The following is a 56,957-nucleotide window of genomic DNA, read 5'->3' as shown; positions in this document are numbered from 1 at the left end:
TAAGGATCCTTCTTTCTGTATAATTTTGTTGTGGTGACTTAATTTTATCAGAAGTGGTCCTTATTTTTTTATGAAAAAAATTTAAAGCCGGTGAATTTTACTGATCGTAAAATTTCACCGGCTTTTTAGTTTAGAGATGGGTTTTGTCCCAGCCTCTTTTTATGATACAATATGGTGTGATAGAAAGTAGGGGAGAATATGAAGAAAAACATTCAAATTGCGATTGATGGGCCGGCTGGTGCTGGCAAAAGCACAATCGCAAAAATTGTTGCAGAGGCACTTGGATTTACTTATATCGACACAGGTGCAATGTATCGTGCAGTGACGTATAAAGCAATGCAACAAAACATACATTTAGATGATGAAACAAATTTAGCAGAAATGTTAGCATCTAGCACAATTGAATTAAAACCTTCTTCTCATGGGCAACTTGTCTTTTTAGACGGGAAGAATGTGTCGGCAGAAATTCGATCAAATGAGGTAACTTCATCTGTTTCAGAAGTATCGGCTCATGCAAAAGTACGTGAACTATTAGTTGCACAGCAACAAAATCTTGCGGCTAATGGTGGTGTTGTTATGGATGGCCGAGATATTGCTACGCATGTATTAAAGAATGCAGAACTAAAAATCTTTATGTCTGCAACTGTAGAAGAGAGAGCAAGACGTCGTTTTATTGACAATCAAAAGCGAGGAATTGAATCGTCTATTGAGAAGCTTCAAGAAGAAATTGCCCTGCGCGATAAAATGGATAGCGAGCGTGAAGCATCGCCACTAATTCAAGCAGAAGATGCTATATTTTTAGACACGACAGCATTGTCAATTGATGATGCAGCACAGGCCATTTTAAAATTAGCGCAAGAAAAAATGGTATAAATCCGAAAATTTCAGACATTTTTTGAATTTAAAGGATTTATTTTTGTCTTTGTCTTCAATATCGAATAAAATAGTAAGGGAAGATGCGAAGGAGGGTTACATATGTCTGAAGAAATGAACTATGCAGAACAAACATTTAACGAAGGTGATATCGTCAAAGGTATTGCAGTGCAGGTTGATGAAAAATCGGTAACTGTTTCTATTCCAGGTGCACCGTTTGATGGTATTGTACCAATAAGTGAATTATCAAGCTTACACATTGAAAAAGCGTCTGACGTAATCTCTGTTGGAGATGAGTTAGAGTTGATGATTACAAAGGTAGAAGAAGAAAACTATGTATTATCAAAACGTAAAGTAGATGCTTTAAAAGCATGGGATTCACTTGAGCAACAATTCAACGCTGAGGAAATTTTCGAAGCGGAAGTAAAAGATATTGTTAAAGGTGGTCTTGTCGTAGATTTAGGAGTACGTGGCTTCGTTCCAGCATCCCTAGTAGAAGACTACTTTGTAGATGATTTTGAAGACTATAAAGGCAAATCTCTTAGCTTTAAAATTGTTGAGCTTGATAAAGAAAAAAATCGCTTAATTTTATCACATCGTGCTGTAGTGGAAGCTGAAAAAGCTTCTCAAAAGAAAAATGTCATTAACCAAATTAAAACTGGCGATGTTTTAAATGGTAAAGTACAGCGTATCGCATCATTTGGTGCATTTATTGACCTTGGTGGATTTGATGGTCTCGTGCATATTTCGCAAGTGTCTCATGAGCATGTGAGTGATGTGAGCGAGGTTTTATCAGAAGGACAAGAGGTGAAAGTAAAAGTCCTTTCTGTAGACCCAGAAAATGAGCGTATTTCGCTATCCATTAAGGAAACGATTCCTGGCCCTTGGTCGAACATTGAAGAGCATGCAGCTAAAGGTACAGTGTTAGAGGGAAAAGTAAAACGTCTTACTTCATTCGGAGCATTTGTAGAAGTTTTCCCAGGTGTAGAAGGTTTAGTGCATATATCTCAAATCGCGCATAAGCATATTAACACGCCGCATGAAGCTTTAAAAGAAGGACAAGAGGTACAAGTGAAAGTGCTTGATGTAAATGCAGAAGAAGGCCGCTTAGCATTAAGTATTAAAGATTTACTTGAAAATCCTGAGGCAGCGGAAGTAATTGACTATGAATTACCAGAAGAAAACACAGGCTTCTCTTTCGGTGATGTCATTGGCGATAAACTGAAAAATTTTAAATAAACTAGACAAGCGGGGATACAGTTTGTGTCCTCGCTTTTTTTATGGGGAAAACGGATAGAACAGCCAAAGTGACGGATAAAGCTATCGAAGAGCTGGATAGAATGATTTAACCAGTCGACCCCAGATAGAAGAGGAAACGATGTAAAAAATCCCAAAGAGATGGATAGAACGATACATGGCGCGCACTTTTATGGATATGATATGATATAATGGCATTTTTCGTGTATAATAGCGAAAGACAAGAAGTTGGAAGGATGAAGTACAGATGACGAAACCAGTAGTAGCCATCGTTGGTCGTCCGAACGTAGGTAAGTCGACGATTTTTAATCGTATCGTTGGAGAACGTGTATCGATTGTGGAAGATATTCCAGGAGTTACACGCGACCGTATTTATAGTTCGGCAGAGTGGTTAACACATGATTTTAATATTATTGATACAGGTGGTATTGAGATTGGGGACGAGCCGTTTTTAGAGCAAATTCGTCAACAAGCAGAAATCGCCATTGATGAAGCAGACGTTATAATCTTTATGACAAATGGTCGTGAAGGTGTAACAGCAGCTGATGAGCAAGTAGCAAAAATTTTATACAAAACAAAAAAACCGGTCGTTTTAGCAGTCAATAAAATTGATAACCCAGACATGCGCGAAATGATTTATGATTTCTATGCGCTTGGCTTTGGTGAGCCTTGGCCAATTTCTGGTTCTCACGGTTTAGGCTTAGGGGATTTATTGGATGAATGTGCAAAGCATTTCCCAAATGAGGATGAAGATCAATATGGGGACGAGGTCATTAAATTCTCGTTAATTGGTCGTCCAAATGTTGGGAAATCTTCATTGGTAAACGCATTTTTAGGCCAAGATCGCGTTATTGTTAGTAATATCGCAGGTACTACTCGAGATGCTATTGACACGCCTTATGAATATGATGGTCAGGAATATGTCATTATTGATACTGCAGGTATGCGTAAAAAAGGGAAAGTGTACGAAACGACAGAGAAATATTCTGTATTGCGTGCGTTACGAGCAATTGAACGCTCTGATGTTGTTTTAGTTGTTCTAAATGCAGAAGAAGGCATTCAAGAACAAGATAAAAAAATTGCAGGCTATGCACATGAAGCAGGAAAAGCTGTTGTCATTGTTGTTAATAAATGGGATGCGATTGAAAAAGACGAAAAAACAATGAACGTCTTTACGCAACAAATTCGTGAGCATTTCTTATTCTTAGACTATGCACCAATTATTTTTGTATCGGCCAATACAAAGCAACGTGTACATCAAATTTTACCGATTATACAACGTGTAAGTGAAAACCATGCAATGCGTATTCAATCATCTATCCTTAATGAAGTGATTGAAGATGCTGTGGCACGTAACCCAGCACCAGCTGATAAAGGCCGCCGTCTTCGCATCTATTATGCTACTCAAGTTGCGATACAGCCACCTACGTTTGTGGTGTTTGTTAATGAACCAGAGCTAATGCATTTCTCTTACGAACGATTTTTAGAAAATCGTATCCGAGAAACATTTGATTTTGAAGGAACGCCAATTCGATTAATTTCCCGTGCTCGTGCTTAGGAAAAATATACACATACAATACGCCAGCCTGACAATAATTGTTGGGTGGCGTCTTTTTACAAGAGAGGGAAGTTAATTTTTCTAATAAGATTGCTTTGAAAGGGTTACTGTTGTATGCCTTTTTCTAGCATATTTCGTAATTAATAAAAGTGAATTGCCTTTTCTAAACAAGGGAGGATTTTGAATGGAAAAAGTTTGTGTGTTAGGGGCAGGCTCGTGGGGTACAGCGCTTGCGATGGTACTTGCAGAAAATGGGCATGATACACTTCTATGGACTCATCGAACTGATCAAGCTGAAGAAATTAACAACCTGCATACAAATAAGAAGTATTTACCTGAGACGGTGCTGCCGACAAATTTGTATGCAACAAGTGATATTGCTACGGCAGTTGCTCATTCGGAGACAATTGTTGTAGCCGTGCCTACTAAGGCTATTCGAGAAGTTTGTGAAAAAATGATAGCTACCCTCGATAAAAAAGTACTGTTTGTTCATGTATCGAAGGGGATTGAGCCCGATACATTAAAACGAATTTCAGAAATTCTAGCAGAAAGTCTACCAGCAGAATTTGTAGAAGAAATTGTCGTGCTTTCAGGTCCAAGTCATGCAGAGGAAGTTGTTTTACACCACCCGACAACTGTTACGGCAGCTTGTGAAAACATTAAAGCTGCGGAAAAAGTGCAGGATTTATTTATGAACCAATTTTTCCGTGTCTACACAAACCAAGATGTAGTTGGCGTAGAAATAGGTGGCGCTTTAAAAAACGTAATCGCATTAGCTGCAGGTATTTCAGACGGCTTAAATTACGGTGATAATGCCAAAGCAGCACTTATTACTAGAGGGTTGGCTGAAATTTCACGTCTTGGTGTTAAAATGGGGGGGAATCCGTTTACATTCTCAGGACTTACAGGCATGGGGGACTTAATTGTAACATGTACAAGCGTGCACTCTCGTAATTGGCGTGCAGGTAATTTACTGGGGCAAGGAATGAAACTGCCAGAGGTACTAGACCAAATGGGCATGGTTGTTGAGGGGGTACGTACAACCAAAGCTGCCTATCAATTGGCAGAGAAATATGATGTTGCTATGCCAATAACTACGGTGCTTTATAGTGTTCTATTTAGTGATATCGAACCGAAAGTAGCGGTTGATACATTAATGATGCGTATGAAAAAGCGAGAAATTGATGACATGATGTACTAAATTAATGCGACTAGATAAAAATGGTAATTAACATACCTGATCTATTCTATTAACTTTGTCATAAAATGGACATAAATAAGGTGTCTCAGATTATAACTGAGACGCCTTATTGTGTGTTTTTAGTTGAATAATAAAGGTTGTCCATTTAATGATAGTTATTGGACAACTATTTCTTTTTAGCGAAAGCACATAGTATAATATATTTTGATTGTTTCGTGACATTGAAGAAAGGTGGTTGTCTTAAATGGGTCCGTTAGCACATTTGCCAGCGCTTGATGTAATGTGGGTATCATTTTATTGTATCGGCTTTATGATTATATCTGTTGGTTTAATTTATTTAGCTCGTAATAAGGTTTCAAACGGTTTTTTACGTACAATCGTAAATTTAATTGCATACATACTATTTGGGCTTGGCACATTTTTAATGGTACTAATTGTAGCCACATGGCCTGCATAAAAATGATGAGGTGGAAGTGACATGAAAAAACTAAGTGCTTTTCTTTTGGTAGTAGTAACTGCTGTACTTCTAGTAGGTTGTGCATATCCAGAAGACGAAAAAGCGGCAAAATCAGTGCCTGATGCTGACCAATTAGCTGCGGTTCAGCGTGCGGTTAATGAATACCGCGAAGCAACTGGTGGACTAGTTCCAATTAAAAATAGTGAGCTAGATACAGATATATATATAAAATACTTAATTGATTTTGAAAAACTAATGCCAAAATATCTTGCACAAATTCCAGGGAACGCTTACGAAAAGGGTGGAATTTATCAGTATATTATTTGGGATCCTGAGAATGAAGCTAAAGTAAAATTGGTAGATTTAAATGCTGCAGAGAGAATTCGTGAAATTAATATTCGTAAACTTTCTACTCAATATTTACCGATAAAGGGTTCAACTTCAGATAATGTATTTCAAATTAACTTTGAAGAATTGGGCTATAAAAAAGATGTTACGGTGAAAAGCCCTTATTCTGGTACCGAATTACCGATATTTATGACAGGCGATGGTGAAATGCATGTCGACTATTCAATCGATTTAGGTCAACTACTAAAAGAAGACAAGTTTGATGTGAAGCCTGGAGATGATATTCGTCAGCTACTTGTCGATAAATATCCAGTCGTACCAGCTTATTCTATCCCATATACAGTAGATGAAAAAGGTGAGCCAATTTACTTTATGGACGCCTATAATAGTGACGCAAAAAAAGCTAGAGAAAAGGCTATAGAAAAAGCTAAAAAAGAGGCAGAAGCCAAAACTAAAAAAGAATAAATCAAGAAGCTCCTTACATTTGTGAGGGGCTTTTCATATTTATCTACCTGCTTGCATATAGTGAAAAAGCGTAGATAAAGGAGGCAGAAACCTTGAGTGAAGCAGTATTTAGAGAAATTGCAGAGCGCACAAATGGCGATGTTTATATTGGTGTTGTCGGTCCAGTACGTGTAGGTAAATCAACATTTGTAAAAAAGGTTATGGAATCGGTCGTGTTACCAAATATTGTGGATGAAACAGAAAGAATGCGTGCACAAGACGAGTTGCCACAAAGCTCGCCGGGGCCAGTCATTATGACTGCTGAGCCGAAGTTTGTGCCTGCCCAAGCAACACGTATTGCGGTCGGTGATGATGAAATGACGTTCCAAATTCGTTTAGCAGATTGCGTTGGTTACATCATCGAAGGTACAAAGGGCTATGAGGATGAAAATGGGCCAAAATATGTGCATACACCTTGGCACACAGAGCCTATTCCTTTCCAAGAAGCGGCGAAAATAGGCACAGATAAAGTAATTCGTGACCATGCCAATATTGGAATTGTTGTAACTACGGATGGCACGGTAAATGGTATAAGTCGTCGTGCGGCAGAGAAGGCTGAAGAGGAAATTGTAGAGCAATTAAAGGAAATTGGAAAACCTTTTGTTGTTGTCTTAAATTGCCAAATGCCAGCAAGAGAGGAAACGGTCCAGCTTCGAAATGAGTTATTTGAACGCTATAATGTTCCAGTAATTGCTACTGCCATTGATCAAATGCGCGCATCTGATATTCAGTTTATTTTGCAAGAAGCATTATTTGAATTTCCAATTCGAACAATTGAGGTGGAGAAACCAGATTGGTTAGATGTTTTAGATGCAACACACCCATTGAATATTGCACTGATTGATTCGATGGAAGAAGTGTTGTCATCTATTATGAAAATTAGAGATGTACAGCAGGCGTCAGATGCTTTTAAAGCTATTGATTTTATTGACCATAGTGAAGTGGTACATGTAGATGCTGGTGTTGGGACAGCAGTCATTCGAGTGTCATTACAAAGTGAGCTATATAAGTCGGTTTGCAATGAATGGCTAGATGAGCCAATTGAGACTAAGCGAGATTGGCTACTCTTTATTAAAGAAGCAGCAGAAGCAAAAGAGGCACAAAAACGCTTTAAAAATGCTATTAATGAAGCAGATTCGACTGGTTATGGTGTAACATTGCCGATGATGCAAGAGTTTGAACCAACAGCACCAGAGCTCATTAAACAAAATAATTTTTATGGTGTGCGTATGAAGGCAAAAGCACCGTCATATCATATCATTCGTGTAGATATGGAATCAGAATTCGCGCCACTAATAGGCTCTGAATTCCATAGTCAACAATTACTTAAGGATTTAAATCATGCTTATTTACATGATCGTGAAGCTTTATGGAGCACACAGCTTTTTGGAACTCCGCTACATGAAGTGTTAAAAGAAGGAATCCGCTATAAAATGGATGCAGTTCCATCTACAGCTAAAAAACGGATGCGACAAACAATTGAACGTATGGTGAACGAAGGTGATAGAGGATTAGTTACATTTATTTTGTAGTGATAAAAAGAAAAATAAAGCGCAAAAAAATATCACAGGTCTTTTCGTTTTTATGCGAAAAGTCCTGTTATTTTTGTTTTTTGGGTGAAAAATTAATTTTTTGGTTATAATCATGAATGAATACAGTTGCGTAGCGGTTTCCTATGTGTTAATCTTTTTACAGAATTGGTTCATGACCCTTTGAGAGGAGGTGAATGGTGTGAATAAAACAGAATTAGTAAACTCTGTTGCTGAAGCTGCAGGTCTTTCTAAAAAAGACGCTTCTAAAGCAGTTGAAGCTGTATTTGATACAATTCAAGATGCTCTTGCAAAGGGTGACAAAGTACAATTAATTGGTTTTGGTAACTTTGAAGTACGTGAACGTGCGGCTCGTAAAGGTCGTAACCCACAAACTGGTAAAGAAATCGAAATCGCTGCTAGCAAGGTACCTGCTTTCAAACCAGGTAAAGCGCTTAAAGATGCTGTAAAATAATACACGTCTAGTAGTTACATAGAGCAGTCTTCATGTAAACGAACATGGAGGCTGCTCTTTTTAACTTCACTTTGAAAATTCGAGAAGGTACGCTAAATAAGTTTGGTACATAGAAAGATGCAAGAAACTAATATTTAAGCATTATAAATATCATATGCACAATTTATAAAATATGCTTCTCAATAGATAGCATAAAGTGGCTATTTTGCTCATATATCGTTGAATTTCTTTTGAATCAAGTAAGTCGTTTTGCGCTTACCTTTTGGATATGCTACGATGCATAAAGATATGTGTTATGTATAGATACGCAGGAGGTTTTTTACGGATGTCGAATGTTGATTTATTAAAAATAGAAGAAGCAGTAAAAATGATTTTAGAGGCGGTAGGTGAAGATGTAAATCGTGAAGGTTTACTGGATACACCGAAACGTGTAGCAAAAATGTATGCGGAAATGTTTAGTGGCTTACATGAAGACGCAAAAGATTATTTTAAAACAGTGTTTCATGAAGACCATGAGGAATTAGTACTTGTAAAGGATATTCCATTTTATTCGATGTGTGAGCACCATCTAGTGCCTTTTTACGGAAAAGCTCATGTTGCATACATACCAAACGATGGCATTGTTGCTGGACTAAGTAAATTAGGACGTGCAGTAGAAACGATTGCTCGTCGTCCGCAATTACAAGAACGTATTACTTCTTCAGTGGCTGATACGATTATGGAAATGCTCTCTCCTAAAGGTGTTTATGTAGTGATTGAGGCTGAGCATATGTGCATGACGATGCGAGGACTTAAAAAGCCAGGATCTAAAACTGTGACATCGGTTGCACGTGGCATTTACGAAGAAGATGAAGTAAAACGTAGAGAAGTTTTATCATTTATTCAAATGTCTTAAATTGCATGTCTAATTATGTTATGATGGACTAAGAATTTGTCGGATTTAAGGAGTGTACAGACTATGGCACAAGATTATATTGTTATTCAAGCAGAGGAAGATGGTGTACATGTAATCGGTTTAACGCGAGGTACAGATACAAAGTTTCATCATTCTGAAAAGTTAGATGCGGGCGAGGTTATGATTGCTCAATTTACTGAACATACATCTGCCATGAAAATTCGCGGGAAAGCACAGATTCATACAGCTCATGGTGTTATAAATAGCGAAGCTAAAAAGTAATAGAGATAAATAATATTCAAAAGTGCTTTATGTATGGTCTTGTGTCCATGCAAATTAGTGATGGCACATATAAATCGACTAGATGTGTAAAACTTAGTAATGTTTTCACTCCGATTTTACTTCTTACAGCGGGTGTCCAAACAGCTGTACCTGTCGCTACGCTTTCGGTACAAAAGATATCTGCTGAAATAGCGGAACGCAGTCTAAGAACGCCATGTCCTGTGGTACTGAGTGATCAACATCGTGCTGTGTTGGTTTTGCGCAGATAAAACCCTTTTGCTGCCGCTACGCTTTCGCACAGACAAAAACACGTTGCTGACGCTGCGTTAGCACTCGCTTTTGCGCAAAAAACATCTGTTGGCCTAAAGCCCCCGGACGCAATTATGCCGAGGCATAATTGATAAGGCAGTTAGATTTCTTCCGTTTTCAAACGGGGAAGCTCTACTGCCTATCGTGTTGAATAAAGCAAAAATTTTATATTCCGAATCGTCGCGTATGCTATAATGACTCAGTAAGCAAGCGTTAGGTCATGAAGCGACTAACGTATTTGAAAGTGAAATGGAGTAAGGTCTATGAATGCAACATACATTCAAAATTCAATTGCACAATTAAAAACAGAGATTTTCATGGATGTTCGTCATAGAACTTTGCAAAAATACACAGGGGTGCCTGTGCTCGATGAAAATCAATTATTTTACTTGTTAGTTCCCTTTTTGAATGGTGAAGAGTGGCAACAAGAGGAAAGAGAAGCTGCAATCACTGTTGGAATTGTGTACGCAGCCTTAGCGGCGCACGATTATATAAAAGAATTAGATGCCACATCAAAAGAACAGCAGCTAACCGTTTTAGCTGGAGACTTTTATAGTGGCCGTTATTATGAAATTTTAGCGATGTCGGGGAATGTCGCATTGATTCGAAATTTGTCGCAAGGAATTGTGGCACGTTGTGAACACCAAATTAAAGTATATGAGGCAGAAAAACGATCAATCGAACAATGGTTTGCCTCAATAAGTAATATTGAATCAGGTTTAATCTCAAAATTTTTTGAGCTCTATTCATTCAGTGATTATATTCCAATTATGGAGAAGAGCTTATTAATTTTGCGTTTAGAAAGAGAATGGGCGACATATCAAAATGGGCATGCATCTTCAATGAGCAGGGTTCTTGAAGAAAGTGCGAGATATGTTGGAGTTACCTATAGCAATGTCATCCAGGACAAAGTTGTGCAATTAAAAACAGAGCTGTTACAGATAATAGAAGATGCATCGTTTTTACAAGGTGATGTGAAACAAGCTCTACAAGCACGTGTAGAGGCATCCATTGCTTCTACTAACGGATAAGAGAGGTTTTTCAAAATGGCTAAAACGAAAGAAGAGCACGTGCACGAAGTATTTGAAAGTATTTCGCAAAACTATGACAAAATGAATGGTGTTATTAGCTTCCAGATGCATGTTGGCTGGCGTAATGATACTATGAAGCGAATGGCAGTTAAACCTGGATCGAAAGCACTGGATGTTTGCTGTGGTACAGCAGATTGGACAATTGCCTTAGCTGAGGCAGTTGGTGAAGGTGGAGAAGTAAAGGGACTAGACTTCAGTAAAAACATGCTGAAGGTTGGCGAGCAAAAGGTAAAGTCATATCCACAAATTGAACTAATTCATGGAAATGCTATGGAATTACCTTTCCCTGATGATACATTTGATTTTGTAACGATTGGTTTTGGGCTTCGCAATGTACCAGATTATTTACAAGTTTTAAAGGAAATGAATCGTGTTGTAAAACCAGGTGGAATGGTTGTTTGCTTAGAAACATCTCAATCTGAAATTCCTGGCTATCGACAACTATTCCGTTTTTATTTTAAATTTATAATGCCGATATTTGGTAAAATATTTGCGAAAAGCTATAAAGAATATTCTTGGCTACAGGAATCAGCAAATGATTTCCCAGGTATGAAGAAGTTAGCGGCAATGTTTGAGCAAGCGGGTTTAGAAAAAGTAACGTACAAAGCATACAGTGGCGGTGCTGCGGCAATGCATATGGGCTTTAAAAAGATACGTTAACGGGGGAAGGTTTTCACACGTGGAAAAGATGAAGTTAAAACTACTCTATTCCGATTTGAAATCAGATATCGAAATCATTGAACACGAATTAGAAAAAGCAGTGAACTCTTCTTCATGTTTGATCAATGATGCTTCTCTCCATTTATTGCAAGCAGGTGGCAAACGGATACGACCGATTTTTGTGTTGCTTGGCGCGAAATTTGGCGAATATGATATCGAAAAGATGAAAGATGTAGCCGTGCCAGTAGAGCTTATTCATATGGCATCACTTGTGCATGATGATGTAATTGATGATTCCAATATGCGAAGAGGACGCCCGACTGTCAAATCACAATGGAATAATAGAGTTGCAATGTACACGGGCGATTTTATTTTTGCACGTGCACTTGAATATATTACAAAGCTTGAAGACCCATTAGTTCATCAAATTTTAGCACGTACAATGGTGGAAATTTGTAACGGTGAAGTCATTCAAATCGAAGATAAATTTAGATTAGATCAAGGTTTAAAGGATTATTTTAGACGAATTAAACGAAAAACGGCATTACTGATTTCTTCTAGTTGTGAACTTGGTGCAGTAGCAGCAGGTGTCGATCCCAAAACAGTGAGACATTTGAAACGCTTCGGCTATTTTGTAGGCATGAGCTTCCAAATTATCGATGATGTTTTAGATATTATGGCAACTGATAAAGAGTTAGGAAAGCCAGCAGGCAGTGATTTATTGCAAGGCAATATTACATTACCGATTTTATTGTTAAAAGATGATCCTGAGATGCAACCTTATTTAGTAAAAGTATTTGCAGGTACATTGACGGAAGCAGAACGTCAAAATATGCTACAGTATGTGCGTAAATCTGACGCGATTGAGCAAGCTAATAAAATGAGTGATAAGTATTTGAAAAAGGCATTACAGGAAATAGATGCTTTACCAAAACATCCCGTCAAAAAGAAACTACGTGATGTCGCTTTATTTATGGGCAAGCGTAAATTCTAGCTTTTTGTTGTACAACGACTCATTTTTTGTTAATATTTATCGGTAGGTGTAAAACCTGTTATACGAATTTAAGGAGTGTATTAAACATGGCAATTGAAAAAACTTTTTTAATGGTTAAGCCTGATGGCGTAGAACGTCAAGTAGTAGGAGACATCGTAGATCGTTTTGAACGTCGCGGTTTTGTAATGAAAGGTGCTAAATTAATGGTAATTCCTACAGAATTAGCAGAAAAGCACTATGCTGAGCATGCTGAGCGTCCATTCTTTGGTGAATTAGTTGATTTCATCACTTCTGGACCTGTATTCGCTATGGTATGGGAAGGCGAAAACGTAATTAAGCTTGCTCGTACTATGATGGGAGCAACTAAACCTGAAGATTCTAACCCAGGTACAATCCGTGGTGACTATGCAACAACTGTTTCTCACAACATCATTCACGGTTCTGATTCACTTGCTTCTGCTGAGCGTGAAATCGGCTTATTCTTCGGTGAAGATTTAGTTTAATTCGCAATTCTAAGAAGAGTAGCGAAAATAACTACGAATAGAACTCAATAAAAAAATCATCTATTTTTCCGATGTAACTTTTACCTTCTAACAAAAAAATGTTAGGGGGTTTTTTTGTTTGTCAAAATCATTTAATAAAGTTAACGCAAACATTGATTTAAGCTTATTGACTATCAAAACTGAAAAAGAACCAAAGAAAGGAATGGTGAAAAAAATCAATAACTCAATAGTTAAAATGGATACGTTTGATGAATTGGACAACAGAAATATAACCATTAAACACGCCATACAAATTTTAAATCAACAATGGCGACTAAACGGATTAAGACCAAGGACAATTGATAGTTACAACTATAATTTTAAGCGATTTGTTGAAGTTACTAAAGTTGAATATCTCCACGAAATCAACAATGAAAAAATTTATCAATATTTATCAAGTTTCAAGAATGCAAAGGACACATCTCTACATGGTCGTTTAAAGCAAATTAAAGCCGTTTTAAGCAAGTGTCACGATAATGGTTGGTATAACTCAAAGTTTTGGACAAACATCAAAATAAAAGTAAATACAAGCGTTAAGGAAGCTACTACAGAAAGAGAACTGGCACTTTTGTTATCACTTTTAGATAAATCAACGTATTCGGGATTACGTGATAGCATAGCGATTTTACTTTTATACAAAACAGGTATTCGAATTAAAACATTAGGTGCGTTGAGAGAACAGAATATTGATTTTGAAAATATGCTTTTGAAGTTACAAGGAGAGATAATGAAATCGCATAGACCATTGATTCTCCCTTTAGATGATGAAATGTGTACTTTATTAAGAGAGCTAATTTCAATAAATGATGATGTTAGGAAAGAACATAGAGAAAAGAATGATTATATTTTTCTTTCAAACATAGGTATACCAATTTCGAATACAGTTTCACCGTCCAATTTAATTGCAAAAAATTTATGGGTATACAGTAAAAAGTGGAATTTAAAGAACGTTAACCCTCACTCTATTAGAAGATTGTATGCCCAGAATTTGGTGAAACGTGGAGCTGATATAAACTTAGTATCTCATGCTTTAGCACATTCTGATTTATCGACAACTACAAGGTATTTAGGGTTAGATGTTGATACAGTAGCAAAGAATTTACGTGATTATTTATAGGAGCTACACGTATGACAACTATCATTAGTACAGAGATAAGCAGTTTTCATGAAATAAGAGCTTTCTATAATGAGTAAGCGAAAATAGTTACATTTGAAACAATCATTAATTTATCCATTGGTAAGTCAATAAAAATAGGTGAGGTTACATTAACGAAACAAGAGATATTCATGATGTTAAAGTATTTCTATGACGTGGAGGATAGATGTACTTTATAGAATGGTTGTATAGTTAGATTTTAAGTATTTATGAATTAAATTAATGTTAAGGTGTAGGTTATGAAACCAGCACCTTTTTGTTTTATGATTGGAATTTTTAAATGTTTAAATTATAATATAATTAACTGATGATATGTAATAAGGAGCTGGTTTTGTGAATTGGAAAGATAATAAGAATGATAAAAGTAGATATTACGGTGCTGGGAATAAATATATGTTTTTAAAAATTGGAAAACAAGTGTATAACGATACAGGTAGAGAGTTTACAAAGCTAACTACGTCAAAAATCCTAAAAGAATACTTAGATGAGCATCAATTAGGCTTCTTTAAATTCGGTGTTGATAAAAAAGGAAATACAACGAAATTATTTATCTTATTTAGTAATGAAGAAGATACTTTTTATGGATTAAGAAATGCGGAAGGCGGTCATAAAACAACTGTTAGTATTAATCAAATTGTGGATGATTTAAAAGTGGATGGCATTGAATTACCACTTGAACGCCTGAAAATAGAGGCTGTTCTCGAAGCAGATAAAGAAAAATTAGGCGTAGATAAAGAAGCGCATTTATTTGAGGTGATTCTTCCTACAACAGAGAAGGCATAATATAGCTTTCTAAGGCTGTTTTAGCAATAACCACACATAAGTAATAAACCAAAATATCATAGGTCATAGATGTAGCCATGCGAGTATAAACGCATGGTTTTTTTGCGTTCATGGATTTCATTTGTTGCGGTTACATCGGTTACACAAGTTACAGCTTTTTCGATGAAAAGGCTTATTAGGAATTTTTCTTTACTACATAAAAAATAAAAGTATATCTTAACTATAAAAATAGTGTAACCAGTGTAACCGTAATAGATAAATTAATCATATTAAAAATAAAGTATTAGTTATAAACCTTTATATATCAACGTTTATGAAGGTTTTAAGTGCTATTTTAAATGAAAAATTAGTGGTTTTTATGTGTAACCAGCATAGTTATTTTTGTAACCGAGAGGGGTAAAAATGTAACCCATGATAGTAAAATCGTAACCGATACATAATAAAAAATTGAAACTGTGTAAAAATCGGTTGATGAAATCAATATTTATATAATAACATATGTTTGTAAGATTGAAAGAAAGGATGATGGTATGGTTAATTTAAATGATTTAATAAATATGAAAAATAAGAAAGGTGGTTTGTTGAAAGAAGGTGTATATGATTTAATCGTTGAAAACATTGAATATGAATCGGATAAAATAGATAAAAATCAAAATCAGTATGAAATGTGGAAATTCAAATTGCGTTTAGTAGATAGAGATTACAGATTAACAAAGAATGTATTAATTTATGATGAAGCAAGTGTGAATGATATAGGGAAAAATCAGTTAATGTATTTAATAGGATTGCTTGATATTGACTTAGATAATTTAACAATAAAAGAGTCAGAATTAAAAGATTTTTTAGTAGGGAAGTTAAAGGAATTAAAAGTTGTTAGCGTTGTCTACACAAAAAATGGAAGAAATGAAGTTGGCTGGTTGTATGGAATAGAAGATAAGGAAAAGGTGATAGAAAAATATCATAGAAGGAATCAAGAATTTAAGAAACTTGATGAACCTACTGAAAAAATCGAGAAACTTGATAAGGAAGTAAGTGGAATTGGGAAAGTTGATGAGGTTTCATCAAATGAAGCACATCAAGTTTTGGAAAATGAAGTAAAAGTAAATGAGGAGAAAAGCACACAAGCCAATGTAAATGGAACAGATGATATTAATTATACTGATTTTATCAAGTTTGATTAAATATGTTCATGCGAGTGGGGTGTAAGTGCTTCACTCGTTTTATTTTTCTAAAAATTGAGGAGGGCAAATAATGGATAAATATTATAAAGAAAAAAGTATTAATGAAATAGTCGAAGAAAATGAATTTGTAAGTGTTAGTGGAAAAATGGTAAGTGATTTAACGGTTAAGGCATGGAACGATGGCAATGGTGAGAATCTCATTTTTGTTTTGAATGATGGTGTCAGCAATCTAAAGTGCATTATTTTTGTGAAGTATAAAGACTATGATAAAAATAATATAGAAACGATTAAAAACTTTTTTATTAAAGGACATTTTTATGAATTGAAAGGCAGAACAAGCGTAGACGAAACGTACACGAATTTTAGTGTAACATCTGCTCATATAGGTAATATCATTGCGCCTACTATGCAATTGCAAGTAGATATGGAGGGCTGTAAAGATATAACGAATGATATTGGGCATAGAGTAGATACCGATGAAATGGGGCGAGTTGAATTTAAAGCGATTAGTCGATATTCCACTATGCAAAGCATTGTAAAAGAAGCAGCCGCTATAGAGTTGACCAATAGATTTAATTATCAAGGATTAGGCTTTGTAGAGAAAGGAACTGTTCGCGGTTTCCCTTTGATTGAGCAACAATTTAATCAATACAAAAAGGTAATAGCTGAGGAATATAAGAATAATTTAAATAAAGAGATTCAAAAACGCTTAGAGAATATCGAAAAATTGAAGATGTTTTATGGTGTTGATTTTTTAGTTAATCAAAATCGGTATCTACATTACCTAGTAAATAGTGAGAAATTATGTGAGAAAAGTGATGAGAACAACAGTGAGAAATTTTTGAGAAATACGAAATACCTTGTATTTGACATCGAAACGACAGGTATTTACCCACTTTTAAATGAAATTATTGAGATAGGAGCAGTAGTTATAGAGAACGGTGAGGTTGTTAAAGAGTTTAATGAATTGATTAAGCCTAAAAATAAAATCAATCAAAAAATTAGCAACCTTACAAGTATCAGTAACGGAATGGTAGAGCATTGTGTGGATGAAGAAACAGCACTAAAACGTTTTTATGAATTTATTGGTGATGAGGAGTATGTATTAGTCGGACATAATTCTAGAGATTTCGACATGAATTTTATCAATGTAAGAAGCAGAATGTACAAGCTGGATGAGAAATTAAATGATTTTGCCTTAATTGACACCCTATATTTAAGTAAATTTGTAGAGGAAGAAGTTTTAGCGAAGCAAAGAAAACGCAAGAATTATAGCTTAAAGAGCATGTTAAAAAAATATGGTATCAAGATAGAAAATCACCATAGAGCTGTTTCTGATAGCTTGTATACCTTCAAATTGTTTAATAAATTGCTAGAGGATATGGAGGCTCACAATAAAGATTTAGTAGCGTGTAATGAGCCTTTAAAAAGTCAATTAGATATGCGTTTTCCACAAATGGTCACGCTATATGCCTTAAATCGAGAAGGCTTAACTTTTATTAATCAATTGAGTAGCAAAGTAAATACTGATACAGAGAATAGAGTGTTAAGCTGGGATGATATAAATGCTGAAGGGCATCGAGAAAATATTTTGGTTGTAAGCAATGGCTTTTATTGCAAAGACATTTTTGAATGCTTACTAAACGGCAAATTTGATGAGCGTGTTTTAGATAATTATGATGTGATTGGTTTAAATAGCCCATATAGTAATCATCATTATGAGGATGTACCAGTAGAAACCTTGAAGCAATTAATTAGAATTATTGATGATATATGTCAAAAGCAAAATAAAACGGTTATCAGTTTGGGCGAGGTGTTATGCCTTCACAAATATGAAGAGAAATATTTAGACATGCTGTGGTTCGATAATCGTAGCAAGGTGCTTTTAGATAAGAATATCACTATTATTCGAGAATTTTTTGATAATAAGATTCAAAAAGGACTAGATTTTAACGACATTGAGCAAGAACTATATAACAAATTTATAAAGGGCGAATTAACAGGCGATGATTTATTAAATGTTAATACTGAGGGTTTAAAACTTAAGGTTATGGGTGGGAGATTCCATTCCTACATTCAAAATAAAGAATTAGCACGAACAAACGTTTATTATAAATCAACTGAGGAATTATTAAATGAATTTGATTTTTTAGGTGAAGATAGAGCAAGAGAAATCATTTCAACAAATACCATCAAATTATTGGATAGATTTTCTCCTTATGAGGTAGTACCTACACATGCCCTAGTTAAGCCATCTATGTTAGAAGGCAATGAGAAGGAGAAAATGCTTGAGGTCGTAGAAAGAAGGCTTAAAGAGTTATATGGTGAGCATGTTGATAAGGCAGTCCAAGACAGATTAGAACTTGAACTAGAAATGGTATACAAAGGCGGCTATGAGGTTGTATTTTATGGCAGTTATTTATTGGTAGAGGAAAGTAAAAGGAAAGGCTATCTAGTGGGTAGTCGAGGGAGCGTTGGAAGCATGTTACTCGCTTATGTGATGGGCATAAGTGAAGTTAATCCATTACCACCACATTATCAATGTGATACGTGCAAAAAAGTAGAGTTTTGTGGAGATGAAAACGTAGTGTGCGGCTTTGATTTGCCTGTTAAGCAATGTACTTGTGGCGGTTCTTTAAAAGGAAATGGTTTTGACATTCATTGGAGTAGCTTTATGGGGTACAATGGCGAGAAAACGCCTGATGTGGACTTGAATTTTAGCAGCGAGATTCAAAAGCATATGATTGATTTCATTACTAGTCTATTTGGTGAGCGCAATATAGTACGAGCTGGCACAATTAATACACTTGCCGAGGGAAAAAGTAAAAAAAAAAATTATTTGGGAGTACCATAAAGTAAAGGGTAATGTAAAAGTAGAAACGCTAAAAGAACGTTACGATAATGATGTTAGTGATTTTTATGAATTAGATGATGAGGGAACTTTACATCCAATTGATTACATTCATTTTGATAAAAATAATCACAATATCATTTATATAGAAAAATTAAAACAAGAGGAAAATGGCGAACAATTAGTAGAGATATTAACATTTGATTTCGACAACTTAGTTTTTCAAGAAACGTTAGATTTTTTAAACGGTGTAGCATTTAGCAGCGGTCAACATGCTGGAGGGATGTTGGTGATTCCAGAGGAGTTAGATGTACATTATTACAGTGGTATCACCTACAGTAAGGATGGCTATGATGCCAGCAATATTACATTACAATCAGAATATAAGCCATATGAGGATGCAATTTTAAAGTTTGATATTTTGAGCCAAGATGATAGCACAAGGCTGTATTATTTGGAAAAAGAAACAGGCATTAATATTGGTGATATTGATATGTATGATACTGATGTGATACAAGAATTTGCATTAGGGCACACTGAAATGATAAGTGAATTTAACACAAACTATTTTACCAATGTCACCATGCAAGTAAGCCCTCAAAAATTTAGCGATTTAGTAGCGATTAGCGGTTTAACACATGGTAAGGGCTTATGGGATAATAATGCGGATATGTTGCTACAGAACGGCAAGACAATTAGTGAATTAATTACAAGTCGGGAAAACTTTAAAAGGCTTCTCGTTCAATATGGCATCGAAGAAACATTAAGTAATCAAATTGTGGAATTTATTCGCAAAGGGAAATTGCATAATGAAAAGAATAGAGTTACCAATTTGATTGAATGGAAAAAATATGAACAAGTTTTAATGGAGCATCATGTAGAGGAATGGTTCATTGAAAGTATCAAAAAGGTTAGATATTTATTTCCATTAGCTCACGCTGCTGCTTATGTTATTAATGCTTATAGATTAGCTTGGTTCAAAAAATACTATCCACTTGCCTTTGTGAAGGTCATGATAAATCAGTCTTTATCAGATAAAGATGTGAATAAAAGTATCTTTTTAAAGGACAGGGAGCAAATTGATAAGTTAATTTCAAAATATGAAAATCCAAAAACATTTTACACGCTGCCTAAAAAAATAAGAAAAAGTTCGGCTCAAATGTATTTTATGCGTTGGTTGTTTGATAATCATATCGAGCTATTGAGAATAGATGAAGATAAATCAGATGCAAAAAGAGCTATAATTGAAAGAGAAAAAATACGTTTACCTTATATGTTGAAACGATTTAGCATAACAGAAAGTGAATAGCAAGTGTATAAAAATCCATTCAGACCATCAAGGTAAGAATGGATTTTTATATATCACGATATAGATAGAAAAAGTAGTGCTATTATCGCTCAAAATGTTTTTTATATGTCTTGATAACATCGAGAATATATAGTTGTTCTTCTTCTGATAGTTCGTTTGCAAGGGCATAAATGTCTGCAAGCACTTTAGCACTTTGAGCAACATCCTCTTTTTCATGCATTTCCCCTTCACCATTTAGCAGCCATTCTTTATTGATTTTTAAACATTGGCTAATGGCGTTAATCACAATCATCTGTGGCTCAGTTTTATTTTTTTCAAGATTAAAAATAACACCTCTTGATACACCAATTGTTTCAGCAAGTGCCTCTTGTGTGAATCCCTTACCTTTTCTAGCATGAGTTAATCTTTCTCCTAAAGAATCCATTAAACTATCACCTCGTAATTTATTATAACCAAATTAAAAATCATTATCAAAGCATTTTTGCTTTGTTAGTGAAAATAATATAATTATTTTGCATTTACAATGAAAAATAGATATGTTACTATTCATTTGTAAAGCAAAAATAAGGTGGTGGATGAATTGGTAAAGCAGAATGAAGCCGTTTCATCGGTTCGGATTCTGAATGAAATCATTGACACGGCAAATGAGCTACCAATTGAATGTCAGGAAAGAATTCTTGATATTTTACGTGGTATGTCATTTACGAAAAAATCTTTGGCAAAAGAATCCGAACAATTAGATGAGTCTAAATAGTAGAATAGCAGTCAATACCATGAGCAAATCCACACTAGATAACAAGTTTATTTAAAGGGTTTTAAAGGCTATTTTTAATACATTTTATAAATAGCCTTATTTTTTATAATTTTTAGGAGGCGAAATAATGAGAAACAAAGTGAAATTAGGTATGTGTGCATTATTAGTAAGTAGTTTAGTAGGTGGAACTTTAAGTACAAGTGACATGGTAGCATATGCATCAAGTCATGTAGCGCAACAGGTAGGCAATCCGTTTAAAGATGTGAGTAAAAAGGATGCTGCTTATGAAGCCATTTTATGGGCTAGTAAAGAAGGTATTGTTAGCGGTTATAAGGTTGGCACATTTAAACCAAATGATAAAGTCACAGAAGCCCAATTTGCAAAAATGCTAGTGAATTACTTTAAACTGGATGCTGCAAAAGGCACGTTAATGAGAAATAGTGGGGAACGGCATTGGTCTGATGATTTTTATGACCAATTAGCAAGCTATAGTGTGCCATTAAACGGTTATGTCAATGAGATACAACGTTTTGAACCTGTGAAACGTGGTGTTGTAGCCGAAGCACTCGCTTATCTTGCAAAGGATGAGATGACTTTAAAAGATAGCATCCAATTTTTATACGATAATAAAGTATCAAGCGGTCAAAACCCAACAGAAAAATTGATTGAGCAACATTTTGGCTATGCGAATGATGTCACTCGTTCACAAGTGATTGTCTTCTTTTATAAGCTACATTTAGCGAATATCAAGTCAGTACAAGGAAAACAAGCACTTAGCCAATATGCTTCCAATGATGACATTGAGAAACTAGCAAAGCAAGGTACTAGCTATCTGTTTTATCTATTGACGAAAGGCAGTATACATGTAGATTTAGAAAGAGGAAAAATCCGTCAAGAAGAAACAGAGGACTACAATAAACGATATAAAGCATTATTTGATTCAGCTACGTTTAAATTTGCAGAGCGTGTAAAAAATAAAAGTGCTGGTCATGAATTGTTTGATTTTAAAGCGTTGGATAAGCTGGAAAAGGAATTAAAGCCTGAAACGATTCAATACTTAAATCAACATTATGTAGTAGACGGAGCAACAAGTGGTGATGACCATTATTTAATATTCTTTGTAGATAAAAACGACAAGTATCTAACAATTAATTATGGGTCAAATGATTTCGCTACAACATTATACGGGAAACGTAAATATCATGTAAGAGCTACAGGGAACACACCTACTGCGAATCAAGCATTGGCTATGATTGTGAGTGACATTACAGGGGAAAAACGAACGACTACTGAAATAGATTCCTATAAAAATTGGATAGATAATAAGAAGAATTTATCATATGAATATGGCTACGCTGGGAATCTTGTAGTTCGTTTTGGTATCAAAACATATTTAACAGGTTTTCCATATAAAGATGGCGAGTTTAGTTTTACTTATTTCCCCGATAAAACGAGAAATGGAGATTATGAGTAAGAATAATCATTTAAGAAGTTGATACTATATAACAACTTTGCATAACATAGCGATTGATAGAGTAGACGAAATATACTTTAGTTACTGTTCATGCAAAGTTGTGATTTTAATAACGGTTGTACACATGACTGTATAAATAAAAATCACTGTAAAAAGGGAGTGGCAATTTTGAAAAAGAATGTCTTTCTATTATTTATGATAACAATACTATTAGTTGGATGTAGCAGTGGGAAAGGGGGAACTAAAACAACTGAAAAAGACGTTGTTCAAGCAACCGAAGATACATATAAGGATTACTATGGTACATATTATAAAGTGCAAGCAGGACAGCTAGATGGTAATTATTTTGATGATTACGAAACGGTTCCGTTAGAGGACTTTGATGGTTACACAACGATTCAGTTAAAGAGTGATGGCACATATATTGATAAATATGATAGCTATACACAAGACGGTGTTCTATTTAGTAAAACCACGAACAAATATGAGTATAAATTTGATGGTTTTAATGTAGTTCGTAATAGAAATATTAATGAAAATAATTTTAAATCCAAAAAAAGTATAATACTATATGATGGAGAGCATTATTATAAAAAATCAGTCTTACAAGAATATTTAGATGCTGGTGCTATGATTCTTAAAGAGGATGAAAATTCAATCGTATATGATATTACGAAATGGAGAATCGCAAATAATGAGCGAGATGCTGAGGAAAATCATTTAGAGAATGACTTTGTGACAGTGGATGGGCTTTTAATTAGTGTCAATTATTATTATGATAGTGACGAAACAAAAGTATCAGTTTATGAAAAAAGATAATAATGTACAGTTTATGTGCGTGAAAGATAGCATGGACGACAAGGCTTTCAAATCAAATTCTCTGATGAATGATGGGCATATGGAAATCTAAATATGGCTAATGAATCTGATTTAACAAAATGTATTAAGCAATTTATTTACCAACAGGTGAAGAAATTGAGCAAATGGTAAATGATGAGGTGGGTATTGAATAAAAAGTTTTATAAAAATTGTAAAAATCTCTGTGAAATGTTGCAGAGATTTTTTTTGGTAACTAATAAAGAAGGAAAATCTCTCCTTTTGTAGAATATGGTCGTTAAGAGGAGATGAAAAATTTGATATTCAAAACTGATGATTTAACGAGAAAGCGATTTAAACATGCTTTAGAAATTGCAAACAATATAATTGAGGATAATGAAAGTATTTCATTAAATTCAATCAACCATCCAATTTATAAAATAATCCATATATTTGCACGAGGTATACAATCGCATTTTTTACAAAATATAATCACTACGTATGAACATGACATACCTCATCAAAGAGATATAAATTTATTTCATCCAGAGTATAATTTGATAAAAAAGCATAATATACCTACTGAAATTTTTAGCGAAATGTATACTGAAAAAGAAGTCATGATAGATTTTAGCATAGATGTTGTTCTCAGTTTCCCGTGGTCTTTAAGTAGGTTTTATAGTGTAATGGCAAATATAAAAAGAGGGGAATGGGAATATAAACCGACAAATCATATAGCTCACTACATAGAACCATTCAAAATAGGAATAATTATCAATGGGTATCATTCAAGCACAATAGGTATCCTTACATCACAAGGAACGATGCCAGCTAAAGTGATTGATATGAGTATATTCTATAAATGGATATATTCAGATGGCATATATTATTATAATCGCAGTACAAACAAAAAAATTGACAAAGTAACTTCATTTGAAGAATCTGTAATTTATGAAATAGGGAGATTAATTTATAATAAACAAATTAAAAATATCGAGTAATAAGTATTTATTTATCAAGAATAGGAGATGTAAAAATAACTCGTTCTGGTGGTACTACTAGTAACAATTTAAAACAAATTGATGAAGAGTTAAGAAAAGATACTTATGTTTTTGATAAAGTTCCAAGATGGAGAAGGGGTTAGAAGAAGAAAAAGGGAGCAATAAAAGGCTATTAGGAAAGTTGTTTTAAATGATGAGCAAAATGGAAATGAACGGAGTAAAATAAATCAATTTGGTAATATGCATACTAAAGTAGTTTATGAAAAATATTTTAGTATGCATATATCTCTATATCTTCTTGATTAGTTCTGAAATATTATTTATTAGAGATTCTTCATCAGCAGTTATATGTAAATCCACATACACTGATTGATGCGAATGTAGATGACTTTCCCAACCGTCTAACATAGAAATATAGACAGAACGGATAAAATCATCACTTATATTTTTATTTCCTACATATCCATTATTAGCTGCGAAAGTTTCATGACGCACCGCATAAAATGAGTCTTTGACCATATTAAATTCTATTAATAATAATTTACCGTTTTCATCTATAACCAGTGAATTATTACATGAATCATCGCCATGTAATAACAATTCCTTTACATCATTAAAACTAAATAGTTCTTCAGTTGGTTTTTCAATTCTATGAGAAACAATTTCTAAACTAACAATTCCTGAACCTGCTGAATTTGTACTTAACTCACCTTCTACAATATTACCTAAAAAGTTTGTGTATTTAATTGTTTTATGAGATTCAGCATAATTTTCAGCATATTTTTGAGCATCAAGATAATTTGAGAAAATCATATCATCTTCATAAAAGGTAGTAGAACGGTCATCAATCTTTTTAAATTCATTATTATTTTTCAACCTATGTTTGTCTGATATAAATCCAAAATCAATTGTGAAACGCATATTTAATAGAACACCTCACTTAATATTGTATAATACTAAAGTAACATATTTTAACATTTTTAGAAAGGCTGATATTTTATGAAACCAAAACAGAAAACTTCATTGTATAAGGTTTGGGAAGACTTCGGATTGAAAAATAATATTTATCATCCAGATGAAATTTTTTCATTTTTAGAAAAGGCTATTGAAGCTACAAATGGGCGTTTAAATGTTGATTTTTATGGAGGAGGTTATTCAGACGAATTATGTGCAATTAAACGTATAAACGATTTCTTTTATTTGTACTGGAAAGATTTCGAGGATTATTTTTCGAGAATTGATGAATTAACTGAATTAGAAATAATAGATTACCAATCTTTTGGTGGTAATACTTACATTTATCAAGTGATGAATATAAATAATTTGGAAATTCTTGAGAATGATGGGGATATTTACATTGTGGTAAGGTGTAATTACACTACAAAAAAAGAATTATATTCAAGTCTTGTTAATACTTTTAAGGTTTCTAAAGAAAAGATAATTGAAATTGAAAGTGGTCATTATATTGAATTTTTATTTAAAGATTCAAATGGATATAATCATAGTTGCCAACTTATACCATTTCCGATTAATTCGGTAATGATTCAAGAAAAAAATAATCCTTTAGATGAAAGTGTATCTAAAGTGATAATGGATATGGTTTTAATTAATGAATTCAAAGAATTATACAATGCTTGGCTAAGAGAATTATCTTCTTTAGAGGATTATATCAATAGTCGCCAACTAAAAAATTTAGGTAGCGAAATTAGATTAGAATCTGAAAGGTTACTGAAATATTATATCCTGTATAAACATTACGAGATGGATTATAAGGAATTCGAGAAGATTTCAAGCGAAATTTTATCAAAATATAGTCATTTAACATTAGGTGATTTAAAAAAGAAAATATCAACAATAGATATTCCAAATAATTTCATCGTAATTCTAAACGCACTAGCCCATGATAGCGGTAAACCACCCATGAAAAGTGACCTTGATTTTGTCCTTGAAAATTTCAGAAATATTTTAGATGAAAATTTTAAAATCTAACGGATATGAAAAACTCTTTCCTAAAAATTCGTAATAGTTCAATTGTGTATAGTAACTATTAATTGTTAAAAACAACGGAATTTTATCGAAGGAAAACATCTCCTTTTGTCGAATTTAGTAGATGAAAGGATGGGGATGTATTATGACTGATAAGCAAAAAGCAATTGATGCAATAACAAATTTTTTAAATGATACAGATAAAAGAACAATGCTAGTAAGAGGTTATGACAACGAAGCTAAGTTAAGAGTGACACTTTCTTGTTTGGAACATGTATTTGATAAGGGGATTATAAGAACGGGTTCTATGTCTGATATGCCCTACCATATTAATAGAGCGTTTAAAAAAGATTTGCTACCTAATTCAATTAAATCAACAGCTATTTATAAATTGGGTAAAATGAGTGTGAATTTTAGTAGTTATGCAACTCACACACAAAATAATCCAAGTGGCAATGAAGATACTTTTACTTTGTTTTATCCAGTCGAATCGGTACTTAAAAATTCAAAAAGATACAATAAGTTTTTGGATGAAATAAAGTGTACACAATCCAGAAAAATAATACTGATTACTACCAATGAATGGGGTATAGAAGAATGGGATATTGAAAATCATGTAGACGAAAACTTCTTCTATAGTGTTGAGAATGATAATCCTCAAATTATGAAAAACTTAAGGAATAACGGGGCCATATAAGTCTTATTTTTAGCAGATGATAAGGAGATGTTTTATGGACTGGATTGCAGATTACTATAAAAAGAATGACGATGATATTTCGGTAAGAACTTTAATGGACTATGCTAAATCAATTCGCCCAGTTAAGATATATAAATATCAACCGATTAATGATACAACATGTAAAACTCTATTAGAGCAGCAAATTTGGTTAAGTAAAAGATGTCTGCTAAATGACCCTTTTGAAAGCAATCCACTCAACCATGAAGAAAAGAATGTGCATAATATTTTATCGAAATATACTGAACCGTTAGAAGGGGCTATTAAGTCAGAATTCATTATGGAAGAGCATAGAATGCTTGATAGAATAATTGCAAATAAAATAGAGGGGTCCTATATACATGCCGTAATCGGTAGTTTCTCTACAACGAACAACAATTATGTATTGTGGGGAAATTATGCAGAAAAAAATAGCGGAATTTGTGTAGAGTATGATTTAAAGACAAGTTATTTATTTGAAGAAAAGAAAGAAAATGAAATTAATCCTCTAAATTACCTTTTTCCGGTAGAGTATAAAACCACTAGAAGTGATATTAGTGATATGATTGAAGCTGCTTCATTGAACCACAGTGGTTCTGAAAAAACAAGAGTGGCTGAATTGATTTCATTATTAGAGAAACATCCAGATTGGGCATATGAGGATGAATGGAGGATAATACTCCCTCCAAGTATTCATAAGGAACTAGATAAAAATGGTGTAAAAATATCCTTTATGAAACCAAGTGCAATATATTTAGGTTTAAACTTCAAGGAAGAATACTTACAACAAATAAAAGATTATGTAGAAAGACAAAAAATTCATTTATATCAGTCAGAAATAAACAATTCAAAAGATATATCATTTAAGTTTAAAAAAATAAATTGAATTTGTTCGTAGAGATATTTATTATCAACATAGTTTAGTGGAAGTCTAGATAATCGTTATGTTATTAAAAGTGGAGATAAATGGCATATTAAAAAGCATAATAACAATTCAATATTGCTCAATAAACGTTACCCACGTGGAGTAGCGTTTTTTTATTGCAAAATTTTATATGCATGGGCATTATGAGTTGCATTTTTGATTAACTAAAACAAAATAATTAAAAATTTACTATATTTGTATTTTACATGTTCGATACATGGTATATTAGTTATGATTAAAACGATTTAAGAGGTGTTACGAATGTCATTTTTAGAGCTTCAAGTACCAGTACAAGTAGCAATAATAACCGCTTCTATAGGAGCAATTACGTTGTTTTTAAATACTTTACTCGGGAAATTAAATCTAACTAGCCTAAAACAGAGAAGATATATTGATACCATCAGTAAAGAAAGAATTGAGTGGTTGAATAAAATTCGAGATAGCTTTGTTGAATACACAACACTTACTTCAGAACTAACAATGCTTGTAACCTTTTATGATTTAGGCAAAATGAAAGTTGATGATGAAAAAGGACAAGAGTATCTTGATAAGTTACTTCAATTGGAGGGAGTGAAACAAAAAATCTATTTGTTACTAAACCCAAAAGAGGTGTATGCAGCAAAGCTCAATTTACTCTCTGATGAAGGAACAAAATTACTGTTAAAATGTGTTAATAAACCTATAGCGGATAACGGTGATGAATTAAATAATCTAAATACTAATATAAATTTTATCCAACAAGTAATTTTAAAAGCTGAATGGAAACGAATTGTCATAGAAATAGAGCAGGGTAAAAAATTAGAATCAAAAGAAGTAAGTAAAATTTTTCAAGAAGTTGCTAAATATATTGATAAAGAACGAAATGAAAAACTCTTTTCTAAAACCTCATAACGTTCTATTATGTATAGTAATTATTATTTGTTAAAAATAACGGAATTTTATTAAAGGAAAACATTTCCTTTTGTCGAAATGAGTAGATGGAAGGAAGGTGATAAATTTGAATCAAGTAGAATTAATAACGAATGAGGATAAAAAAGAATTTCAACAAGAAGTAAACGAATTTTTAGGAAAACTTTCTAGTGACCAACTTATTGGTATCCAATATGCAACGACACCAACTGCGATTGCAACGCATTCTGAATACGGTGTTTACCCAAGTGTTGAATATTCAGCGTTAATTCATTATAAAAAGTAAGTCCCATTATGCGTAGTAACTGCTAGTCTAGTCGATTAGCAGTTTTTTATTGTCTAATAAAGAAGGGAAACATTTCCTTTTTGTCGAATAATGCTAAAAAAAGGAAGGGAGTTTGAATATGTTTTTTAATTTATTTAGAAGAAAAAATAAAGAAGAAGATACGGTGAATACGCAAGAGGATGTGAAGCAAATCCATGAAAATACTAAAACGAAAGTTATTTCTGAAATACCATTCGAGGAAAAGATAATTTATTTATTAGAAGGAAAAGAAGCAGCATTTCCTAGAGGTTTTGAGAAAGAAAAATATTTCACAGTAGCTAAAGAAGTTTATGAATCAAGTAACGCAAAAGATGTTATTGAAAAAATAAAGATAACAAGATTAACTGAAAACGTAGCTGGATACTGCATTCCCAAAGTATGCAATAATAAATTACTAATTACGATAGTAATCGAAGAATTTAAATTGGGAATTAATAGTCCAAGCAAAGTTGTACTTAAAGATGATAAATGTATTGAATTCAGAAATATATTAGCACATGAAATAATACATGCAGAAGATGAAAAGCGAATAATAGATGAATATGGTGAAAAAGAATATCTAGCTATTATTGACAATGAAATTGCAAAATTAGGGAAGACTATATTAACAGAGTATACTGCTTGTAGGAAGGCTGCTGAAAATTATGCATATTTTGATTCAACAGAGGATATAAAGAAAAAGGTGAATGGTATTGATGCATATTTAGGCTATAAAGAAATAAACGCAATACAATTCGAAAACCCAGGGGAAAAGGAACTTGAATATGCCAGGGACTTGAATTATGCAATTGCAACATGGTGTGCATTTGCAGATGTTTCAAATGAATATGAGAAAAAATTACATGTACCTACATATATAAAGAAACATAAAGAATATACAAAATATATTTTATCAGTAAGGAGCCTACTAAGAGCTAATTATGAAAAACAACCATTAAATGAAGAAAAATATCAAAAGTTAGGACAACAAATTATGAGCGAGTTAGCTACAATTTACTCTATGAATAATTAAGAAGAATAGTTCAATATTGTTCAATAAGTGTTACTCATATCGAGTAGCGTATTTTTATTGTAAATTTTTATATGTAATTGTGTGGAACACTATGAATTAAAGGCACTTAAAGACATAACGAGTTACATTTTTGAGTGTGCTGGTTACATATTTAGCTATGCCGGTTACAAATTTACCTTTGCTGGTTACATACATTTTTGCATGAAATATTAATTGTGAAATACATACTTAATTTAAGAAAAGGCTTATAAACTTTGATATATCAAGGTTTATGGAACTATGCACTTTATAAAATACTACATACTATTTCTTACAATAGATAATAAATAGATATGGGTTACATCGGTCACACTATTTTGATAGTTATGATAGATAATTTTTATTTTCTTTTAAAAATAAATTTTGTAATAAACCTTTTATGTGAAAAAGGTGTAACCAGTGTAACTGATGTAACTAGTTAGAAAAGGTAAGTAATGCACGTATAAGTCGATGTTATTTTATGACGTTTTTAGCAGGAAATCACTGGCTTTTGTCGAAGACTATTACTATAGGTAAATAACAACGAGGTGAGATTATGGGATTAAAAATGCCAAAAGCATATTCAGATAAACTGAAAAGAGATATTACTGTTGAAGAAGCTGTAAAAGAATCAATTAAAGAAGACATTTTTTGTACTAGTAAGGAGTGCCGTATTCCATTAACTTTGGTCGGTGCCTTTATGAGAAATTCTAGTCTAGTGAGTGCTCATTTTAAAAGAAGAGGAAGGGAAGAGCACAAAAATTGCGACTATAATACTCTCGGTCAAATTAATATAGCTGCGCGAGATTCAGAAGGCGCACTAGCTAGTATAAATGCTAAAAAGTATAGCTTAAGGCTGAATTTAATTTCAAAAGCAATAAAAAATAGTGATTCATCAAAAAAGAAAGAAAGCACAGATGTGGATATTGATAATACAAAACAACCAACCAAAAATTATATTTCTTCAGGGAAGATTTCAGCATATTTAGCAACCATGAAAAAAATAATGCAAATTAAATCTAAAATTGAAAATGAGAAGGAACTACGAAGTCTCATAGAAATTCAATTTAATGATAATAATATTAAGTGGTCAGACTTTTATTTTGAATTTGATGACTACGAGAAATGTTTCAGTAAACTTATGAATAATAAACTTGATTACCCTATTTGTATTGAGGGAGAGATTAAAAATTTTGAAAGAGCTACTGAGAATTTTTCATATCACACTATTAAGCTTAAACTTAAATTTCTTGGAGAAAACGAGGATGGTAAAAATAAATTCGCCTCTGTTTCTATATGGATAAGTGACGAAAATATTTTTGAAAAACTTAAAAAAGACTTTGAAAGTGGAAAGAACCATGTAGCATTTTGTTCAAATATGTGGGCCAGTAGAGTAGATAGGACAAGTGAGTTTTTAAATATAACTGGCAAAGTGTACAATATGAAGCAAATTTATATGTATTAAACAAAGGTGCTTCAAAGTATTGTAAGAGTTTAGTTATAGGTAATGGAATTTTACCTATTCAATTAGATAAAAAAACAAGTCTAAAATTTAAATTTTTTTATTTTTAAGCATTCTCATTTTGAGAGTGTTTTTTTATTTTATGTCAGGATGGTTAATTAAAGTGAATTGTAAGATAGGTATATTAAAAATGTTTTGTAAAGTGCGTAAAACTTTATAGACGTTACCTAAATGTTTTTTATATGATTTATTTATAAAATAAATATTTAGGAGGTTTGATGAAATGATAGATAATATAAATAAGTTTTTAGAGTACCTATATCCGTGTGATATTAAATATAAAGGTATGTTTTTGCTGTTTAACATAGATACAAAGATAAGTAAATTTATTGATGTACATGATAAAGATAATGTAGTGGAATATATTCAAGCAGAGGCGGCTAAGGGGTATACGGTTCAAATCAATTTAGCTTTGCAATTAGAAAAGGAAGCAAAACTAAAAAAGGTAGGAGAGGATAACACCAAGCATGAAATAGTAGCAGCACTCTATAAAAAGTACATCAATCAAGGGTATGGCTATCAAGCCGCACAAGCGGAACGAGCGTTGCGTAGTATTGAACAAAAGGAAAGAGAGTTAGGTATCAGCTTAAATAAGAAGAAAGCTGAATTACAAAATGGTTTAGTTTGCTATGATACCATGTGGCAAAAGTTAAATGAGTACAGTAATCACGATTTTCATGGTTATTTTAAAGAGGATATAGAGGTTCTTACCAAAATATATTAAAGCGTGTAAGAGGCACTTTAGAAACTATTAGCGAGGTATTCGGGCTATGGCTAGATGTTGATGTCAATATAGACGGACATCATAACAAGCTACACAATCAATATTTTGATAGCTTCCGACAAGCAACTGACTTTATGATGTCACTACCAATTAAGCCTACTATGATTGTAAATAGCGGAGGCGGACTACATGTGTACTACAAATTTAATGAGATATTAAGGCTTGAAACGATAGAAGAATGTGAGGAAATCAATTTGATTTATAGGTTGTTTAGCGAGTACGTCAATCAGGAGGCTAACAAGATAGGTAAGAAAATTGATAAATCCAATATTTTAAAAATGATGCGTGTGCCATTTACTTTCAACTTTAAAAATAAAGATAAACCGAAGCTAGTTACGATTGAATATTTTAAGGATGCCAATAAATTAAAATATGGGGATATAAAAGGATTTTTAAAGGAAGCGATTGAAAGGGAACAGCTAAAGATAGCTCATGGCAAGCAACAAAGCCTCTATTCATCTGATAAACAGGCTGATGGTGATTTAATTTATGAGCGCTGTAATTGGGTACGGCACAAGGTGGATAACCAGCATGAATGTAGTTATGAGGAATGGAATCTACTGCTGATGTTGTGTGCCAATATAAAGGATGGCTTTCATAAGGCACATGAGTGGAGTAGGGATGATGCTAGGTATAATTCACTTGAAGTCACAAGGAAATATGAAGAGCTTGCTGAAAAAGGATTTAAGCCATTTTTATGTGCCAAAGTAAATAGCAGTGGTTTATGTAAAGGCTGTGATTTATTTAATAAAGGTAAATCTCCTATTCGTTTAGGTTATAGTGATGAATAGAAAAGATGATGTATTTGTATGATTGATATGATTTTTAAAAATAAAATCCGAAATGTACAAGAATCGGTTGATGAGATTGATATATCTGTAATAAGATTGAGTAGTAGTGGAAATAAAATAAATGGAGTGATGATATTTTGAATTTAATAGAAAGAATGAAAGTGATGGAGATATTTATAGAAAGGATGGTGAGTAAAGGTATTGATAGTTTGAGTGAAGATGAAATTAAGAAATTGCTTGCAATGGAAGAAGAGTTAGCGTTATTGCAACAACAAGTAAATGGTCATACAGTAGATGAATTGGTTAGTGAAAGAGTAGACAATAGCTATAGAAAAGAATTTTTTATTAACTTAGAACATGTTAATGATGAATTAGAGAATGTTTTGGAGATAGGAGATATTTGTTTAAAAATAGATAAGGAAATAGCTGCTTTAAAACAATTAAAGTCTTCTGTAAATCTTGATGAAGATGAGCTATTAAATTATTATTTGCTAAGTTTGTTGTATGCGGTGGAGCGAGAGAGTGGCAATGCACATTATTTCGTGAAATATAAAAATAAAATGTTGAGAGAGTTGGATGTGAAAGCGAAGGACTTTGATGTAGTCTATCAATCTATCAGTAAATTATTAGCAGATTATTATAAAAATTTGAAGGATAGCAATATGGAAACAATCAACGCTGAAAAAAATCGGATGAAAAAATATTTGATTGATAATCGGTTAAATTATTGGCTTGTAGCGGAGGAACTGCTAAAAGAAGAGCATTATATGCGAGAGGGTAATGTGAATTACATCTATGATAAAGGTGTTTATGTGGATTATCACAAGATAATGAATAAGAAAATTAAAGATAAATTAGGCGTGTTATATAGTGATATTAAGAATAGTAGAGAAGTGCTAAATCAACTGGACATTGAATTAACACAATATGATGATACCGAAAAACACACAAATTATCAATATAAAAATCAGCTTGCTACAACAATTAATTTTGTGAATGGATTATATGATTTAAAAACGAATGAGCTAAAGTCTCATACACCTGCTTTTTTATCAAAAAATCAAATTCCATACAATTATAATGAGCAGTATGATGAGCAATCTATGGAAGTATTGATGAATATTTTAAAAACGATTGTGGAAGAGGAATCCATTCCTGTTTTATTAGAGTATATTGGAATGTCTATGACGGTGGGCATGTTGCATCAACAATTCGTCATTTTATACGGTGAAGGTGGTAATGGTAAAAGCACATTATTAAGTCTTATCACCAATTTACTAGGTGCTACGAATGTAAGCAATGTGAGCTTAGAGGATTTATCCAATGATAAAAGTTTTACACTTGGCTTGCTAGAAGGAAAGTTAGCGAATATTGGCGGTGAGCTAGGTAAGAACGGTGTCGTGGATATGAAAAATCTAAAGCTATTGACAGGCGAAGATAAAGTAAGGATGGAAAAGAAATTTAGGGATAGTGAATTTAAAAGCAGCTATGCAAAGTTGATTTTTTCTTGTAACTTTATTCCACCTTTTAATGAAAGCGGTGAGGCAATTAAAAGACGATTAAGAATTGTGAATTGCCCTTATAAAGTCGCTGAAAAAGCTGTTTATAATAGCGAGGAAATAGCAATGCATGTAGCAGATGAAAAGGTTATTCAATGTTTGATACATTTGAGTGTGAAGGCTTATAGCAATGTTATCAACAATACGAAGCAATTAACAGTTACGCCAACAATGGAAAGGCTCATTGGAGAATATCTTAATTCATTAAAAGTTGTAAAGAAATTTATCATGGAAAATGTCACGCTGCTGGATTATGAAATGCGTCAAGGGAAGCACGAATTGATGACGGAATTGACTTATATAAATCAGCAGAACGAAATGGAAGTATTGAAGCTATTAGAAAGCGATTATATGACGCTGGACGAGCTTTATGAACTATACTTTGAATGGTGTAAAAATAATAATTATAGAGCCAAAAATAAAGGGAATTTTGAAATAGACTTGTTTGTGGATATAGAAGGGTTTGAAGGGCGAATTGTGAAGAAGCCAATTAAGAAAAATGGTAAATCTAAGCGTGTACAACAATGCTTTGGTGTGATTAAAGGTGAATTGGAAGATTTTATAGAAAATAAAGTAGAGCAAGGTCATAGTGGAAATGTGGTCAATTTAAAGGATTTAATGGGATAAGCATGATTAAATATGGAGGAGCTATTTTATGAATAATGATAAAAATAAAGTGATTCAAGTGGATTTTGCTAAGAAAGGTCAAGAACAGGATGAGGGCATTTTTATAGAGGAATTGAATGAATGGCTCGGAGTTAATGGCAATGAGATTGATTTAGAAGGTTTTTCATGCGATTATGAGGGATTTATAGAGCATGATTTTCAGGTATCTTTAGCAGCGTATTATCAAAACGTAGCGGAGGAAAAAGGTGCATTAGAAAAAATTATCGAAAGAGAGGTAGGCGTAGTATGGCATTATATTAATAATGCCAATGGCTTGCTGAAAGTAACTGATTTTTACAATATTAAAGAAAAAATCAATGATAGATTTTTATTTGCGGGCATAGCACTTGATAGAGCCTTAGAGATAGATGGTTTTATTGTTTTAGTATTTAAAAAATGTGAAATAGATGTGGATGATTTTTCTGACGAGATTGAAGGTATTTGTACAGTGGAAGAAATGAAGGAATATTTTAATGCTGAAATTTTTAATGGATTAAGTGAAGAGCGGCAAAAATATTTAAGAAGCATCTTTGAAGATACAGAGGAATAGGAAAGGTGAATGGAATGATAACAAAATTCCATTCGCTTTTTTGTATGATACATATATTAATTATATACTTGAAATTTCTGTATTTTTTTGTGAAATGGCTAAAAAGCACAATATTGGTATATAATTAGGTGTTGAATAAATCTAAGAGGTGGTCAATATGAACTTATTATATTTATATTTGGAAAAATACAATGGAATTCAAAATCAACAATATAATTTTGCAGATAAATATTTATTTAACTTTGATAAGAATAACAAAATATTACATATTCAAAATAATGAAAAATACATTCCTGACTTTTTTAGTATGTCAGGTAATAATGTACTAAATATTAAAGCGATTGTTGGAGAAAACGGTGTTGGTAAATCCACTTTATTAGATTATATTATAAGACTGCATAATCATGGTTTAGTAGTTGATGAGGATTATCAAAAATATATATTAATATATACTAAAAATGAAACAATTTACATATTGATTAATAAAAATATGATGAATTCATTATATGTAAATAATCGAAAGATAGATATAGGACTAAATGAAATTATAAACATAGAAAATTTCGGGTTAATTAAAAATATTCATTTAACTACATATAGTTATTTAGATAAAAAATCACTAATTAAAAAGAAAAATTATTATATTGTTGAAAATAGCGACTTATATCATGATACTTCATTAATTTATTTTTCTAATCAATTTAATTTTAGTTGGATGAAGCAAGAGGCAGAGAATATGATTGATATCTCTTTAAACAATCGTATGTATTATAATGAAGCATTTCCAAATAATTTTCTAACATATGAAGGTCATCTTCAAAATCCTGACCAAAGATTTAAAATGAATCTATATCAAAAATTTGAAAATAAAGATATAAAAAATAAAATAGAGTTTATTTCAAATCTAGAAAATAGGGATTTCTTGGATGAATATTTAGAGTTACCGTCTCACATTTATATTGGTTTAGATTTTATGGATTCAAAATTGAGAACATCTATTTGGGGGCCAGAAGAAAAAGATTTGCTAAGATATGAAAGAAACGTAAACACGCAATTTATTACTGAAAATATTTTATATAAAAGAATAAGTGAAAATTCAACAGATATAAAAACAATTATAAAACAATCTATATTAATGAGAATAATTGATGGATATTTTAGGGATTTTGAAGAACTATTATTTTTTAAAAAATATATAAAACTTTTTAAAGTATTTGAGGAAAAATATATTGAATCGCATATGGATGAATATATTAATATTGGGGCAATGTTATCTCTATTTAATAATGCATTTAAAGAATTTGTTCCCGAGATGAAGATAGATAAATTTGATACTATTAAAATTGCTACTAATATAGAAAGGTTAACATATTCATATATCGATTTCATATCTTTTATATTAACTGACTTTTTTATGTATACAGACGATTTTTGTGAGTACCTAGAAGTATCCACTACAAGTTATAATGCTGTAGACAATGGCATTACCACTTCTAATACAAAAGCAGGAATTTTAAAATTAGAAACAACAATAGAGCATACCAGGTTCATGCAAAAATTCTTTGAAAACTACGAAAAAATATACACTTCAAACGAGTTTTTTACCTTTAAATGGAATAATCTTAGTCAAGGTGAAGAGAATTTATTTTCATTATTATCAGAATTATACACAGCAAGAGGCAAGTTAAAATGTAAAGACGTAATATTATTAATTGATGAAGGAGACTTGACATTACACCCAGAATGGCAAAGAAAATTTATTTTTTTATTATTAAATTTTATACAGAACCAGAACTGCTTTAATCAAAATAGATTTCAAATATTTCTGACGACACATTCCCCTTTATTAATATCAGATTTACCAAAAAATAATATTTTATTTTTATATAAAAATTCTAATGAAATAGGTATTGTGAATCAAGATATAGATATTGATAATACATTTGCTGCAAATATTCATAATATATATAGTCAGGGGCAATTTTTAAAGTCTACTACTGGAGAATTTGCTACAAAAAAAATTGAGTTAATATTAGATAGTATTAATTCTACTGGAGATTTAGAGTTTTTAGAAAATTTGTCAGAGATTCATAAAAAAACTGAACTAATAGGGGATGAGCTTATTCAGAATCAAATGTTTAGGCTCATTGGAGATAGACAAAGGCAATTGCAATATAAAAATAACTCATCTTCTGAAGCGACTTTAGAAAAACTTAGAGAAATACAAAAACAAATTGATATTCAAATTAGAATTATGGAGAAAAACAATGATATCAATAAAAAAGGATAGAAGATATATAGAATCTAAACATTTAGATAGTTTGTTTGAAAAAGTACAAGAAAGAATTTTAAATCAAAAGAAAATATATAAAGATGATTTAGCGTTTAGAAAATTTAATTTGATATTAAATTATTTAATATCGAATCTAGAGATTGTTTTAACTGGTAATCTTGATGATTTGAAAAATGTAATTATTGATATTGAAACAAATTATTATATTTCTGATTCAAAAGTTAAAGCGCTTATTAGAAAAAGAAAAAAAGAAGGTATAACAATTGCTTCAAAAAGATTACCAATGTTTATAAGGAATAATAAATTAGAAAAATATTTTACTCAAACTGTTATTGAGAATTACAGAAGAATTGCAGATTTCGAAAGAGATTTAAAAAATATAAACAAAAAAAATTGTTTGGTTTATATTTATAAAATAAAGCAAGAGAAAAAGAAAGAGACTATAACTTTCGCTGAAGCATTGAGTGAAATATTTGATTATAAGGATTTCTCGGAATATAAGGAAGAAAGGTTAAATTGTTGGGATGCTTACAAATATACAGAGATGTTAAACTTGGAAGTTTGTCCGTATTGTGATAGACAATTTATTCATACTATTATTAAAAAAAATAAAAAAACAAGGGCAGTTTTAGACCATTTTTATGCAAAATCGTTATATCCATATTTATCCATATCTATATTTAATTTAATTCCGTGTTGCTATACTTGCAATAGTAGTTTCAAAAAAGATATTGATTTGTTAAGTAATGAAGTTATTTATCCGTTTGAAGAACAATTTCACAATAATGTAGAGTTTAAAATAAATCATAAATCGTATTTAGGTATGATAGGATTAGGAATAGAATTTGATATAGATTTCATGATAACCACTAGCGACAAAGAATTAATGAGGAAAATAAACAATTCAATAGAAGTGTTTGGTTTAAGAGTTGTTTATTCTAGTCATAATATTTATGTTAAAAACTTACTGAGAAATATTTATATTAACAGTTCACAGAGAATAAAAGAAATAAGCTTAAGATATCCTAATTTATTCAGTTCTACTAAAGAAATTGAAGAAGCCTTATATTTAGGTTTAAGTAATGAAAAAAATATTGGAAAACATATATTATCTAAATTATCATTTGATATTATTAAAAATTATAAAAGTTAAATATAAAATGTGTTTGGAAACTTTGAAGAGGGAGTTAATGAGGTAGTTTAAATCATTATGAAAGGCAAACACTTAGACCCTGTTAGACATAAAGCTAATTTTTCGGATTTCGGGTTGGGTATATTTGGAATTGTGATACTGTTTCTTTAGTTAGGTACAATAACTTGTTGATGTGGATTTCTATAATGTATTAGTTTTAAGAGAACCGGTGGGGAGTTTTTAGACCTAAAAATAATCTAAGCAACGTGTGGAACATACTTTTGAGGTGGTCAAGAATCATACATATAAAGAAGTTAAAACGATGGCGAAGATTAAGAAAAGTAGGTTGATTGTAAAAAAAGCTTTATTCTATATTATTAAACCTTTATTAGAATGGGTAATAGATTCCCCGTATAAAAAACTGAAAATTTTAAAGAGAATGCTCGTAGATGTGGAAATGTTGGATTTTCTAAAATAATATAGAACTTAATCAATCATTCAGCATAGAGTGGAGTAGTAAAATTCCTTTTTGTTCCTGTTCAATAACCTTAATGGTAATATGGTGATTAATATAGAGTATTGGAGTGAAGTCAGATGGGAGATAAAAAGTATCAAGTCTTTATTAGCTCAACCTATACAGACTTAGTAAATGCTAGAGCGAAAATTAGTGAGCAAATTCTTACACTCTATCATTTCCCGATTGGAATGGAGATGTTTAGTGCTGGGGATGATGACCAATGGACAGTAATAACAAATACCATAGATAAGAGTGATTACTATGTTATTATACTTGGACATAGATATGGTTCATTAGCTGATGATGGATTTTCATATACCGAAAAAGAATATGATTATGCTAAGTCGAAGGGTATTCCTATAATGGCATTTATTAAAGACCGTAATGTGCCTACATCCCCTAATGAACGTGAAAATAATCAAAAGAGTATTAAAAAGCTAGAAAGATTTATAGAGAAAGTAACACAGAATAAAATGTGTGATTTTTGGAGTAATGAGGATGAGCTTACATCCAAAGTTACAGCAGCCTTATTTAAGGCATTTACATTGACTCCCCAAATTGGATGGATAAGAGCAAATACCATTGACACTACTAAAACATTAGAAGAACTTACTAAATTAAGTGCTGAGAATAGAGAACTAAAAGAGGAATTAGAATCACTCAAGAAAAAGTTGCAGCTTAGTATTCCTGAAATATTAGTTGAGATTAATAGAGATGATAAGGTGAATATCCCTTTTAACTACGAAATGAAAGTTAATAAGTTAAATTTATACTCAGTGATAGAAGAAAAAGATGTACCCGAGCATTTGCAACCATACATAACAAAAGAAAGTATTGATAAACATAATTTGTTAGTGGAGGAAAATAATGTTAAAATTGAGGATTACAATAGAGAATTAGAAAGTTATAAAAGGGCAAAAGATATGGGTACAGAGTATGAAATTACGCTTTGTAACGATGGAAAAGCAAAAGCTACAAATATTTTTGTTGATATGTATTTTCCGGAAGAAGTTAAAGTGATTGAGGGAGGGATTGATGATTTAACAAAACCCGAAATTCCTGAGTTACCTAAAGACCCGTTACAAGTAGCAGAGGAGAAATATTATGAGGAGCGTTTTAATTTCCCGTTAGCTGGTGTATCACATTTTTATTCAGATAAAGCTCTATTTGGAGGAGTAGGATTAAATAGAGGAATTTTAAACTGGAGTTCTTCGAATAGTTTAAATAATAATAAGAATAATCTTATTTCGTTTTCTGATAATGAATTGACAATCAAGTGTTCAAGTTTAATGCATACTAGGAAAAGAACCTTTAGTGAGAAGTTTTTAATTGTACCTAAAAGTGTTGGTGATTTTAAGATAGAAATGAATATAATATGTGAGGAGTATACAGAGGCTATTAATAAGGAAATAGGCATAAATGTATATAAAGAATCTTTAAAAGCTTAAGGAATTGAAAATTAAATTATTTGTATAAGGTCTTTGAATCAAGTTCGTAAATATGTAATACTCCTCCTATACCTTCATTGTTCTAAATTTAGCTATTGCTATGTTGAAGAAATTGGTTTCCTAAAAATCAACTGAATATGAATTGCAAAAATCTCTGTGGATGTTGCAGAGATTTTTTGTTTGTGCAAACTATTTATTTACTATATGGGGTACTATTAATGAATGTATGCTTTTTGTAATTAGCATACATGTAAAATCTTGATATAAAGCCATTTCATTATTGATACTCTAATGAATGTATGATAATGTGAAAATAACATAAATAGCATACATAAAAGAGGTGGTAAAATAATGGCTAATTTGAATGAAAAGAAAGGTATGTTGATTGATGTACAACCCATAAAAAGTAAACAAGAAATTAATGAATTAATCGAAGCATTAGGAATGTCACAAAATGGATTGCGTGACCAGCTATTATTTAAGTTGGGTGTTTCAACAGGACTTAGATGTGGTGACTTAGTGGAATTGAAAGTGGAACAAGTAAAAGGGAAAAGTTCATTTAAGATTCGTGAAGGTAAAACGAAAAAGGAAAGAACGGTTTATTTGAACAATCTTATGGCTGATATTGCAGATTACATTGAAACATTACCAGCCAATGTTATTTTTTTGTTCCCTAGTCGCAAAGGTGAAAGTCATATCACAACGACACAAGCGTATCGCATTATTGCTAAAGCTGGTGATATGATAGGCAACCATTCAATAGGAACACATACAATGCGTAAAACGTTTGGCTACACATACTATCAAGCAACTAAAGATGTAGCTACATTGATGGAGATATTCAACCATTCATCACAAAAGACAACATTGCGATATATTGGGATTACAGAGGAAACAATTGAAAACAGCATAAAAAGCATTTCATTCTTTTAGTAGGAGCCGTAGGAACATGTATAGTTGATACGTTTTTTCTTTTTTTAGTAATACAGAAGTGATTCTGAGAGGGATTTTAAATTGTAGCAGGGGGCTGGGTTACCGATATTTAGGTAGGGAGTGTTTTTGAACAGAGCGTCGCCTGCTACAGCTACACGAATTGAAGTTGGAAACGAAAGGAAAGTAGAGATGATTGATGAATAAGATTGATGATGAAAAATTTGTTTTGAATATTGTTAAATTATTTTTATATTATTTAATTTTCATTATGTTTTTTGGAGGAACTTTCCCTCTGATAAGTTATTCAGTAGGAGGTGATAGTGAATCTATTTTGAATTTTTATATTGTATGTTGGGGAGCAATAATTTTTTCTTTAGTGTTTACTATATTTTTAGGTTTGTTGCATAAAAGTATGACTTTAACGACTGTAGGATATCGTTTTTCAGTGATTTTAAATATTACTGCTCAGTTCGGAATAAGTTTTAGTAGTAGCTATTTATGGATTTTAGTATGTACAGTGATTATGGAAATTTTTAAGAAGATGGCTGTGTTTAATGGCTTATTAGAAGTTCGTTATACTTTAATTTTTTTGCTGATAGCGTTTATTGGAATGATAATTACTTCGGGGATATTATTTAGATATTCTTCTACTCTAAATAATTATTTTTTGGCTTTTTTTACAAGTGAATATTTGGTATTATCTAGTATTCAAATAAAAAAAATTTTATCTTCTGCATACGCAGAAAAAATTTATGGAATGATGACTATTTTTGTAACAATTGCGTGGCTTAATAATGATAATCTTTCAATGAAAAATTCAACTGAATATTTTGAAACTGTTTTTAATACAGATTTGGTTGTCCTTGCTTTCTCATTATCTGTGTATGTTAATTATGTAATTACTTTATTTTCTAAAAGGTGCGCTAATTAATATTATTTAACAACTAATTGATGTACAATAAGTTTAGTAAGGTCTTTGAACCAAGTTCGTAAATATGTATTACTCCCTAGTGGAGAAAAACGTAAAATAACCGCATGATGTTACATGAAAGGAGGGCTATATTAGCTCTCTTTTTTTGTTGCACTAAGAATGTAAAATCATTCATTTACATAATCTAGTAAAATACGCTCAAGTCATTTTTATCATAGAATGCTTCATGTAGGTGTGACCATGCTATAGGCAAATTTGTGTAGTGTGTATCTCAAAGAAGACGTACATAGATAATATGAAAAATTTTTGAGGTGGGTGAATTAGTGTTCAAACAGCGTAAATGGATTAGTAATGAAATACTTAATTGGGAAAGCTATAGTGAAAGTAGTACAGTCCTTGAAAAAGAGAAGGGTGAAAGAGCATTTCGAATTTGGGAGCATGCAAAGAACCTTATTGAGAACAATGAATCGGAGTTTCACTTAGCTGATGGGATAACCAATTTGAAAAGAGCTTTGAATCATCGATTAAAGTTAATTGAAGAAATTTATTGTTTTAAGTTTGTAGAAATAAATAATAAACCTAAGGGCTATATGGAGATACTAGAAATTTTTGGCGTTGTTAGACCGTTTTTAATGAAGCGTTTGTTAACAATTAGAAATGGTATAGAACATAATGACGAAAAACCACCCTCATATGAGCGATGTATAGAGTTATTAGATGTTGTATGGTACTTTTTAAAATCAACTGATTTAATGGTGCAATTTGCTGTAAATGATTTAGCATTTGAGCTTGAGGTGAAAGATGATAAATCGTATTATTTTGTCTTAAAATATGTAAAGCATGAACGGGATATATTTATAATTAACGGTAATATACCTGAAAAATTAATATATGATGAATTTACACCTGATACTATTGAAGTAGTTTTGGGCGAAATCGAAGGAATTAAGGATACAAGGCTTTCAATGGCATATGAAGAAAAAGTAATTGAACTTCCACGTAGTTCGATTCATGGAGAAATAATACTCAGTGATTTTGACAAGATAGGGATTATAAATAAATTTGTATTTTCGTATTGAATAAAATCATTATTTTAAGTGAACGAATGTAAGTAGGGCTGAGGGCTATCTTCTAATTTAAAACTTGCTAACTTATCTATAAGTAATGTATATTTACTATTTATAGAAGGTAAAAGTTTGGTTATATTTTAGTTATTTTCGTTTATTTTGGAGAACCCTTGATATTAGTGATTTCTTAGACAATAGTTAAAGTCTATTTTTTTGGTAGCTACCCAGGTACAATCCGTGGTGACTATGCAACAACTGTTTCTCACAACATCATTCACGGTTCTGATTCACTTGCTTCTGCTGAGCGTGAAATCGGCTTATTCTTCGGTGAAGATTTAGTTTAATTTTTTTCAGCACCAATTATGTCTCGGCATAATTGATTTAGTAAATAGATAAAGCAATCTCAATTCAATTTGAGATTGCTTTTTTTATGTTCTGAAAGGGCTTTATTAAAGCGACAAATAGAAACCTAGCACTTAAGAATAAAACCTATTAAAACAGTGGATAGAATTTTCTAGATACATATAGAATTGTTAAATACTTCTTAGTCATGTAAAATAAAAGATACAATATTCTGATAATTAGTGTTTTTGAATAGCTTAATTATCAAGAATATATTTCATAACATCTAAATACATTGGATGATAGGAAAAATGAGAATTCACAGTGCAAAGGGGTTTTAAAAATGAGAGAAGTGGTGATTGTTTCGGCTGTTCGTACAGCAGTTGGCAGGAGTAAAGGGGCATTAAGCAATGTTAGACCAGATGACTTAGCGGCAGATGTCTTGCATGAAGTAGTACAACGAGCAGGAATCAATAAGGATCAGGTAGAGGATGTTATTTTTGGCTGCGTGACGCAAACTGCTGAGCAGGGGGCGAATATAGCCCGTACTGCTTTATTAATGGCAGGCTTTCCGGAGAGTGTCCCAGGTGTGACAATTGATCGTCAATGTGGCTCCAGTCAGCAGGCTGTACATTTCGCAGCACAGGCTATTTTAGCAGGCGATATGGACATTGTTATTGCTGGTGGGGTTGAAAGCATGACGAGGGTTTCAATGGGTTCTAACATGAAGGGAGCCCATGCGGGTAAACGATTACTAGACAACCATTCAATTATACATCAAGGGTTATCAGCCGAGAAAATATCGGAAAAATGGAACTTGTCAAAGGAACAGCTAAATAACTATGCTTACAATAGTCATAGAAGAGCATTGGCTGCAATTGAGGCGGGCCGTTTTAAAGAGGAAATACTGCCTGTCCAAGTTACGCAAGAAGACGGCGCAGTTACAACGTTTTCTGTTGATGAGGGACCTCGGGCAGAAACGACAGTTGATAAATTAAATGGACTAAAAACCGTTTTCCGGGAAGATGGAGTGATAACAGCCGGTAATGCAAGTCAAATGAGTGACGGTGCCTCAGCTGTAGTTGTTATGTCTTTAGAAAAGGCACAGGAGCTTGGCATCCGACCGCTTGCTAAAATTGTTACAAGAGTTGTCGTTGGCTCAGATCCAACATTAATGCTAACTGGTCCAATTGAGGCAACTAGACAAGCGCTAGAACGTTCAGGTCTTACGATTGAGGAAATAGATACGTATGAAGTAAATGAGGCTTTTGCGCCAGTACCACTTGTTTGGTTGCATGAAATTGGAGCAGATCCAAATAAATTAAATCCAGATGGAGGTGCAATTGCTTTAGGGCATCCATTAGGAGCGACGGGTACAAAACTGTTAACAACGATGCTGTATAGAATGGAACGAGAAAATTTACGTTATGGCTTACTTGCCATTTGTGAAGGTATGGGAATGGCGAATGCTACTATTATTGAAAAAATGTAAAAGGGGTTGTGTTTAATGAATGAAGTAATAGCTGTTGTAACTGGGGGAGCATCTGGTTTAGGAGAGGCGACTGTTCGTAAAATCGTTGCAGAGGGTGGCAAAGCAGTAATTTTTGATCTTAATGACAAGCGAGGACATGCACTAGTAGAGGAGTTAGGGGAGAATGTCCAATATGCACGTGTCGATGTCACAAAAGAAGCTGATGTAGCGGCAGGGCTTGAGCAAGCAGTAGCAAGATTTGGTTCCATTAACGTTACAGTGAATTGTGCTGGAATTGCTGATGCAAGTAAGGTAATTTCAAAACGTGGTGTACATGCTCTTGATTTGTTTGAAAAAGTGATTTCTGTCAATTTAATTGGTACTTTCAATGTTATTCGCCTAGCAACTGAGAAGATGCAACATAATGAGCCAAACGAGGATGGTCAGCGTGGCGTTATTATTAATACAGCATCTGTGGCAGCGTTTGATGGACAAATAGGACAAGCAGCATATAGCGCGTCAAAGGGTGGTGTGGCAGCCATGACATTACCGATTGCCAGGGAGCTTGCTGAAATTGGTGTACGTGTCATGACCATTGCTCCAGGTTTAGTAGAAACACCAATGTTTGCATCGTTACCAGAGCCAGCAAGAACAGCTCTTGCCCAAATGACTCCATTCCCTAAACGACTTGGGAAGCCATCAGAATACGCACTATTAGTCGAAAGTATTATCAAAAATGGTTTATTAAATGGTGAAGTAATCCGCTTGGACGGAGCGATTCGTATGCAGCCGAAATAGGAGGTAACTCGAAGGTGCTCGCCCACAACTAAATAAGCTAGACTGTACACAGAGCTTAGTGAATGAGCAAAGGCATTTTCCCTTGATTACGCCTTTGTGAGGCTCTGAAGTGAAAAGGTACTTGTCTGCGGATAGCGAGAGGAAAAATTAACTTGTCTTATATGTAATTATTGGTAGCAGAAGTCAGCCTTGGACGATTCAAAAATTATATGAACAAAGGGGAGCGTTGTTATGCATATGATGGATACACCTTTATTATTAACAAGTTTTTTAGATCGAGCAGAACGATTTTTCCATGCGAAAAAAATATATTCGCGGACAAGCCCTATAACAATTCATGAGTTTACTTATAAAGATTATGTAAAACGAACTCGTAAATTAGCAGATGCCCTTACAAAGCTTGGAATGGAGCGAGGCATGAAGGTAGGTACTTTCGCTTGGAATCACCACCGCCATTTAGAAGCATATTTTGCAGTCCCATGCGCAGGTGCTGTGTTGCATATGATTAATATTCGATTAGCACCTGAGCATATTGCTTATGTCATTAATCATGCAGAAGATGAAATATTATTAATTGATGATAACTTAGTTCCGCTTATTGCACCAATTGTCTCACAGCTTAAATCAGTAAAGCATTTTATCGTAATGGGAGATGCTGTTGTACTAGAAGACTTCCCATTACCGAATGCTCTGTCTTATGAGGCATTACTCGAAGAAGCGAATGATGATTTTAGATTCCCAGATGATTTAGATGAAAATACACCTGCTGGCATGTGCTACACAAGTGCAACTACAGGAATGCCAAAGGGTGTAGTATACACTCATCGTAGTATAGTTCTCCATAGTATAGCGGCAGGACTGTCCGATAGTATTGCTATAAGCGAGGCAGATGTTATACTACCTGTCGTACCAATGTTCCATGCGAATGCGTGGGGCTTCCCGTTTGCTGGTGTATTATTTGGTGCTACACAGGTGTTACCTGGACCAATGTTTACACCGCAGCTGCTTCTTGATTTATTTGAAACATATAAGGTAACTTTGACTGCAGGCGTACCGACAATTTGGCTTGGAGTACTACAGGAGCAACGCAAAAATCCACGTGATTTGTCTTCATTACGTTTGATTGTATGTGGTGGTTCGGCATCACCGCTCGGCCTAGTTCGCGGCTTTGAAGAGGAGCTTAAAATTCCTTACATGACGGGCTACGGTATGACCGAGACGTCGCCACTTGTTAGCGTATCGACATATTTAACACATATGCATGATTATACAATGGATGAAAAAATGGATGTTCGTACTACGCAGGGTATAACAGTGCCACTCATTGAAACACGCGTAGTCAATGAAAATGGTGAAGTACCTTGGGATGGCAAAACAATGGGTGAATTGACAATTAGAGGCCCGTGGATTGCAGCAGAGTATTATAACGATGAACGAACAAAGGAAGCCTTTAAAGATGGCTGGCTCTACACGGGTGACATTGCTGTAGTGACTGTAGATGGTTATATTAAAATTACAGATCGTACAAAAGATTTAATTAAAAGCGGTGGAGAATGGATTTCTTCAGTAGAGCTTGAAAATGCTTTGATGTCACATCCTAAAGTGTTTGAGGCTGCTGTTATAGCGGTTCCCCATGTAAAATGGATTGAACGACCTCTAGCATGTGTTGTACCAAAACCTGAATTTAAGGATTCGATTACAAAATCAGAGCTACTAGAAGAGTTACGATCGCAATTCCATAAAACGTGGATTCCAGATGACGTTGTATTTTTAAATGAGATACCGAAAACCTCTGTAGGGAAATTTATGAAGGTAAAATTGCGAGAAGAGTTAAAAGATTATCAAGTAGAGGTTTAGGAGACTAAGACTTGAAGGTGGTAACAAACTGCCTTCATTTTTTATGTTAAAAAGTATTGTTTGTAAGAAAAACGTATATAAATCGGAGGTGGGGCTCTCAGGTCAAATACATGGAAAGGGTCCCATAGAGTGGGATGTACAGCCAAGTACATATTTGGTGAAGAACCAAATATATCAATGAGAATATTTTAACTATATGGATAAAAGTATAATAAGAAAAATGAAACCATTTATTCCATTTTACCGTATAATCATTATGAGAGGATGTGGACGTATTGTCAATTGCGATGGTTGCAATTATTGGAGGAGTAATTATTTCTTTAGCAGGTATTTTTACAGATACACATACAAAAAAACAAAAAATTAAATTAAAGGCTATAGAGAAGGAAGTAGAGCTAGAGAAGCTAAGATTAGAAACGTATACGATGGAAACAGAAAAATTACGTCTAGAATTAGAGCAATCTAAAGTATTATTATTAGAGGAAAAACAAAACTCAACTAAGTAACTTGGATTGCATGTGAAAGACTATTTCAGGAATGGCACTTTTCCGCTATAATGGAAATACGACGCTAGAGGGGAAGAAGACCGCATGTCTGATTATGAACAGTTTATAGAAGGTATTAAGCGCAAAACAGGAATAGATTTAGCGCTATATAAAGAAGCGCAAATGAAAAGACGATTAACATCTCTGTATGAGAAAAAGGGATATCGTAATTTTGTGGACTTTCTAAAGGTACTTGAACAAGATCGTGATTTAATGAATGAGTTTTTAGATCGCATGACGATCAATGTTTCCGAATTTTATCGCAATGGGAAGCGGTGGGAAGTATTACAGAAAAAAATATTTCCAAAATTACTGCAATCTAATAAACGTTTAAAAATTTGGAGTGCTGCTTGTTCAACGGGCGAAGAACCTTATTCTTTAGTCATGGTATTATCGCAATTAGTGCCATTATCTCAAATTCAAATCATCGCTACTGATCTAGATGAGAATGTCATTCAAAAGGCGAAATTAGGTGTCTATCCAGAGAGGTCATTAGCAGAAGTACCAAATGATGTTAAAGCAAAGTATTTTGAGCAAGAAGGTTCCTTCTATAGAGTCAAAGATGAGATTAAACGTTGTGTGACTTTTAAGAAGCATAATTTACTTAATGATCATTACGATTCTAATTACGATTTAATTGTTTGCCGCAATGTTATGATTTATTTTACTGAAGAAGCAAAGGATCAGATTTATACGGATTTTAGTAAAGCATTGCGCAAGGATGGGGTTTTATTTGTTGGTTCAACAGAGCAAATCTTTAATCCATCTCGTTATGAGTTTGAAGTCGAGGATACATTCTTTTATAGACGAAAATAGTTAATAATACGAGAAAAGCATTCGTACAGTACACAACATGAATGTCATGTACATATTTTAAAGGCTTTAGATATAGATAAATCGTACGCTTTTCGCTTGTTATAAGCAAAAGCGTATTTTTTATTAGTTATTTCACAACACAGGGAAAGCGCTAAGTTGGATAGGGAAATAAACTGCCCCCTGATAGCGAACAATGATAATTAGTGGAGATGAAGAAACTATCTTTTTTAAATAAATGGTTCAGAATATTCAAATTTAACAAAGTGCTCTGGATTAACTTTAAAGGTACTTAAAAAATGATAGAAGTCGCTGGGACAATTCGGAATTTACTAAAAATTAAAACGAGTCTTAAACGACATTTGCAAAAGGACTGTTTTTTTAAAGAATTTATGTTATAGTGAAAAATACATACTTTAGCGAGTTGAAGGGAGAAAGTGTTTATGCGTTACTTAACAGCGGGAGAGTCACATGGCCCCCAATTAACTACAATTATTGAGGGCTTACCATCGCTCTTACCAATTACAGCAGAAAAAATTAACCACGATTTAAAACGTCGCCAAGGAGGACATGGACGCGGTCGCCGTATGCAAATCGAAACGGATACAGTGGAAATAGTCTCTGGTGTTCGTCATGGACAAACACTTGGTTCTCCCGTAGCTCTCGTAGTCACAAATGATGACTGGAAGCATTGGACAAAAATTATGGGAGCAGAACCATTGGCAGAAGATGTGAATCCCGAAGAAATCAAACGTCAAATTTCACGTCCACGTCCAGGTCATGCAGATTTAGTAGGTGGTATGAAATACGGACACCGTGATTTACGTAATGTCTTAGAGCGTTCCTCTGCACGTGAGACAACTGTTCGTGTAGCAGTAGGTTCTGTTGCAAAAGCGCTTTTAAATGAATTAGGCATTTCCATAGTGTCACATGTAACAGAAATCATTGGTATTAAGGCAGACACTTCCATAGTTGAAGGAAAATCGGTAGATGAAATTCGCACCATTGTTGAAGCTGATCCTTGCTATTGCGTTGACCCAGAGGCTTCTGCAAAAATGGTGGCGGCAATTGATGAAGCGAAAAAAGCGGGTGACTCAATTGGTGGTGTTGTTGAAGTCATCGTTGAAGGAATGCCAGCTGGTGTCGGTTCATATGTTCATTATGATCGTAAGCTGGATTCGAAATTAGCAGCTGCAATGCTATCTATCAATGCATTTAAAGGTGTTGAATTTGGAATAGGGTTTGAAATGGCACGCCGTAAAGGCTCTGAAGTACATGATGAAATCATTTGGTCAGAGGAAGAAGGGTATACACGTGCAACAAATCGACTTGGTGGTTTAGAAGGTGGAATGTCTACTGGAATGCCGATTGTCGTACGTGGTGTAATGAAACCAATCCCTACATTATATAAACCGTTACAAAGTGTTGATATTGAATCTAAAGAGCCATTTAAAGCTAGTGTAGAGCGCTCGGATAGCTGTGCAGTACCAGCAGCATCAGTCGTTGCTGAACACGTTATTGCCTGGGAAATAGCGAATGCAATATTGGAACAATTCCATAGCGATCAATTACCTCAACTAAAAGCTCAAATCGACGAACACCGTCGTTATACAAAGGGGTTCTAATTTATGCGAGTACCAGTAGCGACAAATTCACATCAATATGAAGTTGTTCTTGGTCATAATTTTTTAGCAGAAGCAGTAAAAGCATTTGATGATAAGCTTCAAAAAGCTGATAAGCTCATTGTGTTTACGGATGCTAATGTGTGGGCAGCGCAAGGAGATTATTTCAAGGCTAATTTCCCTTATCATTTTGAGGTTTTTATCTTACCAGGTGGTGAAGCATGTAAAACCTTCGAACAATATAATGCAGCACAAACATTTTTACTGGAACAAAAATGCTCACGTAAATCATTTATTTTTGCATTTGGTGGGGGTGCTGTAGGTGATTTAACAGGCTTTGTTGCAGCCACTTATATGCGTGGGGTGCCATTTATTCAAATCCCAACGACGATTTTAGCACATGACTCAGCAGTAGGCGGTAAAACAGCTATTAACCATCCACTAGGTAAGAATATGATTGGTGCGTTTTATCAACCAGAGGGAGTTATTTACGATACTATATTTATCGAAAGCTTACCTGAGCGCGAGGTGCGTTCAGGAACGGCAGAAGTGATCAAGCATGCGATGATTTCTAATGCAGTGTGGTTAGAGGAATTAATGGCTGCAGAGACAGTTATTCATTTCAGTACAGAAGAATTAGCGAAGCAGCTTAGAAAAGGAATTGAAGTGAAAGCGCAAATTGTAGCTGAGGACGAAACCGAGCAATCCGTTCGAAAATTTTTAAACTTAGGTCATACTTATGGGCATGCTATAGAAGCGGCCGCTGGTTATGGAAAAGTAGCACATGGTGAGGCTGTAATGATTGGACTTGTATACTGCTTATTATTAAGTGAACGATACGGTGAATTAGATCGTAACTTCACTACAGCATTTTTGCAATTTGCAGTAAAGAATGGCTATCCATTTGAAGCTGTGAAAGAGTATTCCTTTGAACAGTTAACAGAGTATTTAATGAAAGATAAAAAAGCGGAGTATGGTATTTTACAATTTGTGTTGTTAGATAAAATTGGCAAACCTTTCATGCAACCAATTGATTTAGCGGAGTGCAGAGAAGTAGATGCCGAATTCCGACAGCTATTAGCGGAGGTGCTTGTATGATTCGTGGACTTAGAGGAGCAATTACAATTGAATCTGACAAGCCAGAGCTTGTGTGGGATGAAACAGCAAGATTAGTGAGTGAAGTAGTAGCAGCAAATAATGTGGAAGTAGATGATATTGCTTCCATACTAATATCCACAACACCGGATATTACGTCAGCTTTTCCGGCACGTGCTGTACGATTAATGGATGGGTGGCAATATGTACCTGTCATGTGTACACATGAAATGGATGTGCCGAATGCATTGCCACTTTGTATTCGTGTATTAATACATGCGAATGTGGAAGTGGCACAAAAGGATGTAAAACACTTGTATCTTAATGATGCAGTGAAATTAAGACCAGATTTAGCCCAAGCTAAATAATTAGAGGAGATGTTTAAGATGAAATGGAAACAGCAATTGGACGGTATGCAAGCATACAAGCCTGGTAAACCAATTGAAGAAGTACAACGTGAATATGGCTTACAAGAAGTTGTAAAATTAGCATCTAATGAAAACCCATTTGGGTGCTCACCTAAGGTAACTGCTTATTTACAAAATAATTCAGTAAATCATGCTATCTATCCAGACGGCTATGCGCAAAATTTACGTACGGCTGTTGCAGATCATCTAGGTGTCAAAGAAACACAGCTTCTTTTTGGGAACGGCTCCGACGATATCATTGCAATTATTACTCGTGCGTTGTTGTATCCAGGTGTAAACACAGTCATGGCAGACCCATCCTTCTCTCAATACTGGCACAATGCTGAAATTGAAGGCGCAGAGGTACGTAGAGTCCCTTGTATCGAAGGTGCACATGATCTAGATACAATGGTGGCGGCAATTGATGATAACACATCTATTGTTTGGGTTTGTAGTCCAAATAATCCAACAGGTGTTATAATACCTGATGTTGAATTGCGTGCATTTTTAGCTAAGGTACCGAGTGACGTGCTAGTAGTATTAGATGAAGCGTATATCGAATACGTAACGCATCCTGGTCATAAAGATACTCTACCTTTAATTAACGAGTTTCCAAATGTACTATTAATGCGTACATTCTCAAAAGCATATGGTCTTGCTTCTTTCCGAGTTGGCTATGCAATTGGGCAACCAGACGTAATTGCTAAGCTTGATCCAGTAAGAGCGCCATTTAATAATACAATTTTAAGTCAAGCAGTTGCGGCAATTGCTTTGAGTGATCAAGATTATATAACAGCTTGCCGTGAAGCAAATGAAAAAGGTAAAAAACAATATATTGAATTCTGTGAAAAACATAATTTGAAATACTTCCCTTCTGATACGAACTTTATTTTCTTTAATACAAATACTGATAGTGATGTTGTTTTCAATGAGCTAATGAAACGAGGCTTTATAATCCGTAGTGGAAATGCGTTAGGATTACCTGGGTTTATCCGCGTGACGATCGGAACTGAGGCTCAAAATGAAGCATTGTTAGATCACCTTGAAAACGTCCTAAAAGAGCAAGGTGTTTTTGCATGACGACGCGCAAAGTGCTCGTTATTGGGCTTGGCCTAATTGGTGGCTCGATTGCCTTGGCATTACAAAAGGCACCAGAAACAAAAATTATTGGCTATGATATGGATGGGAAAACACGTGAACATGCGAAAACGTTAAATATTGTTCATGATATTGCGACAGATCCAAAAGAAGTTGCGGCCGACGTAGATGTTATCATTTTTGGAACGCCCGTCAACGCTACACTTGAATGGATGGAACAATTAAAAACATGGCCGTTAAAAAATAAAGTAATCGTAACAGATACAGGTAGTACTAAAAAGATGATTATGCAAAAGGCTGGGGAACTACGTGAGTTAGGCATTACCTTTATTGGAGGACATCCAATGGCAGGCTCACATAAAAGTGGTATTTTAGCTGCAAAGGCTCACCTATTTGAAAATGCGTATTATATGCTTACACCGCTTGCCGGTGAAGAAATTGTCAATATGGCACAGCTTGAAAGTTTATTAAAATTTACACATGCAAAAGTTGTAAGTGTATCTGCTCGTGAGCATGATCATATGACAGCCGTAGTTAGTCACTTTCCGCATGTAGTTGCTGCTTCTCTAGTGCATCAGTTGGGCGGAGAAAATGGGGAATACCCGATGACGCGCTCACTTGCTGCAGGGGGCTTCCGTGATGTAACACGTATTGCATCGTCCAATCCGATTTTATGGCGAGATATTACATTACAAAATCGACATGAGCTTATTGCACAGCTAGACGGCTGGGAAAAGGAAATGAGTCGTGTAAAGGAGCTGCTTTTAAATGGTAGCTCAGATGACATTGAAACATACTTTGCGGTTGCCAAAGAGCTAAGAGATGAATTACCGATTAGTGCAGGAGCAATGTTCACATCATTTGACTTATATGTTGATGTTCCGGACTATCCGGGGGTTATTTCTGAGGTGACAGGCTTACTTGCAGACGAAGCGATTAGTATTACGAATTTACGTATCGTAGAGTCGCGAGAAGACGTTTTCGGGATTCTTGTTATTAGCTTACAAAGCGAAAGCGACCGTGAACGTGCAGCAGCGTGTATACAAAAACGTGCTAATTATGAAACCTATATTTCATAGGCGGCCTAGGAAATCTTGATAGGAAATGCTTGTTTAAAAGAAAGCGTCGGAATTACGGCGCTTTCTATCTTCATATTGGAGGGAAGAAAACGATGAGTGAAAAAATATTACAATATAATAAACCTTCCTTACAAGGGACTTTATCGATTCCTGGTGACAAATCTGTTTCTCACCGTTCGGTTATGTTTGGAGCTATTGCAACGGGTAAAACGACAGTTGACGGCTTTTTATTAGGTGAGGATTGCTTGAGTACAATTGATTGCTTCCGCAAGCTCGGTGTGAAAATTGACGTAGAAGGAACAAATGTATCTATCGACAGCCCAGGTATAGAGGGGTGGCAAGAGCCTACAGAGGTACTATACACAGGAAACTCTGGCACGACGACACGCTTAATGCTAGGGATTCTAGCTGGATCTAAAGTACATTCAGTAATGACAGGGGATGCGTCAATTGGAAAGCGACCGATGCGCCGTGTTATTGATCCGTTACGTCAGATGGGTGCTCACATTACCGGAAGGGCAGATGGGCAATATACGCCATTAGCCATTCAAGGTACAGCATTACAAGCTATTGATTACCACATGCCTGTTGCTAGTGCACAGGTGAAGTCAGCTGTATTACTGGCAGGCTTACGTGCTGAAGGTACGACAATTGTGCGAGAAATTGAAGTATCTCGAGATCATACTGAGAGAATGCTTCGTCAATTTGGTGCACAGGTTGATGAAGTGGATGGTGTTATTTCATTAAAAGGAGGGCAAACATTAACAGGGACGCATGTTTCTGTACCAGGTGATATTTCATCTGCTGCCTTTTTCTTAGTAGCTGGAGCTATCTGTGAGGATAGTAAAATTACGCTAGAAAACGTCGGAATTAATCCAACACGAGATGGTATCATCGAAGTGCTTCATAATATGGGCGCATCGATAACAGTTATGCCGAATGAAGATAGCCAATCAGAGCCGACAGCAACAATTACAATTGAAACATCAACATTAGAAGGAACTACAATTGAGGGAGATATTATTCCTCGTCTTATCGATGAAATCCCGATCCTTGCTTTGTTAGCAACGCAGGCAAACGGCAAAACTATTATTAAGGATGCCGAGGAGTTAAAAGTGAAGGAAACAGACCGGATAACGGCGGTAGTGGATGAATTGAAAAAATTAGGTGCTCAAATTGAAGCGACTGAGGATGGAATGATTATTGAAGGACCAACTCCATTACGTGGTGCTAGCCTTCAAACCTATGGTGACCATCGTATAGGAATGATGGGTGCTGTAGCAGCACTAATAACAGATGGTACTGTAACGTTAGATGACGCAGAATGTATTGCGGTTTCTTACCCATCGTTCTTCGAACATATTGAGGAAGTAATGTAAAAGCTTATCTTCATTCAGTAAATGTTTTTGTAGCGACAGCAACAACCGTGTTTTATCTGTGCGAAAGC

General features: G+C 33.7%; 54 protein-coding genes and 1 pseudogene. 53 read left to right on the top strand and 2 right to left on the bottom strand.

Annotated elements, in window-relative coordinates:
• Positions 1–198 precede the first annotated feature (198 nt).
• From cmk to ACQKNC_RS09755, 19 genes are all read left to right on the top strand, one after another.
• Positions 199–873, top strand: a complete 675-nt coding sequence (gene cmk / locus ACQKNC_RS09845) for a (d)CMP kinase (RefSeq protein WP_427424666.1) — start codon at positions 199–201, stop codon at positions 871–873.
• Between the two features lie 102 nt (positions 874–975).
• Positions 976–2,112: a 30S ribosomal protein S1 gene (gene rpsA, locus ACQKNC_RS09840; protein WP_427424665.1), complete on the top strand. Its 1,137-nt coding sequence runs from the start codon at positions 976–978 to the stop codon at positions 2,110–2,112.
• Positions 2,113–2,377: 265 nt separating this feature from the next.
• Entirely contained in the window at positions 2,378–3,688 is a 1,311-nt protein-coding gene (gene der, locus ACQKNC_RS09835; protein ID WP_427424664.1) for a ribosome biogenesis GTPase Der, read from the top strand.
• A gap of 184 nt (positions 3,689–3,872) precedes the next feature.
• On the top strand, positions 3,873–4,889 hold the full coding sequence (locus ACQKNC_RS09830) for an NAD(P)H-dependent glycerol-3-phosphate dehydrogenase (protein WP_427424663.1): 1,017 nt from the start codon (positions 3,873–3,875) through the stop codon (positions 4,887–4,889).
• Positions 4,890–5,133: 244 nt separating this feature from the next.
• Positions 5,134–5,346 carry a DUF2768 domain-containing protein gene (locus tag ACQKNC_RS09825; protein WP_337991009.1) on the top strand — a complete coding sequence of 71 codons (213 nt, stop codon included), beginning with the start codon at positions 5,134–5,136 and terminating at the stop codon, positions 5,344–5,346.
• A 21-nt stretch (positions 5,347–5,367) separates the two neighbouring features.
• The gene (locus ACQKNC_RS09820; RefSeq protein ID WP_427424662.1) at positions 5,368–6,159 is read left to right on the top strand and encodes a hypothetical protein; all 792 of its coding nucleotides are present in this window, start codon (positions 5,368–5,370) and stop codon (positions 6,157–6,159) included.
• A gap of 92 nt (positions 6,160–6,251) precedes the next feature.
• On the top strand, positions 6,252–7,730 hold the full coding sequence (gene spoIVA / locus ACQKNC_RS09815) for a stage IV sporulation protein A (RefSeq protein WP_427424661.1): 1,479 nt from the start codon (positions 6,252–6,254) through the stop codon (positions 7,728–7,730).
• A gap of 199 nt (positions 7,731–7,929) precedes the next feature.
• The gene (locus ACQKNC_RS09810; protein WP_004232618.1) at positions 7,930–8,202 is read left to right on the top strand and encodes an HU family DNA-binding protein; all 273 of its coding nucleotides are present in this window, start codon (positions 7,930–7,932) and stop codon (positions 8,200–8,202) included.
• Positions 8,203–8,527: 325 nt separating this feature from the next.
• Positions 8,528–9,097 (top strand): GTP cyclohydrolase I FolE, encoded by a 570-nt coding sequence (gene folE, locus ACQKNC_RS09805; protein ID WP_285394784.1) that lies wholly within the window; start codon positions 8,528–8,530, stop codon positions 9,095–9,097.
• A gap of 63 nt (positions 9,098–9,160) precedes the next feature.
• On the top strand, positions 9,161–9,379 hold the full coding sequence (gene mtrB / locus ACQKNC_RS09800) for a trp RNA-binding attenuation protein MtrB (protein WP_049666799.1): 219 nt from the start codon (positions 9,161–9,163) through the stop codon (positions 9,377–9,379).
• A gap of 572 nt (positions 9,380–9,951) precedes the next feature.
• Complete coding sequence (locus ACQKNC_RS09795; RefSeq protein ID WP_427424660.1) at positions 9,952–10,719, top strand: heptaprenyl diphosphate synthase component 1; 768 nt, start codon at positions 9,952–9,954, stop codon at positions 10,717–10,719.
• Positions 10,720–10,734: 15 nt separating this feature from the next.
• Entirely contained in the window at positions 10,735–11,439 is a 705-nt protein-coding gene (locus ACQKNC_RS09790) for a demethylmenaquinone methyltransferase (RefSeq protein WP_427424659.1), read from the top strand.
• A 19-nt stretch (positions 11,440–11,458) separates the two neighbouring features.
• A complete protein-coding gene (gene hepT / locus ACQKNC_RS09785; RefSeq protein WP_427424658.1) occupies positions 11,459–12,433 on the top strand; it encodes a heptaprenyl diphosphate synthase component II in 975 nt (324 codons plus the stop codon).
• An 86-nt stretch (positions 12,434–12,519) separates the two neighbouring features.
• Positions 12,520–12,936 carry a nucleoside-diphosphate kinase gene (gene ndk / locus ACQKNC_RS09780; protein WP_427424657.1) on the top strand — a complete coding sequence of 139 codons (417 nt, stop codon included), beginning with the start codon at positions 12,520–12,522 and terminating at the stop codon, positions 12,934–12,936.
• Between the two features lie 118 nt (positions 12,937–13,054).
• Complete coding sequence (locus ACQKNC_RS09775; protein WP_427424656.1) at positions 13,055–14,092, top strand: tyrosine-type recombinase/integrase; 1,038 nt, start codon at positions 13,055–13,057, stop codon at positions 14,090–14,092.
• A 372-nt stretch (positions 14,093–14,464) separates the two neighbouring features.
• Positions 14,465–14,914, top strand: coding sequence for a hypothetical protein (locus ACQKNC_RS09770; RefSeq protein WP_427424655.1), 450 nt, complete (start codon positions 14,465–14,467; stop codon positions 14,912–14,914).
• A gap of 530 nt (positions 14,915–15,444) precedes the next feature.
• Complete coding sequence (locus ACQKNC_RS09765; protein WP_427424654.1) at positions 15,445–16,095, top strand: hypothetical protein; 651 nt, start codon at positions 15,445–15,447, stop codon at positions 16,093–16,095.
• A 70-nt stretch (positions 16,096–16,165) separates the two neighbouring features.
• Positions 16,166–18,949 carry an exonuclease domain-containing protein gene (locus ACQKNC_RS09760; RefSeq protein WP_427424653.1) on the top strand — a complete coding sequence of 928 codons (2,784 nt, stop codon included), beginning with the start codon at positions 16,166–16,168 and terminating at the stop codon, positions 18,947–18,949.
• Positions 18,903–20,255, top strand: a complete 1,353-nt coding sequence (locus ACQKNC_RS09755) for a hypothetical protein (protein WP_427424652.1) — start codon at positions 18,903–18,905, stop codon at positions 20,253–20,255. The genes ACQKNC_RS09760 and ACQKNC_RS09755 overlap by 47 nt, the downstream gene beginning before the upstream one ends.
• Positions 20,256–20,337: 82 nt before the next feature.
• On the opposite strand, the gene ACQKNC_RS09750 is transcribed toward ACQKNC_RS09755, so the two are convergent.
• Positions 20,338–20,679 carry a helix-turn-helix domain-containing protein gene (locus ACQKNC_RS09750; protein ID WP_285394773.1) on the bottom strand — a complete coding sequence of 114 codons (342 nt, stop codon included), beginning with the start codon at positions 20,677–20,679 and terminating at the stop codon, positions 20,338–20,340.
• A 156-nt stretch (positions 20,680–20,835) separates the two neighbouring features.
• Here ACQKNC_RS09750 and ACQKNC_RS09745 point away from each other — a divergent pair, with 156 nt between their 5' ends.
• From ACQKNC_RS09745 to ACQKNC_RS09730, 4 genes are all read left to right on the top strand, one after another.
• Positions 20,836–21,009 (top strand): hypothetical protein, encoded by a 174-nt coding sequence (locus ACQKNC_RS09745; RefSeq protein ID WP_427424651.1) that lies wholly within the window; start codon positions 20,836–20,838, stop codon positions 21,007–21,009.
• Positions 21,010–21,136: 127 nt separating this feature from the next.
• A complete protein-coding gene (locus ACQKNC_RS09740; RefSeq protein WP_427424650.1) occupies positions 21,137–22,483 on the top strand; it encodes an S-layer homology domain-containing protein in 1,347 nt (448 codons plus the stop codon).
• Positions 22,484–22,651: 168 nt separating this feature from the next.
• Complete coding sequence (locus tag ACQKNC_RS09735; protein WP_427424649.1) at positions 22,652–23,302, top strand: hypothetical protein; 651 nt, start codon at positions 22,652–22,654, stop codon at positions 23,300–23,302.
• Positions 23,303–23,616: 314 nt separating this feature from the next.
• Positions 23,617–24,300 carry a DUF6710 family protein gene (locus ACQKNC_RS09730; RefSeq protein WP_427424648.1) on the top strand — a complete coding sequence of 228 codons (684 nt, stop codon included), beginning with the start codon at positions 23,617–23,619 and terminating at the stop codon, positions 24,298–24,300.
• Positions 24,301–24,588: 288 nt separating this feature from the next.
• Here ACQKNC_RS09730 and ACQKNC_RS09725 read toward each other — a convergent pair whose 3' ends face one another.
• A complete protein-coding gene (locus ACQKNC_RS09725) occupies positions 24,589–25,221 on the bottom strand; it encodes a hypothetical protein (protein WP_427424647.1) in 633 nt (210 codons plus the stop codon).
• A gap of 129 nt (positions 25,222–25,350) precedes the next feature.
• On the opposite strand from ACQKNC_RS09725, the gene ACQKNC_RS09720 reads away from it, so the two are divergent.
• From ACQKNC_RS09720 to aroA, 30 genes and pseudogenes are all read left to right on the top strand, one after another.
• Positions 25,351–26,289, top strand: a complete 939-nt coding sequence (locus tag ACQKNC_RS09720; RefSeq protein WP_427424646.1) for a hypothetical protein — start codon at positions 25,351–25,353, stop codon at positions 26,287–26,289.
• Between the two features lie 142 nt (positions 26,290–26,431).
• Entirely contained in the window at positions 26,432–26,983 is a 552-nt protein-coding gene (locus tag ACQKNC_RS09715; RefSeq protein WP_427424645.1) for a hypothetical protein, read from the top strand.
• A gap of 34 nt (positions 26,984–27,017) precedes the next feature.
• Positions 27,018–27,887 carry a DUF2971 domain-containing protein gene (locus ACQKNC_RS09710; protein ID WP_427424644.1) on the top strand — a complete coding sequence of 290 codons (870 nt, stop codon included), beginning with the start codon at positions 27,018–27,020 and terminating at the stop codon, positions 27,885–27,887.
• 300 nt (positions 27,888–28,187) lie between these two features.
• Positions 28,188–28,817 carry a hypothetical protein gene (locus tag ACQKNC_RS09705; protein ID WP_427424643.1) on the top strand — a complete coding sequence of 210 codons (630 nt, stop codon included), beginning with the start codon at positions 28,188–28,190 and terminating at the stop codon, positions 28,815–28,817.
• Between the two features lie 97 nt (positions 28,818–28,914).
• Positions 28,915–29,121, top strand: a complete 207-nt coding sequence (locus ACQKNC_RS09700; protein WP_402879710.1) for a sporulation protein Cse60 — start codon at positions 28,915–28,917, stop codon at positions 29,119–29,121.
• A 118-nt stretch (positions 29,122–29,239) separates the two neighbouring features.
• Entirely contained in the window at positions 29,240–30,172 is a 933-nt protein-coding gene (locus tag ACQKNC_RS09695; protein ID WP_427424642.1) for a hypothetical protein, read from the top strand.
• A 574-nt stretch (positions 30,173–30,746) separates the two neighbouring features.
• On the top strand, positions 30,747–31,655 hold the full coding sequence (locus ACQKNC_RS09690) for a hypothetical protein (protein ID WP_427424641.1): 909 nt from the start codon (positions 30,747–30,749) through the stop codon (positions 31,653–31,655).
• A gap of 280 nt (positions 31,656–31,935) precedes the next feature.
• The gene (locus ACQKNC_RS09685) at positions 31,936–32,436 is read left to right on the top strand and encodes a hypothetical protein (RefSeq protein WP_427424640.1); all 501 of its coding nucleotides are present in this window, start codon (positions 31,936–31,938) and stop codon (positions 32,434–32,436) included.
• A 191-nt stretch (positions 32,437–32,627) separates the two neighbouring features.
• Entirely contained in the window at positions 32,628–33,287 is a 660-nt protein-coding gene (locus ACQKNC_RS09680; protein ID WP_427424639.1) for a hypothetical protein, read from the top strand.
• 137 nt (positions 33,288–33,424) lie between these two features.
• Positions 33,425–35,473 (top strand): DNA primase family protein, encoded by a 2,049-nt coding sequence (locus tag ACQKNC_RS09675; RefSeq protein WP_427424638.1) that lies wholly within the window; start codon positions 33,425–33,427, stop codon positions 35,471–35,473.
• 28 nt (positions 35,474–35,501) lie between these two features.
• Positions 35,502–36,062 (top strand): hypothetical protein, encoded by a 561-nt coding sequence (locus ACQKNC_RS09670; RefSeq protein WP_427424637.1) that lies wholly within the window; start codon positions 35,502–35,504, stop codon positions 36,060–36,062.
• A gap of 157 nt (positions 36,063–36,219) precedes the next feature.
• A complete protein-coding gene (locus ACQKNC_RS09665) occupies positions 36,220–38,352 on the top strand; it encodes an AAA family ATPase (protein WP_427424636.1) in 2,133 nt (710 codons plus the stop codon).
• Positions 38,330–39,508, top strand: coding sequence for a hypothetical protein (locus tag ACQKNC_RS09660; protein WP_427424635.1), 1,179 nt, complete (start codon positions 38,330–38,332; stop codon positions 39,506–39,508). The genes ACQKNC_RS09665 and ACQKNC_RS09660 overlap by 23 nt, the downstream gene beginning before the upstream one ends.
• 247 nt (positions 39,509–39,755) lie before the next feature.
• Positions 39,756–39,965 (top strand): hypothetical protein, encoded by a 210-nt coding sequence (locus ACQKNC_RS09655; RefSeq protein WP_427424634.1) that lies wholly within the window; start codon positions 39,756–39,758, stop codon positions 39,963–39,965.
• A gap of 116 nt (positions 39,966–40,081) precedes the next feature.
• Positions 40,082–41,452 (top strand): DUF4062 domain-containing protein, encoded by a 1,371-nt coding sequence (locus ACQKNC_RS09650; RefSeq protein ID WP_427424633.1) that lies wholly within the window; start codon positions 40,082–40,084, stop codon positions 41,450–41,452.
• Between the two features lie 351 nt (positions 41,453–41,803).
• Complete coding sequence (locus ACQKNC_RS09645) at positions 41,804–42,385, top strand: tyrosine-type recombinase/integrase (protein ID WP_427424632.1); 582 nt, start codon at positions 41,804–41,806, stop codon at positions 42,383–42,385.
• Between the two features lie 196 nt (positions 42,386–42,581).
• Positions 42,582–43,316: a hypothetical protein gene (locus tag ACQKNC_RS09640; protein WP_427424631.1), complete on the top strand. Its 735-nt coding sequence runs from the start codon at positions 42,582–42,584 to the stop codon at positions 43,314–43,316.
• 323 nt (positions 43,317–43,639) lie between these two features.
• Positions 43,640–44,395: a hypothetical protein gene (locus ACQKNC_RS09635; RefSeq protein ID WP_427424630.1), complete on the top strand. Its 756-nt coding sequence runs from the start codon at positions 43,640–43,642 to the stop codon at positions 44,393–44,395.
• A 206-nt stretch (positions 44,396–44,601) separates the two neighbouring features.
• Positions 44,602–44,727 (top strand): annotated as a pseudogene (locus tag ACQKNC_RS09630) (nucleoside-diphosphate kinase); the annotation flags it as partial.
• 341 nt (positions 44,728–45,068) lie between these two features.
• Positions 45,069–46,217 carry a thiolase family protein gene (locus tag ACQKNC_RS09625; protein WP_427424629.1) on the top strand — a complete coding sequence of 383 codons (1,149 nt, stop codon included), beginning with the start codon at positions 45,069–45,071 and terminating at the stop codon, positions 46,215–46,217.
• Positions 46,218–46,232: 15 nt separating this feature from the next.
• Complete coding sequence (locus ACQKNC_RS09620; RefSeq protein ID WP_427424628.1) at positions 46,233–46,994, top strand: 3-hydroxyacyl-CoA dehydrogenase; 762 nt, start codon at positions 46,233–46,235, stop codon at positions 46,992–46,994.
• A 231-nt stretch (positions 46,995–47,225) separates the two neighbouring features.
• On the top strand, positions 47,226–48,851 hold the full coding sequence (locus ACQKNC_RS09615; RefSeq protein ID WP_427424627.1) for a long-chain fatty acid--CoA ligase: 1,626 nt from the start codon (positions 47,226–47,228) through the stop codon (positions 48,849–48,851).
• A 275-nt stretch (positions 48,852–49,126) separates the two neighbouring features.
• On the top strand, positions 49,127–49,357 hold the full coding sequence (locus tag ACQKNC_RS09610) for a hypothetical protein (RefSeq protein ID WP_427424626.1): 231 nt from the start codon (positions 49,127–49,129) through the stop codon (positions 49,355–49,357).
• 84 nt (positions 49,358–49,441) lie between these two features.
• Positions 49,442–50,212: a CheR family methyltransferase gene (locus tag ACQKNC_RS09605; protein WP_427424625.1), complete on the top strand. Its 771-nt coding sequence runs from the start codon at positions 49,442–49,444 to the stop codon at positions 50,210–50,212.
• A 440-nt stretch (positions 50,213–50,652) separates the two neighbouring features.
• Positions 50,653–51,834, top strand: coding sequence for a chorismate synthase (aroC, locus tag ACQKNC_RS09600; protein ID WP_427424624.1), 1,182 nt, complete (start codon positions 50,653–50,655; stop codon positions 51,832–51,834).
• A gap of 3 nt (positions 51,835–51,837) precedes the next feature.
• Positions 51,838–52,929 (top strand): 3-dehydroquinate synthase, encoded by a 1,092-nt coding sequence (gene aroB / locus ACQKNC_RS09595; RefSeq protein ID WP_427424623.1) that lies wholly within the window; start codon positions 51,838–51,840, stop codon positions 52,927–52,929.
• Positions 52,926–53,294 (top strand): chorismate mutase, encoded by a 369-nt coding sequence (gene aroH, locus ACQKNC_RS09590; RefSeq protein WP_323649260.1) that lies wholly within the window; start codon positions 52,926–52,928, stop codon positions 53,292–53,294. Before aroB ends, aroH begins: the two co-directional genes overlap by 4 nt.
• A gap of 18 nt (positions 53,295–53,312) precedes the next feature.
• Positions 53,313–54,413 (top strand): histidinol-phosphate transaminase, encoded by a 1,101-nt coding sequence (hisC, locus tag ACQKNC_RS09585; protein WP_427424622.1) that lies wholly within the window; start codon positions 53,313–53,315, stop codon positions 54,411–54,413.
• Positions 54,410–55,510, top strand: a complete 1,101-nt coding sequence (locus ACQKNC_RS09580; protein WP_427424621.1) for a prephenate dehydrogenase — start codon at positions 54,410–54,412, stop codon at positions 55,508–55,510. Before hisC ends, ACQKNC_RS09580 begins: the two co-directional genes overlap by 4 nt.
• A gap of 92 nt (positions 55,511–55,602) precedes the next feature.
• Positions 55,603–56,889, top strand: a complete 1,287-nt coding sequence (aroA, locus tag ACQKNC_RS09575; RefSeq protein ID WP_427424620.1) for a 3-phosphoshikimate 1-carboxyvinyltransferase — start codon at positions 55,603–55,605, stop codon at positions 56,887–56,889.
• The last annotated feature ends 68 nt before the right edge of the window (positions 56,890–56,957 follow it).

The sequence above is a fragment of the Lysinibacillus sp. NPDC094177 genome (genome assembly GCF_050279145.1).
Classification (GTDB): Bacteria; Bacillota; Bacilli; order Bacillales_A; family Planococcaceae; genus Lysinibacillus.
This window is presented reverse-complemented; position numbering and strand designations above follow the sequence as displayed.

Excerpts from the sequence above, each read along its gene's own strand:
- ACQKNC_RS09650 (WP_427424633.1), top strand. The coding sequence starts at position 40,082 with ATGGGAGATAAAAAGTATCAAGTCTTTATTAGCTCAACCTATACAGAC.
- ACQKNC_RS09790 (WP_427424659.1), top strand. The coding sequence starts at position 10,735 with ATGGCTAAAACGAAAGAAGAGCACGTGCACGAAGTATTTGAAAGTATT.
- folE (WP_285394784.1), top strand. The coding sequence starts at position 8,528 with ATGTCGAATGTTGATTTATTAAAAATAGAAGAAGCAGTAAAAATGATT.
- aroA (WP_427424620.1), top strand. The coding sequence starts at position 55,603 with ATGAGTGAAAAAATATTACAATATAATAAACCTTCCTTACAAGGGACT.
- ACQKNC_RS09820 (WP_427424662.1), top strand. The coding sequence starts at position 5,368 with ATGAAAAAACTAAGTGCTTTTCTTTTGGTAGTAGTAACTGCTGTACTT.
- cmk (WP_427424666.1), top strand. The coding sequence starts at position 199 with ATGAAGAAAAACATTCAAATTGCGATTGATGGGCCGGCTGGTGCTGGC.
- ACQKNC_RS09750 (WP_285394773.1), bottom strand. The coding sequence starts at position 20,679 with ATGGATTCTTTAGGAGAAAGATTAACTCATGCTAGAAAAGGTAAGGGA.
- ACQKNC_RS09660 (WP_427424635.1), top strand. The coding sequence starts at position 38,330 with ATGATATCAATAAAAAAGGATAGAAGATATATAGAATCTAAACATTTA.
- mtrB (WP_049666799.1), top strand. The coding sequence starts at position 9,161 with ATGGCACAAGATTATATTGTTATTCAAGCAGAGGAAGATGGTGTACAT.
- ACQKNC_RS09625 (WP_427424629.1), top strand. The coding sequence starts at position 45,069 with ATGAGAGAAGTGGTGATTGTTTCGGCTGTTCGTACAGCAGTTGGCAGG.
- ACQKNC_RS09685 (WP_427424640.1), top strand. The coding sequence starts at position 31,936 with ATGATAGATAATATAAATAAGTTTTTAGAGTACCTATATCCGTGTGAT.
- ACQKNC_RS09670 (WP_427424637.1), top strand. The coding sequence starts at position 35,502 with ATGAATAATGATAAAAATAAAGTGATTCAAGTGGATTTTGCTAAGAAA.
- der (WP_427424664.1), top strand. The coding sequence starts at position 2,378 with ATGACGAAACCAGTAGTAGCCATCGTTGGTCGTCCGAACGTAGGTAAG.
- ACQKNC_RS09795 (WP_427424660.1), top strand. The coding sequence starts at position 9,952 with ATGAATGCAACATACATTCAAAATTCAATTGCACAATTAAAAACAGAG.
- ACQKNC_RS09580 (WP_427424621.1), top strand. The coding sequence starts at position 54,410 with ATGACGACGCGCAAAGTGCTCGTTATTGGGCTTGGCCTAATTGGTGGC.
- aroB (WP_427424623.1), top strand. The coding sequence starts at position 51,838 with ATGCGAGTACCAGTAGCGACAAATTCACATCAATATGAAGTTGTTCTT.
- ACQKNC_RS09740 (WP_427424650.1), top strand. The coding sequence starts at position 21,137 with ATGAGAAACAAAGTGAAATTAGGTATGTGTGCATTATTAGTAAGTAGT.
- ACQKNC_RS09825 (WP_337991009.1), top strand. The coding sequence starts at position 5,134 with ATGGGTCCGTTAGCACATTTGCCAGCGCTTGATGTAATGTGGGTATCA.
- ACQKNC_RS09640 (WP_427424631.1), top strand. The coding sequence starts at position 42,582 with ATGAATAAGATTGATGATGAAAAATTTGTTTTGAATATTGTTAAATTA.
- aroC (WP_427424624.1), top strand. The coding sequence starts at position 50,653 with ATGCGTTACTTAACAGCGGGAGAGTCACATGGCCCCCAATTAACTACA.
- ndk (WP_427424657.1), top strand. The coding sequence starts at position 12,520 with ATGGCAATTGAAAAAACTTTTTTAATGGTTAAGCCTGATGGCGTAGAA.
- rpsA (WP_427424665.1), top strand. The coding sequence starts at position 976 with ATGTCTGAAGAAATGAACTATGCAGAACAAACATTTAACGAAGGTGAT.
- aroH (WP_323649260.1), top strand. The coding sequence starts at position 52,926 with ATGATTCGTGGACTTAGAGGAGCAATTACAATTGAATCTGACAAGCCA.
- ACQKNC_RS09710 (WP_427424644.1), top strand. The coding sequence starts at position 27,018 with ATGGACTGGATTGCAGATTACTATAAAAAGAATGACGATGATATTTCG.
- ACQKNC_RS09765 (WP_427424654.1), top strand. The coding sequence starts at position 15,445 with ATGGTTAATTTAAATGATTTAATAAATATGAAAAATAAGAAAGGTGGT.
- ACQKNC_RS09705 (WP_427424643.1), top strand. The coding sequence starts at position 28,188 with ATGTCATTTTTAGAGCTTCAAGTACCAGTACAAGTAGCAATAATAACC.
- ACQKNC_RS09615 (WP_427424627.1), top strand. The coding sequence starts at position 47,226 with ATGCATATGATGGATACACCTTTATTATTAACAAGTTTTTTAGATCGA.
- ACQKNC_RS09830 (WP_427424663.1), top strand. The coding sequence starts at position 3,873 with ATGGAAAAAGTTTGTGTGTTAGGGGCAGGCTCGTGGGGTACAGCGCTT.
- ACQKNC_RS09645 (WP_427424632.1), top strand. The coding sequence starts at position 41,804 with ATGGCTAATTTGAATGAAAAGAAAGGTATGTTGATTGATGTACAACCC.
- ACQKNC_RS09665 (WP_427424636.1), top strand. The coding sequence starts at position 36,220 with ATGAACTTATTATATTTATATTTGGAAAAATACAATGGAATTCAAAAT.
- ACQKNC_RS09760 (WP_427424653.1), top strand. The coding sequence starts at position 16,166 with ATGGATAAATATTATAAAGAAAAAAGTATTAATGAAATAGTCGAAGAA.
- ACQKNC_RS09695 (WP_427424642.1), top strand. The coding sequence starts at position 29,240 with ATGTTTTTTAATTTATTTAGAAGAAAAAATAAAGAAGAAGATACGGTG.
- ACQKNC_RS09725 (WP_427424647.1), bottom strand. The coding sequence starts at position 25,221 with ATGCGTTTCACAATTGATTTTGGATTTATATCAGACAAACATAGGTTG.
- ACQKNC_RS09690 (WP_427424641.1), top strand. The coding sequence starts at position 30,747 with ATGGGATTAAAAATGCCAAAAGCATATTCAGATAAACTGAAAAGAGAT.
- hisC (WP_427424622.1), top strand. The coding sequence starts at position 53,313 with ATGAAATGGAAACAGCAATTGGACGGTATGCAAGCATACAAGCCTGGT.
- ACQKNC_RS09605 (WP_427424625.1), top strand. The coding sequence starts at position 49,442 with ATGTCTGATTATGAACAGTTTATAGAAGGTATTAAGCGCAAAACAGGA.
- ACQKNC_RS09715 (WP_427424645.1), top strand. The coding sequence starts at position 26,432 with ATGACTGATAAGCAAAAAGCAATTGATGCAATAACAAATTTTTTAAAT.
- ACQKNC_RS09620 (WP_427424628.1), top strand. The coding sequence starts at position 46,233 with ATGAATGAAGTAATAGCTGTTGTAACTGGGGGAGCATCTGGTTTAGGA.